The following is a 45314-nucleotide window of genomic DNA, read 5'->3' as shown; positions in this document are numbered from 1 at the left end:
GGCATCTCCACGCGCTCGGGCGAGAGGAATCGCTCGAACAGCAGGCCGTTGGGCAGCGGGTCCAAGTCGGTGATGCCCATGGCGTAGGCCACGATGGCGCCTGCCGCCGAGCCACGGCCCGGCCCCACGCCGATGCCCTGGGAACGGGCCCACTCGATGTACTCCTGCACGATGAGGAAGTAGGCCGGGAAGCCCTGCTGGATGATGATGCCCATCTCGTAGTCGGCGCGCTCCTGGGCGTCGGCGGGCACCGGCGTGCCGTAGCGCTTCTCCAGGCCCTCCTGCACGCGCTTGCGGAACCAGGATTCCTCGGTCTCGCCCTCGGGCAGGGGGAAGCGCGGCAGGATGGAGTCGCGCTCGAGCACTACGTTGCACTTCTCGGCCACTTCCACGGTGTTGTCGCAGGCCTCGGGGAAGTCGGCCAGGGCCTCGCGCATCTCGGCCTCGGTCTTCATGTAGAACTGGTCGTTCTCGAACTTCATGCGCTTCTCTTCGTTCACCATGGCACCGGTGCCGATGCACAGCATGATGTCCTGAGCGCGAGCATCTTCCTGAAGCAGGTAGTGGAAGTCGTTGGTGGCGATGGTCTTCAAGCCCGCCGCTTTGGCCACCTCGGTCAGCTGGTGGTTCAGTTCGGTCTGGGTGAAGCCAGCGTCGGTGCGCACGCCCTGGTTCTGCAGCTCGATGTAGAAATCGCCGTCATCGAAGCAGCTGGCGAACTTCTTCGCCCACTCCACGGCGTCCTCGAAGCGGCGGTCGTCCAGCAGCTTCGGAATGATGCCGCCGATGCAGGCCGAGGTGCCGATGATGCCGCGGCCGTACTTCTGCAGCATGGAGAAGGTGGTGCGGGGCTTGTAGTAGAAGTTGTCCACATGGGACTCGCTGACCAGCTTCAGCAGGTTGTGGTAGCCCTCGTTGGTCTTGGCCAGCAGCAGCAGATGGTACAGCTTCGGCTTCACGTCCTTGCGCAGCGACTCGTCGGCGGTGAAGTACACCTCGCAGCCGAAGATGGGCTTCACGCGGACGCCGGTCTCCTTCTCCACGGCGTCGCAGGCATCGGAGAGCTCCACCACGCCGGACATGACGCCGTGGTCGGAGATGGCCACGGCCGGCATGCCCAGTTCGGCGGCGCGGCGCACCATATCCTTCACATGGGTCAAGCCGTCGAGCAGGGAATACTCGGTATGGTTGTGCAGATGGACAAATGCCATAGGGTGTCAGCCCCTTCGATAAGGTCGGCGGCGCACGGGTTCGATTGTGGTGTGGCTATGCGCGCTGTGTCTGAAATGCTGGGCCGAGAGAACATGGCAGCTGCGGGCGTTGTCCCGCCGCGCCGCTTCCCTTCCGGCCGCTCTCAAGTTCCGTTATTGCTCGGGTGCCATGATACCAGCCCGCCGCCCCCTCCCGTGCGAACAAACCGTGAGATTTGCATGGATTGCCACGGGGCGGCCACACGGCCTCGACTCTCCTCCCTCCACAACGAGAAAGGGCGCCCCGGATGGGACGCCCTCTCAAAACAGGCTCAAATGCTGCGGGCTGCCTCAGGGCTCCGCACGACCTTAAAGGGTCGTGGGCTTCCCTAGGCGGCAGCGCCGCTCACGTGCTTCAGCTGCGCCTCGCACCACTCCAGCTTCTTCTGGTTGGTGACGAGGGTGGCCTGATCCTGCGCATCGTCGGCCTTCTCCAGCTCGGCGATGATCGCGCGGCACTCATCGGCCTCGGCCTTCACGGCCTCGGCGTCGATGTCCTCCACGGCGGTTCCGAAACGGGCGAGCACCGTCACCTTGTCGTCCAGAACCGACGTCGCGCCGCCCATGACCAGGAACTCCTTCTTCTCCTGCTCGTTCTCGCCCACGGTCAGCGTCACCAGGCCGCCCTCGCGGTTGAGCGAGACGGACAGCTCGTGACCGGGCAGAACGCCGAAGTAGCCGTCGCATCCGGGGATGCTGGCATAGGAGATCTCACCCTGGTACAGGGCGCGATCGGGAAGGGCCACCGTGCAGCGCATAACGGCCATTAGTTGCCGTCCTTCTGCATGGCGTCGTAGGCCTCGTAGACCTGCTCGATGGCGCCCTTGTTCACGAAGCACTGCTCCGGGATGTGGTCGCACTTGCCGTCGAGGATCTCCTTGAAGGAGCGGACGGTGTCCTCCACCTTCACGTACACGCCGGGCAGGCCCGTGAAGACCTCGGCCACGTGGAAGGGCTGGCCCAGGAACTTCTGCACCTTACGGGCGCGGTTCACGGTCAGCTTCTGATCCTCGGACAGCTCGTCCATACCCAGAATGGCGATGATGTCCTGCAGGTCCTTGTACTGCTGCAGGATCTGCTGCACGCCCATGGCTACGTCGTAGTGCTCCTGGCCGACGATCTCGGGATCCAGCGCGCGAGAGGTGGACTCCAGCGGGTCCACGGCCGGGTAGATGCCCAGCTCGGCAATGCCGCGGGACAGAACGGTCTTGGCGTCCAGGTGGGTGAACGTGGTGGCCGGAGCCGGGTCGGTCAGGTCGTCGGCGGGCACGTACACGGCCTGCACCGAGGTGATGGAGCCGGTCTGCGTGGAGCAGATGCGCTCCTGCAGGTCGCCCATCTCGGTGGCCAGCGTGGGCTGGTAACCCACGGCGGAGGGCATACGGCCGAGCAGTGCGGACACCTCGGAACCGGCCTGGGTGAAGCGGAAGATGTTGTCGATGAACAACAGCACGTCCTGACCCTGATCGCGGAAGTACTCCGCCTCGGTCAGGCCCGCCAGACCCACGCGCAGACGGGCTCCCGGAGGCTCGTTCATCTGGCCGTAGACCAGGCAGGTCTTCTCGATAACGCCGGAATCGGTCATCTCGAGGTAGAGGTCGGTACCCTCGCGGGTACGCTCGCCTACGCCGGTGAACACCGAGGTGCCGCCGTGCTCCTGGGCCAGGTTGTTGATGAGCTCCTGGATGCACACGGTCTTGCCCACGCCGGCGCCGCCGAACAGACCGGTCTTGCCGCCCTTGACGTAGGGCTCGATCAGGTCGACGACCTTAATGCCGGTCTCGAAGGTCTCGGTGGTGGTGACCAGGGTGTCGAACGGGGGCGCGGGGTGGTGAATCGGGCGCCACTCCACGTCCTCGGGCATGGGCTTGCCGTCCACGGGCTCGCCCAGCACGTTCCAGATGCGGCCGAGGGTCGCCTTGCCCACGGGCATCATGATGGGGGCGCCAGTGTCCTGGGCCTCCAGGCCGCGCACCATGCCGTCGGTGGACGTCATGGCGACGGTGCGGACGATGTCACCGGGGAGGTGCGTCTGCACCTCGAGCACGGTGGAAACCTCGCCCGAAGGGGTCGTTGCCTTCACGGTCAGGGCGTTGTAGATGGCCGGCATGGCGTCTGCCGGGAACTCCACATCCACAACGGCGCCGACGATACGGACGATGCGTCCGATGGCGCCTCCCTTGGCCGCTTCAGTAGAAGTAGTTTCAGCCATTTAATCCTCCAAAGCTGCGGCACCGCCCACGATCTCGGTGATCTCCGTGGTAATGGCGCCCTGGCGCACGGTGTTGTACACGCGCTCCAGGGTGGAGACCATCTCGTTCGCGTTGTCGGTGGCCGACTTCATCGCGTTGCGGCGGGCACCTTGTTCGCCCGCTGCGGAATCGAGCATCGCGTAGTAAAACGCGTTGTTCAGGTAGGCGTTCATCATGTAGGACATGACCGACTCCGTGCTCGGCTCGAAGTCGATGTCGCCCGGGATCGAGGAGTCGTCCCGCTCGCGGAAGGACTTGAACACGTCCTCCTCCTTGGCCTTCAGGCCAAGAAGGTCCGCGTAGGACTCCTCCTTCACCGGCAGCACCTGCTGCTCCACCAAGGACTGCTCGGCAGCGTTCTTCGCGTGGTTGTACACGATGAACACCTCGTCGAGCTTGCCCTCGGCATAGGCCTGCATCACGTAGCCGGACAGCTCGGCGGCCTGGGCGAACTCAGGGTCGGCCGAGTATCCCGCGAAGGAGAACACCGGCTCGATGCCGCGGTAGGTGAAGTACCCGATGGCCTTCTTGCCACAGGCAGCCACCTCCACCTCGGCACCTTCGCGCTGCTTTTCCTTCGTGAGCTTCTCCACATAGCGAAGCACGTTGGTGTTGAAGCCGCCGGCAAGGCCGCGGTCGGAGGTGACGGCTACGATGAGCACCCGCTTCACCTCGTCGTGGACCTGCAGCAGCGGCTCCGTATCCAGATGAGCGTACTTTGCCGTGCTGATGAGCATGTCTGAGATGGCGACCGCCCAAGGGAGCGCGTTGTCCACGCGCTCGGAAGCGCGGCGAATCTTGGCAGCGGCGACCATTTCCATGGTGCGCGTGATCTGCTTCGTCGAGGTGACGGATTTGATTCGCCGTTCGATGTCGTGTAGGTTGGGCATGGTCTACCTACCTTACGCTACGGCGTCGAAGGACTGCTTGAAGGCGGCGATGGCCTCCTTCAGAGCGGCCTTGGTCTCGTCGGAGAGCTTCTTCTCCTTGTTGATCGTCTCGATGATCTGCGGCTTGGAGGCGCGGATCGAGGAGAGCAACTCGGTACGGAAGCGAACGACGGCATCCAGCGGCAGATCGTCGAGGAAGCCCTCGTTGCCGGCGAAGATGGCGATGACCTGCTCGGCGACGGGCATCGGGTTGTAGCGGCCCTGCTTCAAAAGCTCCGTCATGTGGGAGCCGCGGGTCAGCTGGTCCTGCGTGGCCTTGTCCAGGTCGGAACCGAACTGGGTGAAGGCCTGCAACTCGCGATAGGACGCCAGGTCCAGGCGCAGGGAGCCGGCCACCTGCTTCATGGCCTTGATCTGCGCGGAGCCACCCACGCGGGACACCGAGATGCCCACGTCGACGGCCGGGCGCTGGCCCTGGAAGAACAGGTCGGTCTGCAGGAAGATCTGACCGTCGGTGATGGAGATCACGTTGGTCGGGATGTAGGCGGACACGTCGCCGGCCTGGGTCTCGATGATCGGCAGAGCCGTCATGGAGCCGCCGCCGTTCTCGTCGGACATCTTCACCGCGCGCTCCAGCAGGCGGGAATGCAGGTAGAACACGTCGCCGGGGTAGGCCTCGCGTCCCGGAGGACGGCGCAGGGTCAGCGACATCTGGCGGTAGGCCACGGCCTGCTTGGACAGGTCATCGTAGACGATGAGCACGGCACGGCCGCGGTTCTCAGGCCCGGCCGGCTGGCCGTTGGCGCCATTGTAGACGAAGTACTCGCCCATGGCGGCGCCGGCCATCGGCGCGATGTACTGCAGCGGAGCGGAATCGGAGGCGGTGGCGGCCACGATGATGGTGTTCTTCATGGCGCCGTGGCGCTCGAGGGTCTCCACCACGCCGGCCACCGTGGAGGCCTTCTGGCCGATGGCGACGTAGATGCAGATCATGTCCTGATCTTTTTGGTTGATGATGGCGTCGATGGCGATAGCGGTCTTGCCGGTCTGGCGGTCGCCGATGATGAGCTCGCGCTGGCCGCGGCCGATCGGCACCATGGAGTCGATGGCCAGGATACCGGTCTGCATGGGCTCGTTCACCGGCTGACGGGAGATAACGCCCGGAGCCTTGAACTCCACGGGACGGGTGCCCTCGGCCTTAATGGGGCCCTTGCCGTCGATCGGCTGGCCGAGCGGGTTCACCACGCGGCCGAGCATGGACTCGCCGGCGGGAACCTCCACGATACGGCCGGTCGTGCGGACCTGGTCGTTTTCCTTGATTGCGGTGACGTCACCCAAAAGCACGGCGCCGACCTCGTCCTCTTCGAGGTTCTGGGCCAGACCGTACACGGTCTTGCCGCCCTCTCCGATGAACTCGAGCAGCTCACCGGCCATGGCATCGCGGAGACCGTCGACGCGCGCAATGCCGTCGCCGACCTGGATGACCGTGCCCACTTCGCGGGACTCGACGCTGACGTTCAGCGCCTCGAGCTGCTTCTTCAGCGCGGCGTCAATGGACTGTGCGGTGATTTCAGTCACTAGCATTCACCTCCATCTGTTGTGTCTTTGAGGACGTTGCGGGCGCGGTTCAGCTGCGAGATCATGCTCGCATCGATGTAGTTCCCGTCCACGTCCATGATGATGCCGCCCAAGATAGACTTGTCGATGCGCTCGCGCAGCACCGCCTTCTTCCCCAGATCGGCTTCGGCTTTTTCCGTAATAAGCTGGCGCAGCCCGTCGTCAAGGGGCACCGCGGTGGTCACGTCGACCACGCAGATTCCCAATCGCTCGCCCAGCAGGGCGCGGAACTCGTCGTTCACCCGGGGCAGCAGGTCGGCCTGGCCACGCTCGGCCATGACCGCCAGCACCTCGCGAAACGCCAGGTGGCACTCGGCGAAGACGTTCTCCACCAGCGCCCGGCGCGCCTCGGGGGTGAAATCCGGGTTCGAGAGCGCCATGGTGAGGTCCAGATCGGAGCGCATGAGGCGGATGACCTCGGCCATCTGCTCGCGCACCTGAAGCACGGCCTCCTGGCCGCCGGCCCCGTTGGCGCTGTCGAAGAGCACCGACGCGAAGACGGCGACTTCCTCTTTGACGACGAGACGATTAGTTGCCATTGAAGCTCCCAGCCTCTTTGACGTAGCGCTCGATGATCGCGCGATGCTCGCCCTCGGTGAGATCCTCGCCGATGAGGCGGGCGGCCACGTCCACGGACGTGTCGGCGATCGAAGACTGGAGCTCGGCCACGGCGGCCTTCTTCTCAGCCTCGATGGCGGCCTTGGCCTTGGCGATCATGTCGGCCGCCTCGGTCTGGGCCTGGGCGGTGATGTCGGCCTTCACGGCCTCGCCCACCGCGCGGGCATCAGCGATGATCTGGGCCGACTGGGTCTTGGCGTCGGCCAGCTGCTGCTGGTACTCCGCAAGCACGCGCTCGCTCTCAATCTGAGCCTCCTCGGACTTCTTCAGAGCCTCGCGGATGGTGTTCTCGCGCTTCTCGAGCATGCCGGCGAACATGGGCCAGCCGAACTTCGCGAGAATGATCCACAGGATGATGAAGGCGATGAGCATGGGGATGAACTCCGCCATGTCGGGGAGAATGGCGGACAGGCCGCCGGACTCCTCTTCGCTAGCAAACGCGAGCGCAGGGAAAGCAGCGTTCAGAGCCAGGGCACCGAAGGCGGCCTGGGCAACTGCTTTGTTCGCTCTTGTCTTCACGTGCATACCTCTTTCTTGCCTATACGTAGGCTTTTCCGAATTGAATACGTGCCGGATTTAGAGGATGAACGCGAGCACGAAGCCGATGAGGGCCAGGGCCTCGGCCAGAGCGGCGCCGATGATGAAGTTGGTGAACAGACGGCCACCCACCTCGGGCTGGCGGGCGGTGCCCACGCAGCAGCCGTAGCAGGCGATGCCGATGCCCAGGCCAGGGCCGATGGTGGCCAGGCCGTAGCCGACGAGCTTCAGCGCAGCGATGACGAAAACAGTTTCCACAATTTCCTCCTTAAAGGTCGTTTTTGAGCCTGTTTCCCAAAAACACTTAACGGATATGGTCTCCGGCTTTGGAGGAGCCGGCTTAACCCAATGGGGTGCGGAGGCCTTCCAACCTCCCGGCGCCGAGGGCGCTTGGGACCCGCAGGCCCTTTGCGGCCTAGTGGGCCGACGTGGCGATCTGGATGTAGACCGCGGAGAGCACCGTGAACACGTAGGCCTGCAGGAAGGCGACGAGCGTCTCCAGGGCGTACATGGCGATGAGCAGCAGGAACCAGGGCAGCGACAGCACGCTGGAAACGGGGTCGAGCGCCTGGATGCCCACGGTGAGGAACACGCTGGAGGCCAGGGCGAAGATGCCGAGGACCATGTGGCCGGCGAACATGTTGCCGTAGAGTCGGACGGCCAGGGTCAGCCAGCGGATGCAGGTGGAGATGAGCTCCAAAAACCAGATGACCGGCACCATGGGCTTGGGCAGCCCGGCCGGAGCGAAGGACTTCAGGTAGCCCAAACCGCCCTTGGCCTTGATGCCCCAGACATTGAAGTAGATAAACGAGATGGTGGCCAGCGCCCAGGTCACCGAGATGGTGCCCGTCGGGGTCTTGCAGCCGGGGATGAGGCCCACGAAGTTCGACACGAGAATGAAGAAGAACATCGTGGCCAGAAACGGCACGTGCTTCTTGAAGCCGTGGCCGATGATGCCCTCGCCCATGTCGTTGCGCACGAACTGGTAGCCGTACTCCACGGTGTTCACGAACTTGTTCGTGGGGATGAGGGTGAGCTTCTTGGCCACCACGAGCACGATAGCGCAGGTGATGATCCAGCAGATGACCATCCAGACAATGTACTGGGTGACCCCGCCGAACACGACGGTGGGATCGAAGGATGCCTGGAGATGGGGCACCTCAGCCGAGAGAGTTGAAAGAGCGTCCACGTATCAACCTTTCCTATGCTATTTCCGGACCAGCTTGCTCACACCGAAAACGATGGCGGTGAGCGAAAGCGCCACGGCTTCCGACAGGACGAAGGGCAGCGCGAGATCGCGGGCCAGCGAGATGCAGAGAAGAGCGGCGGCGAACATGAGGATGAACGAGATGAGAAGGCAGACCATGAGCACGCCCATATGTCCGAAATTGCCCGAGTCCGTCATGTGCCTCACCCGGTACAAACCGAACACAAGCGGGGAGAACCCCACTATGCCCGTTGCCACGCCGAGTGCGATTGCCAGTGCCATACCCTGCTTCCGTTTGGGCGCCTACGCGCTGAAAACCCAATAAACCGTAACGTATGATAACGGCTCCCTAACAAATGGCACCCGAAACAACCCTTTAATTGGTGAGCGGTGAAAAGTTCGCGTGGTCGGGCGGCCCTGTGATCTGGGAAAATTGTGCACGTGCACGAAACTTGGTTGCGGCTCCCCTCAGTCGGAGGAGGCGGGTATCCCAATTCGCTCAGACAGTCCTCGCTTTGGGGAAGTGTCCACTGGACACTTCCCGTCGCTGTGGAACTCGCTCGGTTGGGACACCCGCCTCCTCCTCTATACTCAACCTTTAGTTGAGGAGAAGAGCGCGCTCTACTTCCCTACTCGCCCGTGTACTCGCGGACGAGGATGCCGGATTCGGCGAGGAGCTGTTGGGAGAGCTCGTCGGGGTACGGGTTCTGGTACACGATCTCCTTGATGCCGGCGTTGATGAGCATCTTGGCGCACACGACGCAGGGCTGGGTGTTCACATAGATGGTAGCGCCGTCGATATCGGTGCCGAAGCGGGCCGCCTGGATGATGGCGTTCTGCTCAGCGTGCAGGCCGCGGCAGATCTCGTGGCGCTGGCCGCTCGGCACGCCGAGCTGCTGGCGCAGACACCCGGTCTCGGAGCAATGGGCGAGCCCGGTGGGCACGCCGTTGTAGCCCGTGGCCAGGATGCGGCGGTCCTTCACAATGATAGCCCCCACCCCGCGGCGCAAACATGTGGTGCGCTCGGCCACCTGGTTGGCCAGGCCCATGAAGTACTCGTCCCAACTGGGGCGGTTATCCACTGACATTGGTGCTCCTTCCCATCTCGGGACGGGGTGCCCGCACTCCGCAGGCACGCCCCGCTCCGCTGTTCGCCTTCGGCGCCGATCCCTCCGGCGGAAGACCCGGCGGCTGCCCGTGCTCGGGCACGTCCTCGCTTTCGGAAATATTGGTGTGGGAATTCTACACCAGAATTTCCGAGTCTGCGGAATCTGCGCGCGGACAGCCGCCGGGTCTTTCGCCTGCGCTAGCTCAATAAAACTTACTTCGTGCCGAAGATGCGGTCGCCGGCGTCGCCGAGGCCGGGCACGATGTAGGCGCGGTCGTTCAGTCCCTCGTCGATGGAGCAGGTGTAGATGCGCACGTCGGGATCGGCGGCGAGCACTGCCTCGATGCCCTCGGGGGCGGCCACGAGCACCATGAGCTTGATGTTCTTCACGCCCTGCTTACGCAGGTACTGGATAGCCGCCACGGCCGAGCCGCCGGTGGCGAGCATCGGGTCCACCACGAGCACGTCGCGCTGGTCGATGCTGTCGGGCAGCTTGGCGTAGTACTCGTGGGGCTCGTGGGTCTCGGGGTCGCGGTACATGCCCAGATGGCCCACGAAGGTGGAGGGCATGAGTTCCTGCAGGCCGTCCACCATGCCCAAACCGGCGCGCAGGATGGGCACGATCACCATCTTCTTGCCCGCCACCTGCTTGCAGTCGGCCGTGCAGATGGGGGTCTCCACCTTCACGTCCTCCAGGGCCAGGTCGCGGGTGGCCTCGTAGCCCTCGAACAGGGCCAACTCGCGCACGAGCTGGCGGAAGTCCTTGGAGGAGGTGTTCTTGTTGCGCAGCTTCGACAGCTTGTGCTGCACCATGGGATGATCGATGACGACGACGCGGTCGTTGTACTCCATAACGCGCTTCCTTTCGTGTGGATCGAGAAGGCAGTCCCACCGGGGAAGGGCCCGGCGGCGGCTCGTGCTCGGGCAAGTCCTCGCTTTCGGAAATATTGGTGTAGGGATTTTACCCCAATATTTCCGAGTCTGCGGAATCTGCGCGCAAACCGTCGCCGGGCCCTTCCCCTGCCCTCACTTTATTGCCTAGTACTCCAGCCCCGGGTACAGCGGGTGGGCGTCCAGCAGGGCGTTCACGCGGCGGCGGACGTCGGCGAGCTTGGCCTCATCGGCGGCGTTGAACACCGTGGTGGCGATGAGCTGGCCCACCTCGTAGAAGTCCTCGGCGGTAAATCCGCGGGTGGTGGCCGCGGCGCTTCCCACGCGGATGCCGCTCGTCACGAAGGGCGAGCGCTGCTCGTTGGGGATGGAGTTCTTGTTCGCCGTGAGCCCCACGCTCTCCAGCAGCTTCTCGGCATCCTTGCCGGTGATGTCGGAAGCGGTGAGGTCTACGAGGCACAGGTGGTTGTCGGTGCCGCCGGACACGAGGCGCAGGCCGCCGTCGATCATGCCCTGGCCGAGGGTGCGGCAGTTCTCCACCACAGACTCCATATAGGTGCGGTACGCCGGGCGCAGCGCCTCGCCGAAGGCCACGGCCTTGCCGGCGATGACGTGCATGAGCGGGCCGCCCTGGGCACCGGGGAAGATGGCCTTGTTGATCTTGGCCCCCAGCTCGTCGGAGTTAGTGAGGATGAAGCCGCCGCGCGGTCCGCGCAGGGTCTTATGGCTCGTGGAAGTGACGATATCGGCATGGGGCACCGGGCTCGGGTGCAGGCCCGCGGCCACGAGGCCGGCGATGTGGGCCATGTCCACCATGAGGTAGGCACCTACGCCGTGGGCGATCTCGGCCATGCGCTCGAAGTCGATGAAGCGCGGGTAGGCCGAGGCGCCGGCCACGATCACCTTCGGACGGCATTCCTTGGCGATGCGCTCCACCTCGTCGTAGTCGATGACCTCGGTCTCGGGGTCCACGCCGTAGGAGACGATGTTGTACAGAAGCCCCGAGAAGTTCACCGGGCTGCCGTGGGTAAGGTGGCCGCCGTGATCGAGGCTCATGCCGAGCACCGTGTCGCCGGGCTCGACGATGGACAGGTAGGCGCCGAAGTTCGCGCTGGCGCCGGAATGGGGCTGCACGTTGGCGTACTTGGCGCCGTACAGCTCGCAGGCACGGTCGCGGGCCAGATCCTCCACCATATCGACCTTCTCGCAGCCGCCGTAATAGCGCTTGCCCGGGTAGCCCTCGGCGTACTTGTTAGTGAGCACGCTGCCCACGGCTTCCATAACCGCGCGGGAGGTGAAGTTCTCCGACGCGATGAGCTCCACGCTTCCGCGCTGACGGGCCAACTCAGCCCGCAGACACTCCGCTACCTGAGGGTCTTCCCCCGCGAGAAATTCCAAAGCCATAAAACCGTTCCTTCCCTTTATAGGTACCTACGCATCCAACAGGTATCTCAGTATTCCAGCATCATACGTTCTCCCTGGTTCGCCCCAGGAAGTCAGCGAGGGCTCGGCAGGTGCCTGCATCGGTGCTGAAGGGCGGCCGAGCGGCCTTTGCGCCGTGAGGGCAAGCCCTGAAGTGCAGAGGCAGGTGCCTGTCGGAGCCGCGGCGTCGGCTAGTCCGTTTGTCCGCCAGGACGAACGGACTCAAGAGCCATGATCTTCTCGACCCGTCCCGCGTGGCGACCCTCGCCGAAGGGGGTGGCGAAGAAGGTGTCCAGAATGCGCTCGTTCTCGGCCAGGGGCACGAAGCGGCCCGACAGGGTGATGAGGTTCGCGTCGTTGTGCTCGCGGGAGAGCGCGGCGAACTCGGTGTTGATGATGTTCACCGCCCGCACGCCGCGGACCTTGTTGGCCGCCACGGCCATGCCGATGCCGGTGCCGCACACGAGCACGCCGAAGTCGGCGGCGCCGTCGGCCACATCGTGGGCCACGGGCGCGGCGTAGTCGGGATAATCCACCCGATCGTCGTTGGCGGGACCGCGGTCGATGACCTCGATGCCCTTCCCCTTCAGGTAATCAACGAGGGCCTGTTTCTGCTCGAAGCCGGCGTGGTCGCTTCCGATGCTCACGCGCATGGGCGTCCGTCCTTTCCAACGCTGGGGCACAACGCTCCTATTGTATGCGCTCGGGCCCCGCGCCGCCGGGCGGAATTCCCCAACCGAGAAAAGAATCGGAAATCGGACACGGAACGCCCTAGCCCTCTTCCCCCAATTCCGCCGGATCGAAGGAGCGGACGAGATCCAAGAACTCCTGCTTCTTGTGGACGCCGAGCTTGGCGTAGAGCCGCCGGCAGTGGGTGCGGATGGTGTTCTCGGACACCACGAGGTCCTCGGCGATGCGGGTGACGGTGTTGCCCCGGGCGATCAGCTCCATGACCTCGGTCTCCCGGGCGCTCAGGCGGTAGTGGCGCTGCACGAGGGCCGCCTGCTTCGACATGCGGTCCTGCCAGACCGGCGCCGCCTGGCCCGGCCGGGGCTTCGGGGCCCGGGGCTGGAGGGCCACCAGCTCGATGCCCGTGGACCGGGCGCTGCGGTCGGCCGGCTCCTCGGCGGCGCGGCGCGAGAACAGGCGCCGGAAGCCGCCCTGGCCCACGAAGTACATGAGCCCGAGCAGGTACACCGCCGCCAGGGCGATGCCCGCCAAGGGGGCGATGCCGGCGTAGCGAATGCCCTCGGCGAAGGTGCCTCCGAGAAAGCCCACGTCATGGAGCATGTAGACGATGCAGCCGAAGAAGCCGTAGATGAAGACGGGGTTGATACCGCGGTTGCGCGAGGCCTGGGCGCACTGGATCATCATGAGCACGATGGCCACGCTGTACACCGCGTAGAGCACCGCCGCGAGCCACCGCTCGTACTCGGGCGCGAGAAAGGGCAGCAGCAGAAACGACGTGATGACGAAGGGAAAGAACGCCTGGTAGGCCCCGACAACGTCCATGTGGAGGTCCTGGTGGCGCCAGGCGATGAGCAGGGCGAGGGCCGCCACGAGGGTCGCGGCCATGGACAGCACGTTGACGAGCGAGCCCACGGAGGGGTTGCCCACGGCCAGGGAGCGCATGATGCCCGTGCAGAACCCGAGCGCCCCCACGCACAGGGCGCTGCGCCAGTAGTCGCCGATGACGCGGCGGTACACCTGGGGGTGCTCCCGGGGCACATCCTCGAACATCGGCTGATCCCGGTTGATGTCGCGGCTCTTGAGGACGATGGCCAAAGCGAACAGGGGCAGGAACACGAGCGGGATGAGGAAGGCGGTCACCGCCACGGGAATGAGGTAGAGGGCGAAGTAGAACACCGCGCCCCACACGGTGCCGCCGATGAGGTTGCGATCCCCCTCCTCCGAGGCCATGGAGGCGAAGAGGCGCTGCCAGAGCATGTAGAACCCCGCCGAGCCCAGGCCCAGCAGCGCGCCGCCGACGGCCACGAGCCGAAGGGCCCAGTCGTCGAAGTAGATGGCCCCGATGAGGCAGCACCACCCGAGGAAGTAGGGGGCGATGGTGAACTGCACGAGGAAGCTCCGCGTGGCCCGGGGCAGGAAGTAGGATCCCAGCAGGCTGGCGAGATAGCTCAAGGAGAACACGAGGGACTGGCACAGGAAGAACCAGAAGATGATGCCGCGGGTCTGGAACTCCAGGGGCAGGAAGGGGAACACGCCGCCCCAGACGCTGGCCGCGTTGATGGCAAGGAAGAGCCCGTAGCCCAGGGAAGCCGCATTGGGCTTGAGCAATCGATAGAGCAGGCTGCCGGTGATCGGCCCTCCCCCGCTGCCGTTCCCGCGTTCCATGACTTCCTCCCCACCCCGGTGCCGACCCTGTCATTGTAAAGCAAGTGCCCGAGGAAATGGGACCGACCAACCCCCTTCTGACCAGGTTTTTTCTGGAATTCACATACATTATGCGACAAGGGATGAACCTCCGTGGACTAGGATTTCGCCATTCCCGGCACCGCGCGGCCGCTCTTGAGGGGGCGCGCGGGCGGGAAGGTTCTCACGGCCGCGGGAGAGCGCGGCCGCCGTACCCACGAGGAAGAGAAAGAGGAGGGACGCAATGTCTAAGGAACTGAGTCGCCGCACCTTCGTCCAGGGTTCCGCCCTGGCCGGCCTCGGTGCCGCCACCCTCGGTGGCGCCACGCTGTTCGGCTGCTCGTCCGAGCTCGCCGAGACGGGAGCCGATGGGAAGGCCGAGCCGGCGCCGGTGGAGGAGAAGATCGTCTGGAACCACTGCGCCATCAACTGCCCGGGCCGCTGCGCGCTCAAGCTCCACGTCGTCGACGACGAGATCGTGCGCGTGGAGACCTACGCCGCCGACAGCGACGACATGGACGACATCCAGCCCCGTGCCTGCCTGCGCGGCCGCGCCTATCGCGCCTGGGTGAACCACCCCGACCGCATCAACTACCCCATGAAGCGAGCCGAGGGCTCCAAGCGCGGCGAGGGCAAGTACGAGCAGATCACCTGGGACGAGGCCATCGAGATCATCGCCCGCAACTACCAGGAGGTCATCGACAACTACGGGCCCGAGGCCGTGTACATGAACTACTGCACCGGCAACTACGGCGTGACCGCCCGCCCGTGGTTCCGCCTGCTGAACTCGCTCGGCAACGGGTACCTGGCCTTCTACGGCAACTACTCCCTGGCCCAGCTCATGTGGATCACCCCCTACATCTTCGGCGCCAGCGTGGGCGCGGGCTCGTCCCTGTCGGCCGCCCGCGATTCCGACCTGGTGCTCATGTTCGGCACGAGCCCCGTGGAGACGCGCCAGGGCGGCGCGGTGTCCCACCACGACTACGTGGCCATGCGCGAGATGACCAAGGGTAAGATCTACGTGATCGATCCCCGCTTCAACGACTCCCTGGCCGGCCGCTCCGACGAGTGGCTGCCCATCAACCCCGGCACCGACGCGGCCCTCGTGGCGGCCATCGCCCATGAGCTCATCGCGAACAACCAGGTGGACAAGGAATTCCTGGACACCTACTGCGTCGGCTTCGACGAGGCCACCCTGCCTGCCTCGGCCCAGGGCCAGCATAAGTCCTACCAGGACTACATCATGGGCACCGGCTACGACAAGGTGGAGAAGACGCCGGAATGGGCCGCCCCCATCACCGGCATCGCCGCCGACAAGATCCGCGCCCTGGCCGGCGAGATCGCCGCGGCAGAGGCCCTGTTCGTCGACCAGGGCTGGGGCCCGCAGCGCCGCAGCAACGGTGAGATGACCGGCTGGTCCATCTGCATGCTGCCCATCCTCACGGGCAACATCGGCCTGCCGGGCACGAGCAACGGCCTGCGCGAGGGCTCCTACAGCGTCAACCTCACCAGCATGCCCGACGGCGAGAACCCCGTGAAGGCGAAGATCTCGGTGTTCTCCATGGTGGACGCCATCGACCGCGGCCACGAGATGACCGAGAAGGCCGACGGCGTGACCGGCGTCGACCAGCTGCCCTGCGACATCAAGTTCGTCATCAACTACGCAGGCAACTGCATCACGAACCAGAACTCCGACATCAACTGGGTCCACGACGTGATGTCCGACGAGAGCAAGTGCCAGTTCGTGCTCGGCTCCGACATCCTCATGACCGACTCGCTCAAGTACTCCGACGTCATCCTCCCCGACCTGTTCCGCCTCGAGCAGCCCTCCATGATCGGCACGGGCGGCGACGGCGGCTACATGCTCGCCGGCTCCGAGCCCTACGCGCCGAAGTTCGAGCGCAAGAGCGCCTACGACGCCGCCGCTCTCATCGCCGCGGCGCTCGGCAAGGAGGAGGCCTTCACCGAAGGCAAGACCCAGGAGGACTGGCTCCGGGAGTGCTACGAGACCTCCCGTGAGAAGGATCCCGAGCTGCCCACCTACGAAGAGGCCATGGAAATGGGCGTCTACACCCGCAAGAACCCGGCCGGCGCCGTCATCGCCATGGCCGAGTTCCGCGCCGACCCCGTGGCCAACCCCCTGGACACCCCCTCGGGCAAGATCGAGATCTACTCCGAGGCCCTGGCCGACTACATCGCGGCCCACGAGTTCGCCGACGACGACTTCGTGGCCCCCATCCCGGTCTACGCCCCCGAGTGGTACGGCGCCGAGACCGTCACCGACGAGTTCCCCCTCCAGCTGTCCGGCTTCCACTACCGGGGCCGCCTGCACTCGTCCTGGGGCGGCGTGGAGATCCTGAAGGAGCTGAACCCCCAGGAGGCCTGGATCAACCCGGCCGACGCCGCCGAGCGCGGCATCGAGCAGGGCGATACCGTCCGCGTGGAGAACCAGTTCGGCGCCATGGAGCTGCTGGCCAAGGTGACGCCCCGCGTCATCCCCGGCACCGTGGCCTGCGCCCAGGGCGCCTGGCACGACGCCGACATGAACGGCGACCGCGTGGACAAGGGCGGCTGCATCAACACCCTGACCACCCATCGCCCCTCGCCCTTCGCCAAGGGCAACCCCCAGCACACCAACATCTGCCAGGTCACCAAGGCCTAGGGCCGCGCGCACGGAAAGGATGAGACATCATGGCACAACTTGCTTTCTACTTCGACGGCACGCGCTGCACCGGCTGCAAGACCTGCGTGTTCGCCTGCAAGGATAAGAACAACCTGGACACGGGGCTGGCCTACCGCCGCGTCTGGGAGTACACCGGCGGCACCACCGAGAAGGGCGCCGACGGCACCTGCACCACCTCCTGCTTCAGCTACTACACCTCGGTCAGCTGCAACCACTGCGACAAGCCCATCTGCATGGCGAACTGTCCCCAGGGCGCCATCAGCAAGGACGACGAGACCGGGCTCATGGCCGTGGACGCCGAGTCCTGCATCGGCTGCGGCACCTGCGTGAACGCCTGCCCCTACGGCGCCCCGAAGGTGGATCCCGAGACGGTGAAGGCCGTGCGCTGCGACGGCTGCGCCGACCTGGTGGCCGCCGGCGAGCTGCCCGCCTGCGTCATGGCCTGTCCGGCCCGGGCCCTGAAGTTCGGCGACGCCGGGGCCATGGCGGCCCTCGGCGAGCGCGGAGCGGTGGCCCCGCTGCCCGATCCGGCCGAGACCGAGCCGAACTACTTCATGACCCCGACGGCCGATGCCCGCGCCGCCGGCTCCGACGAGGGCTTCATCGGCAATCCCCTCGAAGTGGCCTAAGGGCCGCGACCCCGACCGAGGGAAACGAACGGCCGGGCGCCGCAACGACGTCTTTCAGGCGCTTTTCGGGCGGGGGTGCGCTACCATGGGCGCCCCCGCCCCGTTTTTCCGCCGCGCGGCCCTAAGGCGCGCGGCTTCGCGAGAGGAGGTGCGCACCCCATGGCCCAGCTCGGGTTCTTCTTCGACGGCTCCCGCTGCACCGGCTGCAAGACCTGCGTCGTCGCCTGCAAGGACGGTTTCGACCTGGGAGTCGGCGTGGCGTTTCGCCGCGTCTACGAGTGTGTGGAGGGCCGCACCGAGAAGGACGGGGCGGGCATCTGCTCCACCACCTGCCGCGTCTTCTACCTCTCTCTCGGCTGCAACCACTGCTCCCGCCCCGTCTGCATCGAGGTATGCCCCACCCAGGCCATGGCCAAGGACGAGGCCACGGGGCTGGTGGCCGTGAACACCCGGAAGTGCATCGGCTGCGGCTACTGCCACCTCGCCTGCCCCTACAACGCCCCTCAGGTGGACAAGAGCCGGGGCCACTCGGTGAAGTGCGAGGGCTGTCCCGACCGTCTCGCCGCCGGCGAGGCGCCCCTCTGCGTGCTGGCCTGCCCCGCCCGGGCCCTCGGGTTCGGCACCGCCGAGGCCATGGCCGCTCGGGGAGAGAGGGCGGCCACCCCTCCCCTGCCGCCGGCCGAGGAGACCTGTCCGAACCTCTATATCAAGCCCAGCCGCGACGGCCGGGCCGCCGGCGACGGCGTGGCCATCGGCAACGTCGCCGAAACCCGTTAGGACGCCCCGTGATCGGACTCGACACCGCCCTCGGCGAGATAACCCTCGTCCTGTTCACCACCCTCGCGCCAGCCGGGGCCATGGCCCTGCTGCTCATGGGGCTGCCCATTCTGAGCGGCCGGGCTTCCTGGGCCGAGGTGCGGCGCATCAGCACCTACCTGTGCCTGCCGCTCATCGTGTCCATGGTGGGGCTCGTGGCCTCGGCCACCCATCTGGGCAGTCCCGCCAACGCCCTCTACGTCTTCGCGGCCGTGGGCTCCTCCCCGCTGTCCAACGAAGTGCTCTGCGCCGTCATCTTCCTCATGCTCGGCGGCCTCTACTGGCTCTACTCGTTCCGCCGCGCCCCCAGCCCCCGCCTGCTGCGCCTGTGGATCGGCGCCATCGATCTGGCGGCCCTGGCGTTCATCGCCGCCGTGGGCCTGGCCTACTCCGCCCGTACCATCATCTCCTGGAACCTGTGGGAAGTGCCCGTGGCCATTGCGGCCAACGCCCTCATGGGCGGCCCGCTGGTGGCCCTGGCCAGCTATGCCGTGGGACGCTGCACCTCTCTGACAGCGCGCCGGGCCAAGGGCCTCGCCGCGCTCGCGGCCGGGGCTCTAGCGGCGAGCGTTGCGGTGTACGGGTTGCAGGGGGTCGATCTCGGGAGCGTGGGCAACGCCGTGGCCTCCGTGACCGACCTCGTGCCCGCCTATGGGGCGGCCGTCGCAGCCTTCGCCCTGCTGGGTGCCGGCGGCATCGTCATCGCCTGGCGGGCGACGCGGAACCTTCCGGCCGACGGCACCCCGCCCGAAGGCGCAATCCGCTACCAGCTCGTGGGGCGCCTCTGCACGGCGGCGGCCCTCGGCCTGGCGGCCATCTTCGTCATGCGGTTCTGCTTCTATCTGGCCCACCTGACCGTGGGCCTGGGGGTGTAGGCGCCGAGCGGTTCAACCCGCCGTGGCCCTTTCGCCGCCCTAGCTGCGTACCCGGACCACGGCGTCGCGCCAGCGAGCGAGGCGGACGGCGCGGGCAGCCTCGTCGAAGGTGGGCAGGAAGCGCTCCTCCCCTTCCCGCAAAGCCGAAAGCGCCGCCGTATCGGGCCAGAAACCCGTGGCCAGACCGGCCAGAAACGCCGCTCCCAGAGCCGTGGTCTCGGCGTTGGCCGGGCGGCGCAGTGACACCCCCAGCATGTCGGCCTGGAACTGCATGAGGAAGTCGTTGGCCGCAGCGCCCCCGTCAACGTTCAGCACCGACAGCGGCAAGCGCGCATCCTCGGTCATGGCCTGTACCAGGTCGCACACCTGGTAGGCGAGGGATTCCAAGGCCGCCCGCACGATGTGGGCGCGACCGGCCCCGCGGGTAAGCCCCAGGATGGCGCCGCGGGCATCAGCGTCCCACCAGGGCGCCCCCAGACCCGTGAAGGCCGGCACCACGACCACGCCCTCGGTGCTCGGCACGCTGCGGGCGATGGCATCGACCTCGGCCACGCTGTCGATGATGCCGAGCTCGTCGCGCAGCCACTGGATGAGGGCGCCGGCCATGAACACGCTGCCCTCCAGGGCGTACTCGGTGCCCTTCGTGCCCGGGGCCGAGGCGGCCACGGTGGTGATGAGGCCCTTGGTGCTCGCGCAGGCCTCCTTCCCCGTGTGCATGAGCAGAAAGCAGCCGGTGCCGTAGGTGTTCTTCGCCTGGCCCGGCTCGAAGCAGCACTGGCCGAACAGGGCCGCCTGCTGGTCGCCGGCCACGCCCCGAATGGGAATGCCCTGCACGAGACCGGGGTTCGCCGTCACGCCGAAGTCGCCGGCCGAGGGGCGCACCTCGGGCATGAGGGAGGCGGGAATGCCGAAGAGCTCCAGCAAGTAGGGATCCCAGCAGCCCTCGTGGATGTTGTAGAGCATGGTGCGGCTCGCATTGGTCACGTCGGTGGCATGCACGGCCCCGTAGGTGAGCTTCCAGATGAGCCAGCTGTCGACGGTGCCGAAGGCGAGCTCGCCGGCCTCAGCCTTAGCGCGGGCCCCGGGCACCTCCCCCAGGATCCAGGCGATCTTGCTCGCCGAGAAGTAGGCGTCGGGCACAAGGCCCGTGCGCGCGGTGATCTCGGCGGCCACAACCGGGTCGCTCGCGAGGGCCTCCACCATGGGGGCCGTGCGCCGGCACTGCCACACGATGGCGTTCGCGATGGGCTCGCCGGTGGCGCGGTCCCACACCACCGTGGTCTCGCGCTGGTTGGTGATGCCGACCGAATCGATCTCGGCCGGGCTCACACTGTAGGTGAGCAAGAGCTCGGTCAAGGCGCCCAGCTGGGACGACAGGATGTCGTGAGGGTCGTGCTCCACCCAACCCGGCTGGGGGTACAGCTGCGGAAAGGGCCGCTGCACGCTGCCCACGGCCCGTCCGCCGCGATCGATGAGCATGGCCCGGGACGATGTGGTGCCCTGATCGAGCGCGATGACGTATTTCTTCACGGACATCTCCTCCTGTTGCTACTTGCGGCTCACCGCCAATCGGAGCCGCCGGGTATTCCGATTCGCTCAGACAGTCCTCGCTTTGGAGAACAGCCCACCGGGCTGTTCTCGTCGCTGCGGAACTCGCTCGGTCGGAACACCCGACGTCTCCTCTACGCTCGGCCTTCGCTGTGGGCGTTTATCCATTCCAGGATATAGTCGTACACTTCTTCTTTGCCGAGCTCGTTGAGGATCTCGTGGCGCATGCCAGGGAAGAGCTTCAGGGTCACGTCCTCGGCGCCGGCGGCCTCCATGGACTCGGCGGCCCGGGCCACGCCGCGGCCGCAGTTCCCTACCGGGTCGGCATCGCCGGCCACGAAGAGCAGGGGCACCTCGTGAGGCGTGGCCCGGTAGGCCGCGGGGCTGTTAGCGCGAGCGGCCAGCTCGGTCAAGGTGGCGTAGGCGCCGGCCGAGAACATGAAGCCCGCGCGCTCGTCGGCGATAAAGGCATCCACGACCGCCGGGTCGCGGGAGAGCCAGTCGAAGGGCGTGCGCGCATCCTTCACCTGATGGCTGTAGGCGCCGTCGGCCAGGCTGTGCAGAAGCTTGCTTTTGTAGTCGGCCCCGCGCATCCTGACGATGGCGCGAGCGAGCACGTTGCCCGCCGCAGCCACGACCTCAGGCTGGTTGGCCGTGCCGCAGAGGACGGCACCGGCAAGCCCCTTCCCGAAGCGCGGCAGGTAGTTGCGCAGCACGAGGGAGCCCATGGAGTGGCCGAACATGAAATAGGGCACCTCGACCGCCACCTGCTGGCTCACGAGCAGGCGCAGCGACTGCACATCGGCCACGAGCGCGTCACCGCCGCGCACCGGGTGCATGCGTCCGCGATGGGCCGCAGTGGGAGCCGTGTCGCCATGGCCCACGTGGTCGTGGCCGCACACCAGGTAGCCGGCATCGGCGAGGCAGCGGGCGAAGTCGTCATAACGGCCGATATGCTCGGCCATGCCGTGGATGAGCTGCACCACGCCCCGGGGGCGGAAGGTGCCGAGGCTCTTCCCCGCCCCCTGGGCGCGATCCTCCTGCAAGGAGGCGGGCAGCCACAGCACGGCGTGCACCGCGCTCTCCCCATCGGCGGAGTCGAACGTGAAGTCGATGGGGTCGAGAGAGGCCATGGCGCTATCGGGTGGGGCGCCGGCAGCAACGACAGCGGACCCGATCGCGGCAGCCGCCGGCTCGCCGGTCTCGCTGATCGGCGAATCGCCGGTTACGGAATTAGTCATGGGAGCACTCCTCCAAATCGCGGGAACTGATGGGGCCGCATCGCAGCACGCTCGGCTTGACGGTCGTGCAATCGATCACCGTCGAGGCCAATCCGCCGCCACTGACGCCGCACGCGCCCCCAAGGACGCCGGCTGTGCGGGAAACCAGATCGCCATCGAGCAGCTCGGGCAAGGCGGCCGCGGGAGCGCCCGACAGGTTCGCCGAGGTAACAGCCAAGGGGCAACCCACGGCCCGAATGAGGGCGAGCACCTCCGGAGAGGCCGGCATGCGCAGGCCGATGGTGCCCTCCGGCGAGCGGAAGGGGGCCGGCACCGCCTCGGAGGCCGGCACCACCAGGGTGAGGCCGCCGGGCCAGAAGCGCCGGGCCAGCCGGTGCACCCAGGGATGCACGGCCGTACCGTAGCGGTCGAGGGCCGCCGGGCCTTCCACGAGCCACGCCACGGCCTTGCCGGCGGGGCGCCCCTTCAGGCGGAAGAGCACGCCGGGATCATCCACGGCATCCACGGCCACCCCCACCCCGTACACGGTGTCGGTGGGCATGACCACCGCCTCGCCGGCGGCCAGGGCGCCCGCAGCCTCATCCACGGTCAGGAACTTCACGATGGGATCACCTCGCATTCTGAGACGATGGCCTCGGCCACGCGCAGGCCGTCCACGGCGGCGCTCATGATGCCGCCAGCGTAGCCAGCCCCCTCCCCGCAGGGGTAGAGGCCGGCGATGTTCGATTGGAAGCCCCCGTCGCGCTCGACGCGCACGGGGCTCGAGCTGCGGGCCTCCACGGCGGTCATGACCGCCTCGGGGCTCGCGAAGCCCCGCAGCTTGCGGTCGAGGGCCGGCAGAGCCTCGACCAGGGCATCGGCCACGAAGGGCGGCAGGCACCGGCGCAGGTCGGTCCAGGCCACGCCCCGCGGGTAGGTGGGACGCACCGTGGCAGACGGCCCTGCCGACGCCGAGCCAGCCAGGAAGCTGCCGACGGTCTGGGCCGGGGCCGTGTAGGGCGCAGTACCCCCCACGCATCCGATCTCGAAGGCGGCCCGCTCCAGGGCGCGCTGGAAGGCAATGCCGGCCAGGGGATCGTCGCCAGGCAGATCGTCGGGACGCACCTCCACGAGCAGGGCGGCGTTGGCGTTGACGCCGGCGCGGGCGTGGCGGCTCATGCCGTTCACGCACAGATGCCCCGCCTCGCTGGCCGCGGCCACCACATCCCCGCCCGGGCACATGCAGAAGCTGTAGACCCCGCGCCCATCATCGGTCTTCACGGCCAGCTTGTAGTCGGCCGTCCCGAGGGCCGGATGGGCCGCGGCCGGGCCGTACTGGGCCTCGTTCACGAGGGCCTGGGGGTGCTCGATGCGCACGCCCACGGCGAAGGGCTTGCGGGCAAGGCTCGCGCCGAGGCGGCCGAGCAGATCGAAAGTGTCCCGGGCCGAATGGCCGCAGGCCACCACAATACGGTCGGTCGGAACCGTCTCGGTGCGCCCCGTGGGCTCATCGACGAGAACGGCGCCAGTCACGCGCCCGTCTTCTACCGCCACGTCGGCCAGGCGCGTGAGGAAGCGCACCTCGCCGCCGGCCGCCTCGATGGCCCGGCGCAGGTTGCGCACCACGCCCGTCAGAAGATCGGTGCCGATATGGGGCTTCGCGTCCACGAGGATGTCCGCTGGAGCCCCGGCCTCCACGAAGGCCTCCAGCACATGGCGGATGTGCGGGCTCCTGATGCCCGTGTTCAGCTTGCCGTCGGAGAACGTGCCGGCACCCCCTTCGCCGAACTGGATGTTCGTGCGCTCGTCGAGGGGAGCGCCCGTATTGAAGGCTTCCACGATGGCCACGCGCTCGTCCACGGCGGCCCCGCGCTCCACCACGAGCGGCGCCAGACCGGCCCGGGCCAGGTACAGAGCGCAGAACAGCCCCGCCGGCCCCGTGCCCACGACGATAGGGCGCGTCTCGCCGCCGGCAACGGCGGCCACGGCCAGAGGCGGCGTCGGCTCGAAGGGGCGCACGGCCACGCCCTTCGCCGGCGCGGGCACTGCCCCGTCGGCCAGGGCCGCGGCCACGGTCACCACCCCGTGCACGTTCGCCTTCTTGCGCGCATCGATGGAGCGCTTGAGCAGCCGTACCTCGGCAAGGGCCGTCGCCTTTACCCCAAGGGCCCGGGCCACTTCCCGACGGAAGAGACCTTCGTTTGCGGGAAGCAGCGCGTCAAGGGATACGGGAATGTTCGATGCCTGGATCATCGCCGCCCCCGCTTTCCCGAACCAGCAGGCTCCGAGCGGGGCGAGGGGGTCCGCGCGCAGTTCCGCAGCGACTGCGACAGTCCTGGGGACTGTCGCACCAAGCGAGGACTGTCTGAGCACGGCGCCCCCTCGCCCCGCTCGGAGCCGGAGGAGACTGCCAGCCCTTCCGCAGCACTCGCGCCGGCGAGCAGGCCCGAGGCCCAGGCCCAGTGCAGGTTGTAGCCGCCGCAGGGGGCGTCCACGTCCAGGGCCTCGCCCACCACGTAGAGCCCCGGCACGGCGCGCAGCGCGCAGGAGGCGGCATCCACGGCCTCTACGGCCACGCCGCCGCGGTGCACCTGGCACTGGCGCACATCACCGAGACCCGTCACCGGCAGCGTGAGCCCCTTGAGCACGGCGGCCACCAGGGCAACCTCGGCCACGGCCGCCGGGGCCTTCCCCTTGAGCCCCGCGGCGGCCAGCAGCACGTCGGCCACGGGGGCCAGCACCATGCCGCGCAGCATATCGTCCCACGTTACTTCCCGGCCGAGGGCGGCCCGTAGGGCCTTTCGGCGGTCACGCAGGAACGCCTCGGTACGGTCGGCGGCCAGGGCCGGGAGGAAGTCCACGGCCAATACGTCGCCCGGTTCGGCCAGACGGCTCAGGTTGAAGGCGGCGATGCCCGACACGCCGTACTTGCGGAACATCACCTCCCCCACCTCCCGCGCCATGACGGCTCCCCCACGGCGCAGTTCCAGGGCCCCGCGCACGCGGATATTATCGAGGGGGCGGCACCAGCGGGTCTCGGTGGCAAGGGGCCCCAGCGTGGGCGTGGGCTCGACGAAGGGCAGCCCTTCCGGCAGAAGGATGCGTGCAACGGTGCCGCCGACGGCGACGATGACCGCGTCGGCCCGCTCGAAGCGCCCATCGGCCAGGCGCAGGGCGAAGGGGCGCCCCGGCCCGCGCGGCGGCTCTACGGCGGCCACGGCGCTCTCGCAGCGCTCTTCCACACCCAAGGCGGCGCAGGACGCCCGCAGGCAATCGAGCACCGAGGTGGCCTTGTTCGCAAGGGGATACAGGCGCCCCTCCCCCTCTTCGCGCCACAGCAGGCCGTGCTCGGCGAAGAATCGCAGCACCACATTGGCGGAACCGGGGCCGGCGGCTCCGTCGCCTTCCGCGCCGGTGCCCTTCGCCTCCAGGGCCTCCCAAGCCGCAGCCACGAAATCGCCGTGGCGGTAGAGGGCCGCGTCGGGCCGTGCGTTCGAGAAGTTGCAGCGCCCGTTGCCCGTGGCCAGAATGGAGCGGCCCACCCGGTCGGACGCCTCGTACACCACGACGGCCTCTGCCGCCCCGGGCGCGCGGGCGGCCTCTGCCGCCGCCACCGCTGCTGCAAGCCCCGCCGCGCCGCCGCCTATGATTGCCACCGTCTTCGCCTCGCGCATACCGCTTCCGCCCGTTCGCCTTCCCATGCAACTTATGCTAGAATGAGGCCAACGGACCAGCCTGAGGTGATGTGCAGGCGGCACCGTCGTTTAGTTGGGACCGCTAGCACGAACTAGCGGTCCTTCCCATGTTGGCCCCTCCTGAGCGTCTCGGAGAACGCAACCGCCTCCCTCAGCAACCCGACAACAGCTGTCACCAGGCGCACGATGAAAACGAAGACGTCCAAGCGATTCACCTCCTCTCGAAAAAGAAGGCACCGCCTGGCGCTCAGGACTTACGGCCCGTCGACCATCTGGCCATTCTAACACGAGCGCCCTGCATGGCAGAGCGCTCGTCCGTCACACCATATTTTGCAGAATGATTACTTGCTGTCCAACTGGGGAATGGGAGTCTCGTCGCGCTCGTCGAGGTTCTTCTCGTAGACGTAGTGGCGCGTCTCTTTGGCGATCAGGCCCGAGAGCAGCAGCACCATGATGATGTTGGGAATGGCCATGAGCGCGTTGGTGATGTCGGAGACCGTCCAGACCACCTCGCCCACGCCGATGGCGCCGAGGAAGGCCACGAGCACGTAGAGCACCTGGTAGGGGCGGATGGCGCGCTTGCCGAACAGGTAGGTGACGCAGCGGTTGCCGTAGTAGCTCCAGCCCAGGATGGTGGAGTAGGCGAACAGGATCATGCCGAAGATGAGGATGGGCGTGCCGATGTAGGGAATACTCGCGAAGGCGGCGCTGGACAGCTGGGCGCCAGCGCTGATGTTGCCGGCCATGACCTCGGCCTGCAAATCGGCGTTGCCGAGCATGGTGGACACGAGCACGAGGCCCGTGAGCAGGCAGATGATGACCGTGTCCCAGAAGGTGCCGGTCATGGACACGAGGGCCTGGCGGGCCGGGTTGCGCGTGGCGGCCGCCGACGCCACGATGGGCGCCGAGCCGAGGCCCGACTCATTGGAGAACAGGCCGCGGGCGCAGCCGAACTGGAGGGCCAGCATGAGGCCGCTGCCCAACGCGCCGCCGAAGGCCGCTTTGGCCGTGAAGGCGCTCTCCACGATGAGGCACAGGGCCGGCCAGACGAACTCCCAGTTCATGCCCAAGATAACGACGCAGCCCCAGATGTAGGCGATGGCCATGAAGGGCACGAGCTTCTCGCATACGTTCGAGATGACCTTCACGCCGCCGAAGATGACGATGGACACCATGATGACGATGGCTAGGCCGATGCCCCAGGCCGGCACGCCGGGCAGATTCGTGGCGATGACCTCGGTCATGGCGGAGGACTGTACCGCGCTTCCGATGCCGAAGGACGCGATGCCCGCGAACAGGGCGAAGGCACCGGCGCCGAGCAGGGCCCACCAGGGAGTATGACCGTTCTTGTCGGTAAATCCGCGCTTCCAGGCGTACATGGCGCCGCCGAGCATGTCGCCGTTGTGGTCCTTGACGCGGTACTTCACCGCGGCGAAGGTCTCGGAGTACTTCGTGGCGATGCCGAAGACGCCGGTGATCCACATCCAGAACACCGCGCCCGGGCCGCCGGCGATGATGGCCGTGCCCACGCCGACGATGTTGCCGGTGCCGATGGTGGCCGACAGGGCCGTGCACAAGGCGCCGAACTGGCTGATGTCACCGGGGGCGTCGGGGTCCTTGGTCACCGACAGCTTGATGGCCGTCGGCAGCTTCCGCTGGATGAACCCGGTTCGGAAGGTCAGGAAGATGTGGCTGCCCAGCAGCAGCACGAGCATCGGCGGCCCCCACACGAAGCCGTCGATGGCGTTGATGGCGTTCACGATCATATCCATGAATCGCTTCTCCTCTCCTACGGGCGCGTTGGCACGAGGCCCGCGAGCGTAAGGCCCCCAAGCCCCATCGCGGTCCGAGCCGCCGCCAGAGCGACCCGGGCACTTTAACGCGCTAAAGTACCCGCATTATAGGCAGAGAAGTTGAGCGGCAATGTTAACAATGGGAGAATTACCAGCGAACGGCAACGGTACGTCCCGCGCACGCCGTCAGCGGCCCGATGCCCCGCGGTCGCCCATCGCCGCGGCTGCGGTCGCCGACACCCCGGCCAGGAGGCCGCTATGGCGGGACACCGCCCCCGAGCGGCGCACCTTCTACAGCTGGGCCTTGTCCACCGTGGGCACGGGCTCGGCGTATTCCTCATCCAGATGCCCCTCGTAGACGAAGTGCTTCGTCTCCCGGGCGATCATACCCGACAGCAGCAGCACCACGATGATGTTGGGGATGGCCATGAGGGCGTTGCCGATGTCCGAGATGGTCCACACTACGTCCCCCACCCCGATGGCCCCGAAGAAGGCCACGGCCACGTACACAATCTGGTAGGGCTTGATGCCCTTGGGCCCGAACAGGTAGGCCACGCAGCGGTTCCCGTAGTAGGACCAGCCCAGAATGGTGGAATAGGCGAACGAGCACATGCCGAGCACGAGGATGGGTGTGCCGAAGTAGGGAATCTCGGCGAAGGCGGCACTGGCAAGGGCCGCGCCGGTGGCGATGGAGGGGTCGGCGAGGATCTCCTGGCCGATCTCGGGATGGGCGATCATGGTGGACACGAGCACGAGCCCCGTGAGCAGGCAGATGACGCCGGTGGACCAGAAGGCGCCGGTCATGGAGATGAGCGCCTGGTCGGCCGGGTTGCGCGTCTTGGCGGCGGCCGCCACGATGGGGGCCGTGCCCAGGCCGCTCTCGTTGGAGAACAGCCCGCGGGCGCAGCCGAATTGCAGGGCCATGATCATGCCCGAGCCCACGGCCCCGCCGAAGGCGGCCTTCGCCGTGAAGGCGCACTCCAGGATGAGCCCCACGGCCTGGCCCAGCACCGGGGCGTTCATGGCCATGATGACGAGGCAGCCCAGGGCGTAGGCCCCGGCCATGACGGGCACGAGCCACTCGCACACCCGGGCGATGGAGTTCACGCCGCCGAAGATGACCGCCGCCACGGCCACTACGATGACCACGCCCACGGCCACGGCCGGAATGGCGGGCACCGAGGAGGTCACGATGCCGGAGATGGCCGCCGCCTGCACCGCCGAGCCGGTGCCGATGGTGGCGATGACGGCGAAGCCGGCGAAGGCCACGGCCCCCAGCGTCGCCCACCAGGGCACCGTGCCGTCGGGCCGGGCGAAGGCCCGCCTCCACACGAACATGGCGCCGCCCATCATCTGGCCGCGCCGGTCGCGCACGCGGTACTTCACCGCGGCGTAGGTTTCCACGTACTTGGTGGCGATGCCGAAGATGCCGGCGATCCACATCCAGAAGATGGCGCCCGGGCCGCCCGCGAGCAGAGCCGTGGCCACGCCCACGATGGAGCCGGTGCCGATGGTGGCCGCGAGCGCCGTGGCCAGGGCCCCGAAGCTGGAGATGTCGCCCTTGCCGTCCGGGTCGCTCTTTACCGACATGCGGATGGCCGCCGGCAGCTTGCGCTGGATGAAGCCGGTGCGGAAGGTGAGGTAGACGTGGGTGCCCAGAAGGAGCGCGATCATCGCCGGCCCCCACACGAATGAATCGATCGTTGTGAGAATTTCAGTCATGAGGTCCTTAGGGACTTGCCTGTCGGGCAAAGGAGCCAGAACTCCATGCCCCGACCGCCGAGCGGGGGCGGGAGGGCCCCGTGCTCAAACAAGTCCTCGCTTTCGGAAATAATGGTGGGAAAATTTTACACCATTATTTCCGAGACTGCGGAATCTGCGCGCGGGGCCCTCCCGCCCCCGCTCGGCTACTCCCACGAAAATGGGCTTCTCACTTAGCATTGCCGCAGTTCAGAACAATTCAGCTGCCCTTCCCTGCCTCGGTAAACGAGATCGTTACAGCTCCACGGGGTTCCAGGAGCCGTCGATGTCGCAGAGCCAGGCCTCGGCCTCTTCGATGGTGAAGAACGTGAGGGCCTCATCATCGGCGCTCTCCCAGGTCTCGCCGAGGGCCACCATGTGCTTGAAGCCCTCCTCGCGGGTATGGGCGTCGGCAGTGTCGGTCAGGTTCGCCTTCCCGCGCAGGATCACCCAGCCGGCACCGGGCTTCCAGGCGGTCAGCTCCACATGAGGGTTCGCAGCCATCTCGCGGTAGCAGTCCTTGGTGGTGGCGGTGCAGAACTGGATGTCGCCGTCCTGCATGATGGCGAAGCTGAAGGGGCGCACGTGGGGCCTGGCGCCCTCGGGGGTCTCCTCCACCGTGGCCAGGTACCAGGCGGGAATGCTGGTCAGGTAGCTGACGATGGTCTCTTTTCCTTGGGACATAGCGGTTCCTTTCTAGAGGAAGTTCACGATGATGATGGCGGCGGCCATGGCCAGGACAGCGGCCGTGCCCACCCCGTCGCGCCAGGTGAGGCGCAGGGGCACCAGGCGCGTGCGCCCCGCGCCCCCATGGTAGCAGCGGGCCTCCATGGCGGCCGAGAGGGTCTCCGCGTGGCGGAAGGCGCTCGCGAACAGCGGCACCATGAGGGCCGTCAGCGTGCTCACGCCCCCCTTGAAGGGGTTCACGTTGAAATGGGCCCCACGGCTGACCTGAGCCCGGTAGATAACGCCGAGCTCGGTCATGAACTGGGGCAAAAAGCGCAGGGCGATGCCGAGGATCATGCCCAGCTCGTGGGCGGGCACACCGATGCGGGCCGCCGGGGCGAGCAGGCGCTCGAAGGCCGCCGTGATGTCGAGGGTCGTGGTGGTCAGGGTGAGCAGGCTCATGCCCATGAGCAGCAGCAGCAAGCGGCAGCCGATGAACGCCGCCGACTGGATGCCCTTCTCGCTGATGCAGATAATGCCGAACTCGAAGTACACCGTGCCGCCCTGGACGAACAGCACGTTCAGCAGCGCCGTCAGCACCACGAGCACGAGCAGGGGTGCCAGGGCCCGCACCGCCTGGAGCAGCGGAATGCGACTCGCGGCGTAGAAGGCCGCCACGAACAGGGCCGCCACGGCCAGGGAAGCCGGGGTGGCCGCGCAGAACACCGCGGCCATGAGACCGAGGGACAGCAGGAACTTCACCCGCGGGTCCATGGCGTGCACCAGCGACTCGGCGGGCCAGTACTGGCCGATGATGGCGCGATCACCCACGGCCCTCGCCTCCCTGCTCCCCCGCCGCGCCCAGCTGGGCGGCAATATCGGCAGCCAGGGTCGCCTCGTCGTAGAGGGCCGCCGGCAGCGAGAAACCCGCCTCCCGCAGCGAGGCGGCGAAGGCCTCGGGGGCCGGCGCCCCCAGGCCCACTGAGCGCAGCCCGGCCCCGTCGGCGAACACCTCCTCGGGGGTGCCCAGGGCGAACACGCGGCCCTCGGAGAGCACGAGGATGCGATCGGCCAGGGCCGCCAGATCCTCCATAGAGTGGGACACCATGACCACCGTCATGCCCCGGGTGTGAAACGACGCGATGAGGGCGAGGAAGTCGGTGCGGGAAAGCGGGTCGAGACCGGCCACGGGCTCGTCGAGCACGAGCATCTCCGGCTCCATGGCCAGCACGCCGGCGAAGGCCACGCGGCGCTGCTGGCCGCCGGACAGGTCGAAGGGGCTGCGCTCGGCCAGGTCGTCGAAGGAGAGGCCCACCAGCGCCATGGCCTCCCGCACGCGGCGGTCCACCTCGTCGGCGCCCAGCTTCATATTGCGGGGACCGAAGGCCACATCGTCGTAGACCGTGGCGGCGAACAGCTGATTCTCGGGATACTGGAACACGAGCCCCACCCGCTGGCGCACCCGGGCGCCCACGCCCTTCTCGGCCAGGTCCTCCCCGTCGGCCGTCACGCGGCCGCAGGTGGGATGCACCAGCCCGTTCATGTGCTGGATAAGCGTGGACTTCCCGCTGCCGGTGTGCCCGGCCACGCCGAAGAACTCCCCCGGCTCCACCGCGAAGGTCACGTTTCGCAGGGCCCAAGCCGCGTCCGGGGCGTTGCCCCAGGCAGCCTCCCGCTGGGCGCCCTTTCCGCGGCGCCCTTTCTTCTCGGCGGCCTTCGCCCCGTCGTAGGAGTAGCTCACATCGTCGAACGCAAGGCGCATAGCTCCTCCTTCAGCTCGTCTTCGGTGATGCAGGTGGCCACGGGCACGCCGCGGGCCTGGAGCTGGCGGGACAGCCGGCAGGCGAAGGGTACCTCTAGGGAGAGCGCCTCCAACTCGTCGGCCCGGGTGAGCACCTCGGCGGGCGTCCCGTCGAGCATCACGGTGCCCCGATCGAGCACCACCACCCGCTCGGCCTGGGCCGCCTCTTCCATGTAATGGGTGATCATCACCACGGTCATGCCGGCGCCGTGCAGCTCGCGCACCACCCGCAGAAGACCGGCGCGGCCCCGGGGGTCCAACATGGCCGTGGCCTCGTCCAGAATGAGGATGGCCGGGTCCATGGCGAGCACGCCGGCGATGGCCACCCGCTGCTTCTGGCCGCCCGACAGCGCGTTGGTCTCGTGCTTCTCGAAGCCCATGAGACCCACCTCTTCCAAGGCCCGGGTCACGCGCTCGCGCAGCTCGGGGTTGGGCACGCCCAAATTCTCGGGGCCGAAGGCCACGTCGTTCTCAATGAGGCTCGCCACGATCTGATCATCGGGGTTCTGAAACACCAAACCAGCATTGGAGCGGATGAAGTAGGTGGCCTCCGGATCGCGGGTGTCCTGGCCGAACACGTCCACCCGCCCCTCATCGGGCACGAGCAGCGCGTTGATATGCTTGGCCAGGGTCGATTTCCCCGACCCGTTGCCGCCCAGAAGGCAGAGGAACTGCCCCTGGGGCACCGTGAGGTTCAAGTGGCGGAAAACGAAGCGCTCGCCGTCGTAGGTGAAGCCGGCGTCGCCGAAGTCGATGAACGTCTCAGTCACTTACAAGCCCTTTACTTGGTCTTTCTTCGGCGTGATCAGGTTGGAGATGGCCTTGTACACGATGAGCGTGAGCACCGAGTTCAAGATGCCCTTCAAAAGGTTGAAGGGAATGAGGATGGGCACGATCATGGCCACCACGGCATCCACCGGCACGCCGAGCCAGGCGGGAGTGACCACCAGGTTGCCGAGCACGGCCATGACCACGGCCACCACGACGCCCAAGGCCAGACCGATAACGGCGCCCTTGAAGGAGTGGATGCGCTTGTACACGAGGGCCGCCGGGAGAATATAGCCGATGACCACGACGAAGTTCATGAGCGCGCCAGTGAAGTCGGCGAACAGGATGCCGTGGGCCACCACGGAGATGATGCCGCAGGCAAGACCGGCCGCCGGGCCGTAGGCGAAGCCGCACACCATGGCGGGCATGAACGAGGCGTCGTAGGACAGCCACGCCACGCCGGGCAGCAGCGGGAACTCAACGAACGTGAGCAGGATGGAGATGGCGCACATCAGCGCGATGGTCACCAGTACGCGCGTGGACCACAGGTTGGTGTTGGCCAGCGACTTCTGGGCCGTAGGGGCCTTCGCGGGACGGACGGGGCTGCCGGCGGCAGCGGGATGGATCGTGGGCTTCTCGGCCATGATCGTCACCTTCTTTCGGCGAGGGAGCCTCTGGGTGCGGATTCGCCTTCCCCTCGCCAGAAAGAAAACGAGCCCGTATGAATTCGGTTCATACAGGCCTCGTAGGGTTCGCGCCCTCCCGCGGGAGGTACCGGCCCTTCGGGGCCGGTGCGCGAACATCTGCCTCTTCCATCCGGACTGTGACCGTTGGCCCCGGATTTTCACCGGGTCAGCCTGCGCAGGCGCAGGGTCGCGGGCTTGCGGAAGGGATGCGCATCCCGTGCCGCTTACCGCCAGTGAGGATTTCCACCTCGCCCTGAAACAGAATTCATGCCTTGCATTGTAGGCCAGGCGTGCCGCCCGCGCAAGCCCCAAGCCATCGGCATGATCGCAGGCTCCATAGGCCCCGGCGATAGGTGCGGCGCCGGGGGCGGGGCGGCGCGCCTCCTTTCCCACGCGGGCGACCTGTCGCGCGAGCCGACCACGCGCCCGCGCAAGCCCCTAAGAGCGCGGGTACAGCACGTAGCCGCGCTCGGCGGGGGCGCAGGAGCCCGAAGAGGCGTCGCGCCGACAGCGCTCGTGGGCGCAGATGTCCATGGCGAAGGCATCGCCCACCGCCCCCGAGGCCAGCACGGCCGGCACCGTCCCCTGGGCCACTGCGCGCCCGCGCTCCATCACCACGAGGCGATCGGAGTAGCGCAGGGCCAGATCGAGGTCGTGGATGACCATGGCCACGGTCTTGCCCTCCCGGCGGTTCAGATCGCGCACGAGGACCATAAGGTCGTGGCAGGCGCTGATATCCAGGTAGGTGGTGGGCTCGTCCAGCACGATGAGGTCGGTGTCCTGGGCCAGGGTCATGGCCAGAAAGACCCGCTGGCGCTCGCCGCCGGAGAGCCGGCGCACGTCTTGGCCGCGAAACCGCGCCACGCCTGCCCGCTCCATGGCCGCCTCCACCTGCTCGCGGTCCTGCGGACCGAGGCGGCCGGCGTGCCCCAGATGCGGATGGCGCCCGCAGCCCACGAGCGCCTCCACCGTCATGGGAGGCACCCGGGAGGACTGGGCGAGCACCGCCATGGTGCGGGCCCGCTGCCGCGGCGAGAGCGAGCGGCTCTCCTGGCCGGCCACCCGCACGCTGCCCGCCTGGGGGCACACCAGGCCCAGCGCCAGCTTCACCAGAGTGGACTTCCCGCTGCCGTTGGGCCCCACGATGCTGGTCACGCAGCCCGGCTCCACCACGGCCGACAGCCCCTCCATGAACGGCTCGCCCGTCCGGTAGGAGAACACGACGTTGCGGTACTCGATGGCCGGCACTCCCCCGGACCCGACACCGGCGGTATCGCACAGATCAGTCAAGGCCGCCTCCCTTGTTCTTCAGGATGAGATAGATGAAGAAGGGCCCGCCGATGAACGCCATGAGAATGCCCACAGGCAGCTCATAGGGGGCGAACAGCACCCGGGCCAGGCCGTCGCACCCGACGACGAAGGCCGCCCCGGCCAGGGCCGACACGGGCACCACCCAGCGATTGTCGTGGCCCACGAAAAACCGCATGAGATGCGGGATCACCAGTCCCACGAACCCGAGCAGCCCCGCAAAGCTCACGGCCGCGCCGGCCAGGACGGCGGCCACGGCGAGCATGCCCAGGCGCACGGTGCGCACATGAAGCCCCAGGCCGTGGGCCGCCTCGTCGCCCAGGGCGAGGATGTTCAGCTTCGCCGCTCCGGCTACCGCCAGCAGAAGTCCCACGGCGATGTAGAGGGCCGGCCACCCCAGATCGCGCATGAGCACGCCGGACAGGCCGCCCACCAAGAAGGTGGACGAACCGACGTAGGCATCCGGATCGACGATGAGGATGGTGTTCATACCCGCGCCGAACACCGTGGTGATGGCGATGCCGGCGAGCACCACGGTCAGGCGGCTTATGCCGGCGCCAAGGGAGAGCGCAAAGATGATGAGCGCCGTGGCAAGCGCGCCGGCGAAGGCGGCCAAGGGCGTCAGCCACAGGGCCCCCGGCGCCAACGACGCGGCCAGCAGGACGAACAGCCCGGCACCGGAATTCACGCCGATGACGTTGGGGCTGGCCAAGGGGTTGTCCAGCGCGGCCTGGATGAGCGCGCCGGACGTGGCCAGGGCGGCCCCGGCCAACAGGGCCGCCAGCACCCGCGGGGTGCGCACGTTCTCCAGGATGTTCTGCGCCGTGGCGCTCACCGGGCCGCCGGAGAGCCACGTCAGCAGCTCCGGCAGGCTCACCGACGAGGCGCCGAGCATGAAGCCGAGGGCCGTGACCACCGCCAGCAGGGCGACGGTCACGGCGACGACAATGACGTTGCGGGGAATGCGCCCCGGGCACGACTGGGCTTCCACGGCCTAGCGCTGTCCGTAGAGGGTGTCGGCCAGCCCCTCGTAGGCCTGCGCCCAGCGGGCATTGGGCTTAGAGAGGTACAGGGTGGGATCCAGCGTGACGTAGCGGCCGTTCTGCACCGCGTCCAGCGTGGCCCAGGCGGGATTGGCCGCCGTGGCCTCCTCCAGGTTGCGCGTGGCCGCCTCGGCGTCGTTGCCCATGGGGATGACGAAGATGAAATCGGGGTTCATCTCGATAATCGCCTCCAGGCTGAAATCCTTCAGCAGGCTGCGGTTCTCGTCGGCCAGGTTGCGCACGCCCAGATCGGCCAGCATGGCGCCGGTCTGGGTGCCCGAGCTCTGCACGCGCGTGCCGCCCGAGAAGGTGGTGAGCACGAGGGCCGTCGGCGCTTCGCCAGCGGGCGCCTGGCCCTTCACATCCTCGATGGCCGCAGCCACGGCCCCAGTGTTCTTCTCGTAGAGGTCTTCCCGTCCGGTGATGGCGGTGAAGGTCTCCATAAGGCGCTTATAGTCGTCGAAGGTGGTCACTTCGAAGTAGGCCACGGGGATGCTCGAGGCCACGAGGGCCTCCCGCAGATCGGCCTGGCTGGAATCGCCGCCGCGGCCGCCCGTGCCGCTCGTCATGATGACGAAGTCGGGGTCAAGCGCGATGATGGCCTCCAGGTTCACGCTGGCGAAATCGCCCACCGTGGCCACATCGGGGCTTGCGATGGTCCAGCCCTCGGCCGTGAGCGCGTCGTCGGACACGCCCACGAGCGTGCCGCCGGCCAACTCCCAGGCATTGGCGAAGCTGCCCATGCAGGCCACCACCCGCTGGGGATTGTCCACGGTCACCTCATGGCCGAGGTCGTCGGTGAAGGTGACCGGGCCCGCGGTCTCGGCGCCGGCGGCCCCATCGGCTGCCGGCTCGGGGGATGCGGCCGAGGTGGACGCCGCAGCGGGGGCCGTCTCGGCCCCGCCTGTCGCCGGCGCCTCTTGGGCCGCGCAGCCAACAAGCGCGAGCGCCAGCAGAGCCGCGCTCAGGGTCAGGGTGATTTTTTTCATTCAAACTTCCCTTCTTATTCGTGAGGCACTGGTTCGCCCAAGGAAATCAGCGAGGTTCCGACCGGTGCCTGGCATTGTGCTGAACCGCGGCTGAGCGGCCTTTGCGCCGCGAAGGAAAGCGGTGAAGCGCAAGGCCAGGTGCCCGTCGGAACCGCAGCGTCAGAACTTTCATTCGGCGCAAGACGGATGAAAGTTAAAGTTGTTGGCCGTGGGCGCAGTAGTCATCCTGGGCCAGGATATCGCCGTCGTGGTAGTAGGCGGCACGGGCCCGGCAGCCGCCGCAGCCGTCCTTGTAGTCGCAGGTGCCGCAGGCGCCGGAGTAGGCCTGGGTGCGCAGGCGCTCGAAGACGGGGCTCGTCTTCCAAATCTCGTCGAAGGGGGTCTCGCGCACGTCGCCGGCCTCCTCGGTCATGTAGGCGCAGGGGCGCACGATGCCCTCGCTGCCCACGACGCAGTAGGTGAGCCCGGCCAAACAACCGCGACTGAAGCGGGTATCCACGCCGAGCTGCTTGGCCACGCGGGTGAACTGCGGGGCGCAGGTGGGCTTCACGTCGATGGACACCTCGGCCGACTTCGCCATGATCTCCCGCAGCAGCGCCTCGTTCTCCAGCACTTCCAGGCTCGTCTCCTGGATGTACTCGCCGCGGCCCACGGGGATGAGGAAGAAGATGTAGTGGGCCTGCGCCCCGATCTGTTCGGCGAAATCGGTGATGGCGCACACCTCGTCGCGGTTCCAGTCCACCACCGTGGTGTGCAGCTGGAAGGGTAGCCCCGCTTCCTTGCAGGCCTCAATGCCGGCCATGGTGAGGTCGTAGGCGTTGGCCAGGCCGCGGAACTTGTCGTGACGGGCGGGATCCAGGCTATCCACCGAGATGCCCATGGCGGCCGCACCGGCCTCCTTCAGGCGGGCGGCCACCTCAGGGGTGATGAGGGTGCCGTTGGTGCCGAACACCGGGCGCAGGCCGCAGGAGGCGGCATGGGCCACCAGCTCGTAGATATCGGGGCGCAGAAGCGGCTCGCCACCGGAGAAGATCATGATCTTGAACCCGGCCCGGGCAATCTCGTCGATCATCTTCTTCGCCTCGGCGGTGGACAGCTCGCGCTCGTCGGCCTCCTCGGCATCCTGGTAGCAGTGCACGCACTTCAGGTTGCATTGGTTCGTGGTCATCCACGATACGATCATGGGGCTCTCCTTCTTCTCGTTCCCAACGATAGGAAGGATAGCCGTCCGCACCCCCACGCGGCATCACCCGAACGGCCTAGGTTGGCCGCCGAAAAAGTATCCTTAAGCTAACTGGTAGGAGAAATCCCGCACCGCGGCGGCCACGAGCGCCTCGCGGGACCGGACGCCCCCGGCCCGGGCCCAGGGGGCATCCTGGGTGAGGCGAGCCAGGTCATCGCGGTTGTAGAGGAAGGCATCGTCTACCCCGGCCACGCGCGGGTCGATAGCGCCGCCCCGATCCGAGGCGTCCACGAGGAGCATGGGCCTCCCCCGCCGCGCCCGCACGGCGGTGCGCACGAGGCGCTTGTCCAGCACGGGCACCGTGCCCGGCGCGGCCACCACCACATCGGCGTTGCCGAGGGCCACGGGCAGCGCCTCGGGCGAGACGCGCACCCCGCCCGCGCACCTGACCGCAGGACCGTCCCCGATGAGGGCGAACTGGGTCACGCCGGCCCGGGTGAGGGCCGCGGCGGCGGCTCCCAGCAGCGAGTCGTCCCCCACGAGCAGAACCTGGCGCCGATCGAGGTGATCGAACACGCGCTGGGCCAGGGCGGCCACGGTCTCGCCCAAGGCCGCCGCCGACTCCTCGGCGCCCGCGGCCGCCAACCGCGCCGCGAGGGCCCGGGCGCCGTCGGCGAGGGCTTCCAACTGCGAGCCCACCGTCCCCCGCTGCCGCGCGGCACCCACCGCCGCATCCAGAACCGCGACCCCGTCCTCGTCGGCCCCGGCGAACTCATCGGCACCCGCCACGGCAGCAAACAGGTGCGACGCCGCATCGATGCCCTCGGCGAAGTACCCATGGGCGGCCCCATCGGCCGGTGCGGCAACTCCGGGGGCGCCCCACAACGAGGACAGAAGTTCGTAGCCGTCAACGCCCTCCTCCAGCACGGCATAGGCTTCCAGACGCTCCGCGCCCACGAGCACGAATGCCTCGCTCACCCCGCGCCGACCGGCGACGGCCGCGGCCAGATCGCCCGCGGCCCCGGGGCCCAGAGAGCGGCGCAGAGAAAAGAAGGGGGCGCGGCGGGGGTTGGCACCGACCATGACGAGGGTCATGGCGTCACCCGGCCGAGACGGCGATGAGCACGAGCATGGCCGCGAAACCGCCGAGGGACAGCAGGGCCCGCGTGCGCGTCCCCGCGACGCCGGGCGCCAGGAAGGAGAGCCCGGCGTACAGGGCCCAGATCACCGACACCGCAAGCGACAGGGCGACCCGCGGGGCCAGATAGGCCAAATTCCCCGCGCACCGGGCATGGGCCATGGCGGCGAACTGGGCCACCATGTGGGTGAACCCGATGAGCATGGCGCCGGTGAACACGAGCAGTCCTGCCAGAGCCGCCCAGCGGGCGATCTTCCCCAGGGTATCGAGGGCAGGGGTGGCCATGACGAGCACCTGGGCGCTCCGACGGCGCATGAGACGGCGCTGGTACAGCAGCAAGAGCGAGGCGGCGGCGCTCACGGCAAAGCAGGCGCAGGCGATGAACACGAGCACGATATGGGGCACGAGGAGGGGCCACTCGTAGAAGGCCCGATTGCTCGCGCTCACGGGATCGAGGATGCGCAGCCACTGGGAGGCCACCATAAGCAGGGCGATGACCGGGGCCGTGACGGCGGCGATGGCGAGGCCGCGCTTCGTGATGATGAGCCCCACGACGGTGACCGCCGCGAGCACCCAGGAGGCCAGCATAGCGATGTTGGGACCCGACAGCAGGGTGCCCCCGGCCGCTGTCGACTCGATGCCGACGATGGCGGAGTGCAAGGCCGCGGCCCCGAAGAACAGCCCTCGGCCCCACCACGCGCTGCGATGCCAGTCGCGCAGGACGCCGACGGCCGCGCAGGCGCTCGCCGTGCCGTAGAGCAGGATGCAGAGTATGTCCAAACAGAAGACGACCATGGGTCGGGCGTTTCCTCTCTCGTCGAGGCCCATGATAGCGCGCCGCCCTCGCGCCCGGCATCACCCGAACGGGCTAAACGCCCCGGGCCCCATCACCGGCCGACCGAGCAACCGCGTTGCGGCGCCTACGGGCCGCCGGAGGCGCCGAACGCGCCGGTGCCGTGATCGCCCAGCTTCCTAGCAGCGGCGCAGCAGGCCGGTCTCGAAGCCGTAGGCCACGAGCGCCGCGCGGTTGGCGCGGCCCGACTTGGCGGTCATGTGGGAGAGGTGGGCCTTCACGGTCTGCTCGGAAAGCACTAAGCGGCCGGCAATCTCCTTATTGGAGAGACCGCCGGCGATGTAGTAGAGGATCTGCTGCTCGCGCAGCGTCAGCCCGTGATCGGGATCGGTGACGAGAATCATGGGAAGCGGGGCGCTGAAGGCCGGGGCCTAGGCGAAGTCGTAGAGGTCCTTTGCGGCCTCCTGGAAGTCGGCGTAGGCCTCGGCGGCGATGACCTCGTCATCCACCAGCTCGAAGGAGACCGGCTGGCCCTCGTCATCCACCTCGGTCACCTCCAGCACCACGACCTCGCCCGAGGACGTGGCCGGATGCTCGTCGTCGATAGGGAAGAAGAACCCGAACGAGCTCTCCCCCTTCAGCACCAGGCCGAGGAACTCCAGCTCGACCTGCTCGCCCTTCTCGTCCACCAAGGTGATGGTGATGCCCTCCTCGGTCGGCGGGCAGAAATTGGGGGCGGAACCTTCGCGTACCATGAAAACCTCTTTCGTCTCAACTACGGAAAAGCCCAGAGGGGACACGGGGTGTTCTGACCGAGCGAGTTCCGCAGCGACGGGAACAGAACTAAATGTCCTGTTCCCCCAAGCGAGGACTGTAGAGCGAATCAGAATACCCCGTGGCCCCGACCGGCACAGGCCGCTATTGGGCCCGTCCGTGGCGGTGCTTTTTCTTCTTGTTGCTCGCTGACTTCGGCTTGGCCGGGGCGGCGTGCTTGCCCGTCGGCGTCACCTCGCCGGCAGCCTCGGCCACGGGAGCCTCGGCGCGCTGGGCCTCCAAACGGGCCAGGGGCACCTGGGCGATGCCGGTGGAGGCCGAGTGATCGAACTCGAAGCGGCCGATCTCGGTGCCGTACTTCTTCTGCAGCTTCGCGAACTTCGGCTCGCGGGTCTTCCACAGGCAGTACAGCGGACACGCGATGGCGATGGACGAGTAGGAGCCGGCGATGAGGCCGATGGCCATGGCGAAGGCGAAGTCCTTCAGGGTCTCGCCGCCGAACAGCAGCATGGCGAACACGGGGATGAACGAGGTGAGCGTCGTGTTGATGGTGCGGATGAACACCTGGTTCATGGAGTGGTTGGCCATGGTCATGAAGGTGCAGCGGATGTCCTCGCCCTTCATGTTGTCGTTGATGCGGTGGAACACGACCACGGTGTCGTAGAGCGAGTAGCCCAAGATGGTCAGCAGGGCCGCGATGGTGTTCGGGTTCACTTCCCGGCCCACCAAAGCGTAGATGCCCACCACCAGAATGAGGTCGTGCAACAGCGCCACGATGGCCATGACGCCCATCTTGTACTCGAAGCGGATGGCGATGTAGACGATGATGAGCAGGATGGACACGAGGAAGGCGATGACCGAGCTCTGGATGACGCTGGCGCCCCAGTCTGGGCCGATGGTGGTCACCTCGAAGTCGCTGGACTCCAGGCCGAGCTTGTCGGCCACCTGGTTGGCGCGGGCCGTGGCGTCCTCGGCCGACGTGGTGGTGGTGCGCACGAGGAAGCCGGACTCGCCGCCCGTCTCGGTGGTCTGGATGACCGCGTCGGGCTCGCCGGCCTCGTTGAAGGCGTCGCGCATCTGCTCGATGGTCACGTCGCCCGTGCCGTGGAAGGCCACGGAGGTGCCGCCCACGAACTCGATGCCGAAGTTCAGGCCGCGCACGCCCACCACGACAAAGCACAGGGCCATGGCGATGGCGGCGGCGGTCAGGAAGATCTTGCGGTAGCCGAGGAAGTTGATGTCGTGCTTGATGAAGCGGCCCTTGATCTTGCGCACGGCCCTCACCGTCTGGGAGGCGCCGGCCGGGTCGTCCTCTTCCACGATGGCGCGGGTCTCGGCGGCGTTCATCTGGGAACCGGTCTCGGCGTCGCGCTCAGATACACCCTCGGCCGCGGCCAGCTCGGCGTAGCCCTTGGAGGCCTCGATGGAATCCTTGATGCCCCAGAAGCCGGGATGGCGGGCGATGACCTTCGGGGCCAGCAGGCGGATGAGCGGCGCCTTGAAGATGACCATCATCACGATGTCGCAGATGATGCCGAGCGCCAGCGTCATACCGAAGCCCTTGACCGAGGAGGCGGCCAGGAAGAACAAGCACAGCGCCGAGACCATGGTCACCAGGTCGGCGTCGATGGAGGTGAAGATAGCGTGCTTCACACCGGTGAGCGAGGCGGCCTTCACCGAACGGCCCATGCGAATCTCCTCGCGGAAGCGCTCCACGGTGAGGATGGAGGAGTCGGCGGCCATGCCGATGGTGAGCACGATACCGGCGATGCCGGCCAGCGACAGGCTGAACAGGCCGAAGGCAGACAGGGCTGCCAGGATGCCCAGGTAGAGCACCGCGAACACGGCCATGGCCGCGGCGGTGATGAGACCGAGGCCCTTGTAGAAGAACAGCAGGTACAGCATCACGAGCGCCAGGCCGATCAGGGCCACGACGACGCCGGAGACGAGAGCGTCCTGGCCGAGGGTGGGGCCGACCACCTGGGACTGGGCGTACTCGAAGGACACGGGCAGCGAGCCGGACTCCAGGATGGTCTGGAGGTTCTTGGCCTCGTCCAGGGTGTAGCCGCCCGTGATCTGCACTTCGCCGTTGGGAATCTCGGACTGCACGGCCGGGGCCGACTGCACCTCGCCGTCCAGGATGATGACGATGAGGCCGTGGTCGGCTACCAGGTCGCGAGAGGCCTCGGCGAAGGCCTTGGTGCCCTGGCTGTTCAGGGTGATGTTCACGGCATAGTCGACAGAACCTTCCCGCTCCTTGCCGATCTGCACGTTGGTGATGTCGGCGCCGGTGACGATGGGGGTGTAGGTGCCCGGCTCCACCTTCAGATGCTCGGTCTTGCCCGAGGGGAAGGCGTTGCCGAACTCGTCGGTCACGGTGCCCTCGCCGGCGTACTGGCCGTTCTCGATGGCTTCCTTCACTTCCTCGTCGGTGAAGGAATCCAGGCGGGCGAACTCCAGCGAGCCCGTGCGGCCGATGGTGGCCAGAGCCTGCTCGGTGTCGGACAGACCCGGGATCTGCACGAGGATCTGGTCGGAGCCCTGCTCCTGCACCGTGGCCTCCGAGGCGCCGAGCGCATTCACGCGGCTCTCGATGATGGCCCGGGACTTCTCCATGTCCTCGGGGGTGACCGGCTCGCCGTCGGTGGACTTCGCCGTCAGCACCACGGACAGGCCGCCCTGGATATCGAGGCCCTGGTTGATCTTCTCGTTGGGCGGCGTGAACAGCACCGCCGACACGACGACGAGCAGCGTAGTGAGAATGAGCAGCCAGATGTTGCGGCGATCGTGCGTGCGCGCCGGCTTCTTCTTGACATTGCGTTCCAGTGCCATGGGACTTGCCTTTTCTTTCCGTATCGCGAATCTCTTCTCAGCGAACGGCGCCGCATCCTCCCCGAGCGCGGCGCATTCACGTTAACTTGCCTATTGTGCCATAAAAGAACTGCCGTGAACAGCCGCTATTTCCCTTACCCCACCTCCGTGCCCTGTCGCAGCCGCAGCGGGACCGCCCGACCGCGCCCCGAGCATCCGCCGCCCGACGGGCCGCCCCGCCCTAGCGGCCCAGCAGGGCCGCGAGCTCGCGGCGGTTGGCGACGCCGCATTTCTCGTAGATGTGGCTCGTGTGGGCCTTCAGAGTGCCCTCGGCAATGAAGAGCTCGCTGCGGATGGCCGGGCCGTTCTTCCCCTGGGCGATAAGGTGCAGGATCTCGGTCTCGCGCGGGGTGAGGCGGGCATGCTCGGCCAGCTCGGCCACCCGGGCCTCGCGGCGCTCCTCGTCGGGGGTCTTCTCCACGAGGCCGCCCACGTCCAGGATGCGCACGCCCCAGCGGCTGGCCAGCTCCTTCTCCGAGAGCAGGATGAGCATGGCCGCCACCATCATGGCCACCACGAGCCCGGCGATGAGGGCATCCTGCACACCGGCGGGAAGACCCGCGGCCCCCAGGGCCTCCGAGGCGCCCTTGCCCCCGATGACGAAGATCTGCTCGGCCCCCTTGACGGCGGCGAAGGCCACCACGGTCACGCCGAGGCGCTTCGCGATATCGTAGAGCAGCAGCGCCACGATGATGCCCACGAGCGAGTAGCTCATGGAGATGAGGTAGCTGGAGGCCGCCGCCCCGAAGACCCCCTCGCTCGGCACGAGCAGAAAGCCGCACACGATGAGCACGAAGGGCGACCGGTACAGGGCGCCGATGTTGAGCCGGCTCGAGAAGAAGTAGGCGCCGGCGAAGAGCACCGCCATGACGATGGCCGTGGACAGGGACGAGTGCATACCGGCCCCGGCGGCCAACTGGTGCTGGCGCAGGCCGTAGGCGAAGGAAAACAAAGCCAGCAGCGCGAAGATCTTCCACGGGTAGGTGAACTTCGGCACCACCGGCGAGGGGCGGTCGGCCAGGGGCAGGGCGCGGAAGGCCCTCCGCAAACAGAGGATGGCGGCCACGGGCAGGGCCACCATGGCGCAGGCCACCCGCAGACCGTCGAGGCCGCCGCAGAAGAACACGAAGACCACGGCCGCAAGCTGCGAGGCCGTGGTGTACAGGAAGACGCGGATGAGGGAGATGCAGCTGAGGACCTCGGCCCACAGCACCAGGAAGAGCCCGAAGCCGAGGCCGCCAAGGGCCGCGCCGAGCACGGCGAGAGCTGCCGGTGCGCCTGCGGGAAGGGATGCCGCCCCCGCGGCAATGAGGGCAAGGGAGGCGGCCACCATGGCGCCGGCGGACACCGCGCGCACTGCACCGGTGGCGTTCAGGGGCACGAGGCGCCGGGCCGCGAGGGCCACGGCGATGGAGATGAGGACCATGGCGCAGTCGAAGACATCGTGCAGATCAAAGGGGGCCGGCAGGGCCAGGGCCGGGGCCGCCACGGCCAGGGTCACCCAGGCCCGGGCGCAGCCGAGCGCGAACAAGTAGGGCAGGATGCCCGCCAGGTAGAGGGCGCGATCCTCCCTCCCCTTCCGTATGTCAGCCAGCAGCTTCCCCATGGGGGCAGTATAGCAGGTCGCGGGCTGTCGGGGCACCCGTCGCACTCGCCATCCGCGCAGGCATCCCGCGGCGGCATCACCGGCAAGCGGGCGCCCCCGGCGGCCGCCTCGGGAGGCGCCAACGCCGCGGCCGCAGTCGTCGCAAGCGCGGCAACCCCTGGTGCCGCCCCCCTTCCAGCTACTCCCCCCCCGCACAGAGGCCCGACCGCAGGGAGGGAGGCGGCCGGGCCTTGAGGGAGGGAGATAGCTTATGGGAGCGGCAACGCTGGCGCGGAACCCGCGACCACCGGAGCGCCTATCGGCTCGCGACGAGCTTGCCGGTATAGTAGCCGGAGGTGATGGCGCGGCCGATGGAGAGGCCCTCGATGTCCATGGGGTAGTCCACGCCGCCGAAGAACTGGCCCGAGGCGTTGCCCACGGCGAACAGGCCGGCGATGGGCTCGAAGGCCTCGTTCAGGCACTGGTGATCGCCGTTGACCACCAGACCGCCCAGGATGGCCGGCAGCTTGTTGGAGCCGCGGGGA

At 67.5% G+C, this 45314-nt stretch carries 42 protein-coding genes and 1 riboswitch; of the genes, 4 read left to right on the top strand and 38 right to left on the bottom strand.

Going from position 1 to position 45314, the window contains the following annotated elements; all coding sequences use genetic code 11:
* From dnaE to ACTOXK_RS09360, 15 genes are all read right to left on the bottom strand, one after another.
* Positions 1–1211: DNA polymerase III subunit alpha (dnaE, locus tag ACTOXK_RS09430; RefSeq protein WP_482279914.1), on the bottom strand; the 1211-nt coding region annotated here is incomplete at its 3' end.
* Between the two features lie 368 nt (positions 1212–1579).
* Positions 1580–2017, bottom strand: a complete 438-nt coding sequence (locus ACTOXK_RS09425) for a F0F1 ATP synthase subunit delta/epsilon (RefSeq protein WP_482278545.1) — start codon at positions 2015–2017, stop codon at positions 1580–1582.
* Positions 2017–3462, bottom strand: a complete 1446-nt coding sequence (gene atpD / locus ACTOXK_RS09420; RefSeq protein ID WP_482278544.1) for a F0F1 ATP synthase subunit beta — start codon at positions 3460–3462, stop codon at positions 2017–2019. Before atpD ends, ACTOXK_RS09425 begins: the two co-directional genes overlap by 1 nt.
* A complete protein-coding gene (gene atpG, locus ACTOXK_RS09415) occupies positions 3463–4392 on the bottom strand; it encodes an ATP synthase F1 subunit gamma (RefSeq protein ID WP_482279348.1) in 930 nt (309 codons plus the stop codon).
* Between the two features lie 12 nt (positions 4393–4404).
* Positions 4405–5976, bottom strand: coding sequence for a F0F1 ATP synthase subunit alpha (gene atpA, locus ACTOXK_RS09410; protein ID WP_482279913.1), 1572 nt, complete (start codon positions 5974–5976; stop codon positions 4405–4407).
* Entirely contained in the window at positions 5970–6548 is a 579-nt protein-coding gene (gene atpH, locus ACTOXK_RS09405) for an ATP synthase F1 subunit delta (protein ID WP_482279325.1), read from the bottom strand. The genes atpA and atpH overlap by 7 nt, the downstream gene beginning before the upstream one ends.
* Positions 6538–7146: a F0F1 ATP synthase subunit B gene (gene atpF / locus ACTOXK_RS09400; protein ID WP_369872567.1), complete on the bottom strand. Its 609-nt coding sequence runs from the start codon at positions 7144–7146 to the stop codon at positions 6538–6540. Before atpF ends, atpH begins: the two co-directional genes overlap by 11 nt.
* Positions 7147–7203: 57 nt before the next feature.
* Positions 7204–7422, bottom strand: a complete 219-nt coding sequence (atpE, locus tag ACTOXK_RS09395) for an ATP synthase F0 subunit C (RefSeq protein ID WP_022739598.1) — start codon at positions 7420–7422, stop codon at positions 7204–7206.
* 157 nt (positions 7423–7579) lie between these two features.
* Positions 7580–8353 carry a F0F1 ATP synthase subunit A gene (atpB, locus tag ACTOXK_RS09390; RefSeq protein WP_135970892.1) on the bottom strand — a complete coding sequence of 258 codons (774 nt, stop codon included), beginning with the start codon at positions 8351–8353 and terminating at the stop codon, positions 7580–7582.
* An 18-nt stretch (positions 8354–8371) separates the two neighbouring features.
* Positions 8372–8653: a hypothetical protein gene (locus tag ACTOXK_RS09385; protein WP_482278718.1), complete on the bottom strand. Its 282-nt coding sequence runs from the start codon at positions 8651–8653 to the stop codon at positions 8372–8374.
* A gap of 347 nt (positions 8654–9000) precedes the next feature.
* The gene (locus tag ACTOXK_RS09380) at positions 9001–9459 is read right to left on the bottom strand and encodes a deoxycytidylate deaminase (protein ID WP_482278717.1); all 459 of its coding nucleotides are present in this window, start codon (positions 9457–9459) and stop codon (positions 9001–9003) included.
* A gap of 233 nt (positions 9460–9692) precedes the next feature.
* The gene (gene upp / locus ACTOXK_RS09375) at positions 9693–10331 is read right to left on the bottom strand and encodes a uracil phosphoribosyltransferase (RefSeq protein WP_482278716.1); all 639 of its coding nucleotides are present in this window, start codon (positions 10329–10331) and stop codon (positions 9693–9695) included.
* A 186-nt stretch (positions 10332–10517) separates the two neighbouring features.
* A complete protein-coding gene (gene glyA, locus ACTOXK_RS09370) occupies positions 10518–11774 on the bottom strand; it encodes a serine hydroxymethyltransferase (protein ID WP_482279326.1) in 1257 nt (418 codons plus the stop codon).
* Positions 11775–11983: 209 nt separating this feature from the next.
* A complete protein-coding gene (rpiB, locus tag ACTOXK_RS09365) occupies positions 11984–12445 on the bottom strand; it encodes a ribose 5-phosphate isomerase B (RefSeq protein WP_482276744.1) in 462 nt (153 codons plus the stop codon).
* A gap of 118 nt (positions 12446–12563) precedes the next feature.
* On the bottom strand, positions 12564–14147 hold the full coding sequence (locus tag ACTOXK_RS09360; RefSeq protein WP_482276743.1) for a helix-turn-helix transcriptional regulator: 1584 nt from the start codon (positions 14145–14147) through the stop codon (positions 12564–12566).
* A 262-nt stretch (positions 14148–14409) separates the two neighbouring features.
* Here ACTOXK_RS09360 and ACTOXK_RS09355 point away from each other — a divergent pair, with 262 nt between their 5' ends.
* The 4 genes from ACTOXK_RS09355 to ACTOXK_RS09340 all read left to right on the top strand — a co-directional run bounded on the left by ACTOXK_RS09355 (position 14410) and on the right by ACTOXK_RS09340 (position 19168).
* Positions 14410–16827, top strand: a complete 2418-nt coding sequence (locus ACTOXK_RS09355; RefSeq protein WP_482276742.1) for a DMSO/selenate family reductase complex A subunit — start codon at positions 14410–14412, stop codon at positions 16825–16827.
* Between the two features lie 29 nt (positions 16828–16856).
* Entirely contained in the window at positions 16857–17477 is a 621-nt protein-coding gene (locus ACTOXK_RS09350) for a 4Fe-4S dicluster domain-containing protein (RefSeq protein ID WP_482276741.1), read from the top strand.
* Positions 17478–17636: 159 nt separating this feature from the next.
* Positions 17637–18254 carry a 4Fe-4S dicluster domain-containing protein gene (locus tag ACTOXK_RS09345; protein WP_482276740.1) on the top strand — a complete coding sequence of 206 codons (618 nt, stop codon included), beginning with the start codon at positions 17637–17639 and terminating at the stop codon, positions 18252–18254.
* 8 nt (positions 18255–18262) lie between these two features.
* Positions 18263–19168: a dimethyl sulfoxide reductase anchor subunit family protein gene (locus ACTOXK_RS09340; RefSeq protein WP_482276739.1), complete on the top strand. Its 906-nt coding sequence runs from the start codon at positions 18263–18265 to the stop codon at positions 19166–19168.
* 39 nt (positions 19169–19207) lie between these two features.
* On the opposite strand, the gene glpK is transcribed toward ACTOXK_RS09340, so the two are convergent.
* From glpK to ACTOXK_RS09225, 23 genes are all read right to left on the bottom strand, one after another.
* Entirely contained in the window at positions 19208–20698 is a 1491-nt protein-coding gene (gene glpK, locus ACTOXK_RS09335; protein ID WP_482276738.1) for a glycerol kinase GlpK, read from the bottom strand.
* A gap of 152 nt (positions 20699–20850) precedes the next feature.
* Positions 20851–21957 (bottom strand): alpha/beta fold hydrolase, encoded by a 1107-nt coding sequence (locus ACTOXK_RS09330; protein ID WP_482276737.1) that lies wholly within the window; start codon positions 21955–21957, stop codon positions 20851–20853.
* Positions 21950–22558: an L-threonylcarbamoyladenylate synthase gene (locus tag ACTOXK_RS09325; RefSeq protein WP_482276736.1), complete on the bottom strand. Its 609-nt coding sequence runs from the start codon at positions 22556–22558 to the stop codon at positions 21950–21952. The genes ACTOXK_RS09330 and ACTOXK_RS09325 overlap by 8 nt, the downstream gene beginning before the upstream one ends.
* Positions 22555–24189 carry an NAD(P)/FAD-dependent oxidoreductase gene (locus ACTOXK_RS09320; RefSeq protein WP_482276735.1) on the bottom strand — a complete coding sequence of 545 codons (1635 nt, stop codon included), beginning with the start codon at positions 24187–24189 and terminating at the stop codon, positions 22555–22557. Before ACTOXK_RS09320 ends, ACTOXK_RS09325 begins: the two co-directional genes overlap by 4 nt.
* On the bottom strand, positions 24186–25592 hold the full coding sequence (locus ACTOXK_RS09315; protein WP_482276734.1) for an aminoacetone oxidase family FAD-binding enzyme: 1407 nt from the start codon (positions 25590–25592) through the stop codon (positions 24186–24188). Before ACTOXK_RS09315 ends, ACTOXK_RS09320 begins: the two co-directional genes overlap by 4 nt.
* 380 nt (positions 25593–25972) lie before the next feature.
* Positions 25973–27403, bottom strand: coding sequence for an alanine/glycine:cation symporter family protein (locus ACTOXK_RS09310; RefSeq protein WP_482276733.1), 1431 nt, complete (start codon positions 27401–27403; stop codon positions 25973–25975).
* A gap of 312 nt (positions 27404–27715) precedes the next feature.
* The gene (locus ACTOXK_RS09305; protein WP_482276732.1) at positions 27716–29146 is read right to left on the bottom strand and encodes an alanine/glycine:cation symporter family protein; all 1431 of its coding nucleotides are present in this window, start codon (positions 29144–29146) and stop codon (positions 27716–27718) included.
* A 273-nt stretch (positions 29147–29419) separates the two neighbouring features.
* Positions 29420–29848 (bottom strand): pyridoxamine 5'-phosphate oxidase family protein, encoded by a 429-nt coding sequence (locus ACTOXK_RS09300; protein ID WP_482276731.1) that lies wholly within the window; start codon positions 29846–29848, stop codon positions 29420–29422.
* Positions 29849–29860: 12 nt separating this feature from the next.
* Positions 29861–30661 (bottom strand): energy-coupling factor transporter transmembrane component T family protein, encoded by an 801-nt coding sequence (locus ACTOXK_RS09295; RefSeq protein WP_482276730.1) that lies wholly within the window; start codon positions 30659–30661, stop codon positions 29861–29863.
* Entirely contained in the window at positions 30654–31592 is a 939-nt protein-coding gene (locus ACTOXK_RS09290; protein ID WP_482276729.1) for an energy-coupling factor transporter ATPase, read from the bottom strand. The genes ACTOXK_RS09295 and ACTOXK_RS09290 overlap by 8 nt, the downstream gene beginning before the upstream one ends.
* Positions 31568–32401 (bottom strand): energy-coupling factor transporter ATPase, encoded by an 834-nt coding sequence (locus ACTOXK_RS09285; RefSeq protein WP_482276728.1) that lies wholly within the window; start codon positions 32399–32401, stop codon positions 31568–31570. Before ACTOXK_RS09285 ends, ACTOXK_RS09290 begins: the two co-directional genes overlap by 25 nt.
* Positions 32402–33043: an ECF transporter S component gene (locus ACTOXK_RS09280; protein ID WP_482276727.1), complete on the bottom strand. Its 642-nt coding sequence runs from the start codon at positions 33041–33043 to the stop codon at positions 32402–32404.
* A 156-nt stretch (positions 33044–33199) separates the two neighbouring features.
* Positions 33200–33350, bottom strand: a riboswitch (FMN riboswitch).
* 173 nt (positions 33351–33523) lie between these two features.
* Positions 33524–34375: an ABC transporter ATP-binding protein gene (locus ACTOXK_RS09275; protein WP_482276726.1), complete on the bottom strand. Its 852-nt coding sequence runs from the start codon at positions 34373–34375 to the stop codon at positions 33524–33526.
* On the bottom strand, positions 34368–35384 hold the full coding sequence (locus ACTOXK_RS09270; RefSeq protein WP_482276725.1) for a FecCD family ABC transporter permease: 1017 nt from the start codon (positions 35382–35384) through the stop codon (positions 34368–34370). Before ACTOXK_RS09270 ends, ACTOXK_RS09275 begins: the two co-directional genes overlap by 8 nt.
* Positions 35385–35387: 3 nt before the next feature.
* A complete protein-coding gene (locus tag ACTOXK_RS09265; RefSeq protein ID WP_482279912.1) occupies positions 35388–36425 on the bottom strand; it encodes an ABC transporter substrate-binding protein in 1038 nt (345 codons plus the stop codon).
* Positions 36426–36618: 193 nt separating this feature from the next.
* The gene (gene nirJ2, locus ACTOXK_RS09260) at positions 36619–37608 is read right to left on the bottom strand and encodes a putative heme d1 biosynthesis radical SAM protein NirJ2 (protein ID WP_482276723.1); all 990 of its coding nucleotides are present in this window, start codon (positions 37606–37608) and stop codon (positions 36619–36621) included.
* Positions 37609–37710: 102 nt separating this feature from the next.
* Positions 37711–38703, bottom strand: coding sequence for a glutamyl-tRNA reductase (locus ACTOXK_RS09255; protein WP_482276722.1), 993 nt, complete (start codon positions 38701–38703; stop codon positions 37711–37713).
* Between the two features lie 4 nt (positions 38704–38707).
* Positions 38708–39541, bottom strand: coding sequence for a hypothetical protein (locus tag ACTOXK_RS09250; RefSeq protein WP_482279437.1), 834 nt, complete (start codon positions 39539–39541; stop codon positions 38708–38710).
* Between the two features lie 177 nt (positions 39542–39718).
* The gene (locus ACTOXK_RS09245) at positions 39719–39943 is read right to left on the bottom strand and encodes a response regulator transcription factor (RefSeq protein ID WP_482276720.1); all 225 of its coding nucleotides are present in this window, start codon (positions 39941–39943) and stop codon (positions 39719–39721) included.
* A 27-nt stretch (positions 39944–39970) separates the two neighbouring features.
* Positions 39971–40294, bottom strand: a complete 324-nt coding sequence (locus ACTOXK_RS09240) for a DUF1292 domain-containing protein (RefSeq protein ID WP_482276719.1) — start codon at positions 40292–40294, stop codon at positions 39971–39973.
* A 163-nt stretch (positions 40295–40457) separates the two neighbouring features.
* On the bottom strand, positions 40458–43145 hold the full coding sequence (secD, locus tag ACTOXK_RS09235; RefSeq protein ID WP_482276718.1) for a protein translocase subunit SecD: 2688 nt from the start codon (positions 43143–43145) through the stop codon (positions 40458–40460).
* Positions 43146–43365: 220 nt separating this feature from the next.
* The gene (locus ACTOXK_RS09230) at positions 43366–44826 is read right to left on the bottom strand and encodes a helix-turn-helix transcriptional regulator (protein WP_482279438.1); all 1461 of its coding nucleotides are present in this window, start codon (positions 44824–44826) and stop codon (positions 43366–43368) included.
* A 259-nt stretch (positions 44827–45085) separates the two neighbouring features.
* On the bottom strand, positions 45086–45314 hold a 229-nt coding region (locus ACTOXK_RS09225), incomplete at its 5' end, for an FAD-binding protein (protein WP_482279911.1).

The organism is Adlercreutzia sp., from assembly GCF_056795635.1.
Note: the sequence above shows the minus strand (reverse complement) of the source record. Positions and strands in the feature narration are given on the sequence as shown.

Excerpts from the sequence above, each read along its gene's own strand:
- ACTOXK_RS09425 (WP_482278545.1), bottom strand. The coding sequence starts at position 2,017 with ATGGCCGTTATGCGCTGCACGGTGGCCCTTCCCGATCGCGCCCTGTAC.
- atpD (WP_482278544.1), bottom strand. The coding sequence starts at position 3,462 with ATGGCTGAAACTACTTCTACTGAAGCGGCCAAGGGAGGCGCCATCGGA.
- atpG (WP_482279348.1), bottom strand. The coding sequence starts at position 4,392 with ATGCCCAACCTACACGACATCGAACGGCGAATCAAATCCGTCACCTCG.
- atpA (WP_482279913.1), bottom strand. The coding sequence starts at position 5,976 with ATGCTAGTGACTGAAATCACCGCACAGTCCATTGACGCCGCGCTGAAG.
- atpH (WP_482279325.1), bottom strand. The coding sequence starts at position 6,548 with ATGGCAACTAATCGTCTCGTCGTCAAAGAGGAAGTCGCCGTCTTCGCG.
- ACTOXK_RS09385 (WP_482278718.1), bottom strand. The coding sequence starts at position 8,653 with ATGGCACTGGCAATCGCACTCGGCGTGGCAACGGGCATAGTGGGGTTC.
- ACTOXK_RS09380 (WP_482278717.1), bottom strand. The coding sequence starts at position 9,459 with ATGTCAGTGGATAACCGCCCCAGTTGGGACGAGTACTTCATGGGCCTG.
- upp (WP_482278716.1), bottom strand. The coding sequence starts at position 10,331 with ATGGAGTACAACGACCGCGTCGTCGTCATCGATCATCCCATGGTGCAG.
- glyA (WP_482279326.1), bottom strand. The coding sequence starts at position 11,774 with ATGGCTTTGGAATTTCTCGCGGGGGAAGACCCTCAGGTAGCGGAGTGT.
- rpiB (WP_482276744.1), bottom strand. The coding sequence starts at position 12,445 with ATGCGCGTGAGCATCGGAAGCGACCACGCCGGCTTCGAGCAGAAACAG.
- ACTOXK_RS09360 (WP_482276743.1), bottom strand. The coding sequence starts at position 14,147 with ATGGAACGCGGGAACGGCAGCGGGGGAGGGCCGATCACCGGCAGCCTG.
- ACTOXK_RS09355 (WP_482276742.1), top strand. The coding sequence starts at position 14,410 with ATGTCTAAGGAACTGAGTCGCCGCACCTTCGTCCAGGGTTCCGCCCTG.
- ACTOXK_RS09350 (WP_482276741.1), top strand. The coding sequence starts at position 16,857 with ATGGCACAACTTGCTTTCTACTTCGACGGCACGCGCTGCACCGGCTGC.
- ACTOXK_RS09345 (WP_482276740.1), top strand. The coding sequence starts at position 17,637 with ATGGCCCAGCTCGGGTTCTTCTTCGACGGCTCCCGCTGCACCGGCTGC.
- ACTOXK_RS09330 (WP_482276737.1), bottom strand. The coding sequence starts at position 21,957 with ATGACTAATTCCGTAACCGGCGATTCGCCGATCAGCGAGACCGGCGAG.
- ACTOXK_RS09320 (WP_482276735.1), bottom strand. The coding sequence starts at position 24,189 with ATGATCCAGGCATCGAACATTCCCGTATCCCTTGACGCGCTGCTTCCC.
- ACTOXK_RS09310 (WP_482276733.1), bottom strand. The coding sequence starts at position 27,403 with ATGGATATGATCGTGAACGCCATCAACGCCATCGACGGCTTCGTGTGG.
- ACTOXK_RS09305 (WP_482276732.1), bottom strand. The coding sequence starts at position 29,146 with ATGACTGAAATTCTCACAACGATCGATTCATTCGTGTGGGGGCCGGCG.
- ACTOXK_RS09300 (WP_482276731.1), bottom strand. The coding sequence starts at position 29,848 with ATGTCCCAAGGAAAAGAGACCATCGTCAGCTACCTGACCAGCATTCCC.
- ACTOXK_RS09290 (WP_482276729.1), bottom strand. The coding sequence starts at position 31,592 with ATGCGCCTTGCGTTCGACGATGTGAGCTACTCCTACGACGGGGCGAAG.
- ACTOXK_RS09280 (WP_482276727.1), bottom strand. The coding sequence starts at position 33,043 with ATGGCCGAGAAGCCCACGATCCATCCCGCTGCCGCCGGCAGCCCCGTC.
- ACTOXK_RS09265 (WP_482279912.1), bottom strand. The coding sequence starts at position 36,425 with ATGAAAAAAATCACCCTGACCCTGAGCGCGGCTCTGCTGGCGCTCGCG.
- nirJ2 (WP_482276723.1), bottom strand. The coding sequence starts at position 37,608 with ATGATCGTATCGTGGATGACCACGAACCAATGCAACCTGAAGTGCGTG.
- ACTOXK_RS09255 (WP_482276722.1), bottom strand. The coding sequence starts at position 38,703 with ATGACCCTCGTCATGGTCGGTGCCAACCCCCGCCGCGCCCCCTTCTTT.
- ACTOXK_RS09250 (WP_482279437.1), bottom strand. The coding sequence starts at position 39,541 with ATGGTCGTCTTCTGTTTGGACATACTCTGCATCCTGCTCTACGGCACG.
- ACTOXK_RS09245 (WP_482276720.1), bottom strand. The coding sequence starts at position 39,943 with ATGATTCTCGTCACCGATCCCGATCACGGGCTGACGCTGCGCGAGCAG.
- ACTOXK_RS09240 (WP_482276719.1), bottom strand. The coding sequence starts at position 40,294 with ATGGTACGCGAAGGTTCCGCCCCCAATTTCTGCCCGCCGACCGAGGAG.
- secD (WP_482276718.1), bottom strand. The coding sequence starts at position 43,145 with ATGGCACTGGAACGCAATGTCAAGAAGAAGCCGGCGCGCACGCACGAT.